Origin of the sequence: Aureibaculum marinum (genome assembly GCF_003813905.1) — a bacterium.
GTDB lineage: Bacteria > Bacteroidota > Bacteroidia > Flavobacteriales > Flavobacteriaceae > Aureibaculum > Aureibaculum marinum.
In genome coordinates, this window is record NZ_RPFJ01000011.1 from 115,344 (window position 1) to 173,014 (window position 57,671).

The window sequence follows — 57,671 nt, forward strand, 5'->3', positions numbered from 1 at the left end:
ACATTTTTTTTAACTGCTCCAACAAGTCATTCTTTTCTTGCAATTCTTGGGCCTCTTCAATACGCTTTTTTAATTCATCCTTTCTATTTTGAATATATTCATCTTCATTATTTTCTTCTTGCTCTTCTAAATTTTCTTTCAACTTTTCAGTATGCTTTTGCTGCATCTGCTTATATTTTTCTTGACGCTCTAAAAATTGATTAAATTCTTTTTTATCATTCCAATCTAAATCAGATTTCTTGCGTAGTTTATCAGAAAATTCATCTAACTTTTTATTTAAATCTTCACTTTTTTGATTAACAATTTTTAGTTCTTCTAAATTAGTTTGTTGTTCTTTTAATAACTCATCTGTAACTTCTTGTTTGGTTTTATTATAGTAACTAAATATTTTACTTTTGGAAATTTTACCACCATTTATAGCATCATTATCAACTACTTGAAAATACATATTATAAACCTCCCCTCTATCAATATTTAAATTTTCAGGAGAAAAAATATAATAAAACTCTTCAAAACTAGATGTATTAATATCTATATCTAATATATGTAAACTTTGATCATCATCTTTTTTGAAATAAACCAATTGAAGTTTATTAATACCATAATCATCACTAAGTTGTCCAACAAATTGTACTGGACCTCTACTGACCGAATCAATATCAGACTTAATTTTAATTTTAGGGTATTCATCTTTAATAACCTGAATATTATATTCTATATTTTCGTAATCTATCAATTGTTTATTCGAGGTTGTAATTCTATAATTTAAATTGTTACGTACCTGTTTTGATAAAGAAAATTTATTCTCTGCTTCAACTAAAAAGGATTTATTAGTATTGGTAATAAATTTAACAGAATCAGTATCTTTGGTAGTAATATTCCAAGTTATAACAGCACCCTCAGGGACAATTGCATTACCGGTATTTTTAATAAGTTCATCTTGCTTACCAGTATATTTAGGATAACTGATAAACATTTCAAATCCAGTAACATTAGGTGTTTTTAAAATTTCTAATTTATAAGGGTTAGAATAAACATTATTAGCCTCTAGGTAAAATTGAAATGTTTCCTTTAGATTATTGAACTGATATATAAATTTACCATTTTCTTCTTTTAATATATAACTTTGGCCATTAAAATGAATAGTAACATTATCAGGTACAATATTTCCTACAGTAGTAGCAACCAGTTCATAAGATTGTCCCTCTATACATTGTAACTTATCATTTAAAATAATATAGCTAAAAGGGGCTGGTGGCTCATAGGCGGTTTTGTAATTTACAACTCTAGTAAAACTTTCGTTAAAGATTGAATTATTACCAGTAAGACCCGTAAATAATAAAATTACTAATGGAATAGATAAATATTTTAAATACTTTACATTTCCTTTAAAATTAATTGCCTTTTTAAATGGTATGGGTTGCAAATTGGATGATTTTTGCTCAATACTTGCAATTAACAATTCCGATTGATTATTATTATTATTATTTAACTGTAAAAGGTTTAATAGTTTATCATCAACTTCAGGAAAATGTCTGCCAATTATAGCAGAAGCTTCTGCTAAAGAAATACCTTTTTTTAATCCAAACAATTTAGCTAAAGGAATTATAATAAACTTTATAAGTAAAGCTAATTCTACAGCAATAAATAAAAAAAATAAAATACTCCTAGCAGCAATGGGTAACCATAAAAAATATTCGATAAAAGCAGTAATGAAAAAGTATAACAAACCAAAAGAGGTAAATAAAATTAGCCCTTTTATAAGTTCATTAGTATAATATTTTTTAATGAACTGTTGAAGTTTATTCTGTATGTTATGAAAGTTTTTCATTAAACTTTATGTATCTTAGAAGCACTAATATTAACAGATGTTATAGATAATTAAATTTTAAACAATTTTTACTCGTTAAAGATATTCTATTATATATATTTAGAGAATAATTACAGTAATATAAAAATGATATCTTTCTCACAATTAGTACATTTAAAATATAACCTCACTTTTACAAACTCAAAAATAGCATTTTCATTGTCAAATACTATCTTTGCACTCTAATTTTAACGAAATGATTAACAAAGTACGTGTAAGATTTGCTCCTAGTCCAACAGGACCATTGCATATTGGAGGTGTTAGAACTGCCTTATTCAATTATTTATTTGCTAAAAGACATCAAGGAACTTTTATTTTACGAATAGAAGATACTGATCAAAATAGGTATGTTGAAGGTGCAGAAAAATATATAGTTGAAGCTCTAAATTGGTTAAATTTTCCTTTTGATGAAGGACCTGAAATTGGAGGAAATTATGGTCCATATAGACAATCTGAAAGAAAAGATATATATAAAAAATATATCGATCAACTAATTACATCAGGTAATGCATATTATGCTTTTGATACCGCTGAAAAATTAGATTTTCATAGAAAAGAACATGAATCAAAAGGAAAGACATTTATTTATAATTGGCACAACCGACTAAAATTGGACAATTCTTTGTCTCTTGATGCTGATGAGGTAGAAAAACGAATCAAATCAGGTGAAAAATATGTAATTAGGTTTAAATCACCCAAAAATGAGACATTGGTATTAAAAGATATGATTAGGGGTGAAATAAAAATAGATACCAATATTTTAGATGATAAAGTTTTGTTTAAATCTGATGGAATGCCAACATATCATTTAGCTAATATTGTAGATGATCATTTAATGGAAATTAGCCATGTTATTCGTGGTGAAGAGTGGTTACCTTCTATGGCATTACATGTTTTATTGTACAAAGCTTTTGGTTGGGAAGCTCCAGAATTTGCTCATTTACCCTTAATTTTAAAACCAGAAGGTAAAGGAAAATTAAGCAAACGTGATGGTGATAAATTAGGATTTCCAGTTTTTCCTTTAGAATGGAAAAATAACGGAGAAGTTTCACGTGGATATAGAGAAGACGGATATTTTCCTGAAGCTGTAGTAAATATGTTAGCTTTACTAGGCTGGAACGAAGGAGAAGGTTCAGAAAAAGAAATTTATTCTTTAGAAGAATTAATTAAAGTTTTTAGTCTTAAACATGTTAGTAAATCAGGTGCTAAATTTGATCCTAAAAAAACAGTATGGTTCAATCATCAATACTTACAACAAAAAAGTGATGATGAATTGGCACAATTGTTCTCTAATTATATATTGGCCATGAAAACCAATCCTGTTTTATCAGAATCATTAGATAAAACTTCTGAACATTTAGAAGACAAAACCTTTATAAAAAAAGTTATATCATTAATAAAAGAACGAGCTAATTTTGTTTCAGATTTATTACACTTAGGAAATTACTTTTTTATTGCTCCAACATCATACGATAAAAAATCTACAAAACAATGGAAAGAAGGTACTCCACAATTAATGTATACTGTAATTAGTTTATTAAAACCAATTGAAGATTTTTCTTCAAGTACTGTTGAGGCTATTGTTAAAGAGTGGATAACAAGTAATAATATAGGATTTGGTAAAGTAATGCAACCTTTACGTTTGAGCTTGGTAGGAGCTATGCAAGGCCCACATTTATTTGATATAATGGAGCTAATAGGTAAAGAAGAAACAATTAAGAGAATTGAGAGAGCTATAACAAACCTCTCTTAACTAAGATTAAAAAGTATGTAATGTAGTTAATTAAACTCAATTTTAACATTATATGAGTCTAAATTAACATCATGTTGACTTTGTTTAAAATTTTCAGATTTAAACTCTTCATCTCTTTCATTACTTGATTTTAACCTTTTAATAGATCTTAAAAATCTTCTTAATTCATTATTATTTCTAATAACTAAACCAGGTACTTTAACGGATTTACCGTTTTCGTCCTTAGCAACCATAGAAAAATAGGAGGAGTTACAATGTTTTACTTCTCCTGTTTGTATATTTTGAGATTCAACCCGAATACCCACAACCATAGAAGAATTTCCAACATAATTAATTCTTGCTTTCATAGTTACTAATTCTCCAACTTCAATAGGATTTAAAAAATCTACTCTATTTACTGAAGCAGTAACACAATATTGACCTGAAAATTTAGAAGCACAAGCAAAAGCAGCTTTATCCATTAATGAAAGTATAAAACCTCCATGAATTTTTCCACTAAAATTAGAATAATTAGGTTGCATTAATTCCGTTAAAATAATTTCAGAATCATCTGATGTTTTAAATTTTGATTGCATAAAAAAATATCTAAATAAGTGTATTATTCTTTGGTTGTTGCTTTTACTTCCGTTACAAAATATTTGGTATCTCCTAACCAAGGAAAAGTAGCAAAACGTTCTTTATAGGTTAATTTAACCTGCATTCCTTGGAAGTCTTTTAATTGTTGAATTACTTCTTTTTCAGAACTTTCAACAGAAAAACTAAAATGTTGAGATTCCGAAACACCTTGACTTATTTCTCCCTCCCATGTTTTAAATATAAGACCCTTATGGGTAATTTTTATTAATTCACCAGATCTATAACCATTACTAAATGTAGCATAATATACAATCAGAAAATACCCTATTAGCAAAACACTTGCAACCGCTACAATAATTCCTACTATTTTCTTCATTATTTGATTTTATATCTTCAAAAATACGGAATTATCACTAACTTTAGCCACATTAACCTTAAATCAAATTATCATGGAAGCTTATATTGGATATATACCTTACATCTTTCTTATACTATTAATTTTCTTTGCCTCAATCTTTATTGTAAAACAACAAACTGCAGCCATAATTGAAAGGTTTGGTAAATTTCATAGCATTAGACATTCTGGTTTTAAATTAAAAATACCTTTTGTAGATAGAATAGCAGGTAAGGTAAGTTTAAAGATTCAACAATTGGATGTAATTGTTGAAACTAAAACCCTGGATGATGTATTTGTAAAACTTAAAGTTTCTGTACAATATGTTATAATTAAAGATAAAGTATATGATGCTTTTTATAAATTAGAATATCCACATGAACAAATTACAAGTTATGTGTTTGATGTTGTTCGTGCTGAAGTTCCTAAAATGAAATTAGACGATGTATTTGTAAAAAAAGATGATATTGCCATTGCAGTAAAAACAGAATTACAAGATGCGATGTTAGACTATGGTTTTGACATTATAAAAACTTTAGTTACCGACATTGATCCTGATGCACAAGTAAAAGCAGCCATGAATAGAATTAACGCCGCTGATCGTGAAAAAACTGCTGCTCAATATGAAGGTGATGCTGCAAGAATTTTAATTGTTGAAAAAGCTAAAGCTGAAGCTGAGAGTAAACGATTACAAGGACAAGGTATTGCAGATCAACGTAGAGAAATTGCACGTGGTTTAGAAGAATCTGTTGAAGTATTAAATAAAGTAGGAATAAACTCTCAAGAGGCTTCTGCTTTAATTGTAGTTACTCAACACTATGATACATTACAATCTATAGGTGAAGAAACCAATTCTAATTTGATATTATTACCAAACTCACCACAAGCAGGAAGTGATATGTTAAATAATATGGTAGCCTCTTTTACTGCCAGTAATCAAATAGGTGAAGCTATGAAAAAAGCAGAAAAAGAAAAGAAAAATAAAGAAAACAAAAATTCATCAGATGAATAATTAATATTTAAAATTATGGTATAAAAAAAAGTCGCTAATTGCGACTTTTTTTTATACTATTATAATTATAATTAATCCGTAATTTTTTCTTTCTTTTTATCATCTTCATCTTCTTTTGTAGCTTTTTTAAATTCTTTAATTCCACCACCAAGACCTTTCATTAATTCAGGTATTTTTCTACCTCCAAAAAGTAACAAAACTATTATGGCAATAATAATAACTTCTTGGCCACCTAACCATCCTAAAAATATTGTTGCTGATATCATTTTTTAATAATTTATAAAACAAAGGTAATAATTAAACGTGAATTGTAAATAATTATTTGTTAAAAGACTACTTTTTTAATCATTATTGTATCATTTTTTTAATATATAGAATAAATAAATAAACAGATATGTAAAATTAAGTATTATTCTAAATAGTTAAATACAATAAGTTTGTTGTTTAATACCTGACCAAACCATGATTATTTGTGTTTGTTTATTTTTAAACAAAATAAACTAATTCTGTTGTAATTTCAACATTATTTCGTTAACTTTGATACAACTTAAACAACTAACTATGAGAAATTTAATTCCAATTGCAGTTCTAATGATATTTGCTTTGGTAAGTTGCCAAAACAAAAAATCAAAATCAGAAAATAACGAACTTAATACGACTCAAAGTAAGAACATTCAAGCACAAATTGAGTTGGGTGAAAAATTGTATTCCGAAAACATTTGTAATGCCTGTCACTTAGATAAACATTCAGATCTTGGTCCATCAACAAAAAGTATTGTAGACAAGTATAATGCAGATGGAAAAAGTATTACCGAATTTTTACAAGGAAAATCTGAGCCAATTGTTGACACCAATAAGGTTCAAATAGCAATAATGAAAATGAATATAGACACATTTGTTAAAGAACTATCTGGTGAAGAAATCAAAGCCATTGAAACATATATGCAACATTCTGCAAAAAATTAAGCGATATTTAAGTTTATTATTTTTTACTAAATATTTTTATAAAATAGGTTATTAATTATTTGATAAATGGTACTATTAGTCAATAGTACCATTTATCAAATAAAAGTCTAAATGTTTACGTTCTAAATCAGTATTTTTTACTTTTACTTTAACTTCATCTCCCAATTGATATAAATTGTTAGTTGATTGACCAACTAAAGCATATTGCTTTTCATCATAAATATAATAATCATCTTTGATATCTCTAGTACGAACCATTCCTTCACATTTATTCTCAATAATCTCAATATAAATTCCCCATTCCGTAACTCCAGAAATAACACCTAAAAATTCTTCATCTTTGCGATCTTGCATATACTTAACTTGCATGTATTTTATTGAATCGCGTTCAGCTTTAGCTGCTAACATTTCACGTTCTGAAGAATGTTCACATTTTTTTTCGTATGGTTCAGATTTAGGCGATTTACCGCCCTCTAAATAATGTTGAAGTAATCTATGTGTCATTACATCCGGATAACGCCTAATAGGTGAGGTAAAATGGCTATAATAATCAAAAGCAAGACCATAATGACCAATATTATCAGTTGTATAAACAGCTTTGCTCATAGAACGAATAGTTAACGTCTCAATCATATTTTCTTCAGGCTTACCATGAACAGCATTTAATAAATTATTTAAAGAGTCTGAAGTAGATTCTTTAGTTTGGGTGTTTATTTTATACCCAAACTTACTTATAATCTGTTGCAAACCAGCTAATTTTTCAGTGTCAGGTTCATCATGAACTCTATAAATAAAAGTATTTTTTGTTGGCGTTCCATTTTTCTTTTTTCCAATAAACTCAGCTACTTTTTTATTTGCTAATAACATAAATTCTTCAATAAGTTTATTAGCGTCTTTAGATTCTTTAAAATAAACTCCAACAGGCTCGGCAGCTTCATTTAAATTAAACTTCACTTCCACTCTATCAAAAGTAATTGCTCCTTGTTGTAAACGTCTTTTTCTAAGCTTTTTAGCTAATTCATTTAACTTTAAAGTAGCTTTTACAATTTCATCATCAACTTTATAAGTTTTATCAATAATAGAAATATCTTCCGGAATTATATTTTCACCAGTTTCTATAATATGTTGTGCTTCTTCATAAGCAAACCGTTGATCAGAATAGGTAACTGTTCTACCAAACCATTGTTTAATAATATGGGCCTTGTCATCCATTTCAAAAACTGCAGAAAAAGTTAATTTTTCTTCATTCGGTCTTAAAGAACAAACACCATTAGATAAAACTTCTGGTAACATTGGCACTACTCTATCAACAAGATAAACCGAAGTAGCTCTGCTGTAAGCTTCTTCATCTAAAATTGTATCTGGTTGTACATAATGAGACACATCAGCAATATGAATACCAATTTCAAAATTTCCATTTTCTAGAACTTTAAAAGATAACGCATCATCAAAATCTTTTGCATCTTTCGGATCAATAGTAAAAGTAAGCGTATCACGCATATCTCTACGTTGAGCTATATCTTCTTTAGTAATTTTAGTAACTAACTTACTAGCATCTTCTTCTACATTTTCAGGAAATTTATATGGTAATCCATATTCTAATAAAATAGAATGTATTTCAGTATCATGTTCTCCTGGTTTACCTAAAACGCTAATTATTTTACCAAATGGATTTTTAGAATTATCAGGCCAATCTGTTAATTGAGCTAAAACTTTATCTCCATCTTTTGCACCATTAATATTATTTTTTGATACAAAAATATCTGCATACATTTTATTATTATCAGGTACTACAAACCCAAAATTTTTACTCATTTGTAAAACTCCAACAAACTTTGTTTTAGCACGTTCAATTATTTCTATAACTTCACCTTCATAACGATCATTATTTCTACGTCTATATACATATACCTTTACTGTGTCACCATCTAAACCACGATTTAAATTTATTGTGGGAATAAAGGCATCATGTTCTAAAGTATCAGAAATAAAATATGCGTTTTTATTAGAAGTAACATCTAAAATACCAACATGGTAATGTTCATTTTGAATAATTTGATATTTACCTTTATCAGTCTCTTTAATTCTTTCTTTAAGTTTTAAAGCTTCTAGTTTTTGAATAATTTGCTGTCTACCATTAGCATCAGTAATATCTAACTTGGCAGCAATTTGTTTATAATTAAAGGATTGTTTAGAATTTTTATTTAAAGTTTTTAAAATTTTTGCAGATAAATCTTTAACAACATTTCCTTTTTTCTTGTATTGAAATCTTTTTTTTGACATATAATAATTTATTCTAGGCTAAATTTAACAAAAAAGCCTCGATTAAAATCGAGGCTTGGTATTATTTATTTGTTAACTATTATTCTAACACAACTTTTTGTTCAGTTGAACCTTCAGAAGTAGTAATTCTAAGTACATAAATGCCTCTTGGTAATTTAGAAACATTTAAAGTTTTATTATTCATTTTAACATTTACCTGACCACCATTCGAATTAAACATGGTAACATTCTTTAATTCAACATTATTATTTACATCAATTGTAATTTTATCGGTACTAGGATTAGGATAAATTTTAATACTCGCTTCTGTTGAAATTTCATCATCATCAGTAGAAGTTAAACCAGTAATTTTTCTAATTCGATTATTACCTCTATCAACAACATATAAATCACCTGCATTGTTAAAAGCTAAACCAGTAGGGTTCGCTAATTTGGCATTTCTAGCTAAATCTCCATCTCCATCATAGCCAGCTTCTCCATTACCTGCAATAGTTGATATTTTTCCTGTAGACATTGATATTTTTCTAATCATATTATTACCTCTATCTACTACATATAAATCACCACTTTTATCAATTGCTAATCCTAATGGATTGGCTAATTGAGCTTTTGTAGCATCAATATCTTCACCAAAAAATCCAGTTTCACCAGTTCCAGCGATAGTAGTAATAATTCCAGTTGACAAATTCACTTTTCTAATACGCTCATTTCCACTGTCTGAAATAAACAAATTACCCTTACCATCTAAAGCTAAACCTGTTGGGTTTGCTAATTGAGCTTGAGTAGCCTGACCACCATCTCCAGAAAATCCAACTTCTCCGGTACCAGCTACAACTGTTACTTTTCCAGTATAAAAGTCAACTTTTTTAACATTACTATCTCCATTTACTGAGACATATAAATTACCTTCCTTATCAAATACCACATTGAATGGTCCACCTAACGAATCATCAATATTTGGAAATTCTGTTTCAGATTTTTTTCCAACCAAAGTAATAGAACTACCAGTATTTAAATCTACCTTTCTAATACGTAAATTTGCTAAATCAGCAACATATAAATTATTGTTATTGTCAAATGTTAATCCAGTAGGAGTTTTTAATTCGCTAACTTTCTTTTTATCTGCAGTACCAACAACGGTAGTAATAATACCAGATTCATTATCTATCCTTCTAATACTATTATTATAAGTATCAGCAATATAAATGTTATCAGACTCATCAAAAGTTAAATTAAAAGGTAAATTTAGCTTTGCAGTAGTTGCTAAACCACCATCTCCAGAGAATCCTGAAGATCCTGTACCAGCTACAGTTGTAATAGTCTGACTTTGTGCATTATACACAAAAATTAATAATAATACTAAAATGTAATTTTTTCTCATAACATAGGGGATTTAAGTTTTCTTAATACATAGTTTAGTCTGCTAATTTACAATATTTTATATTACATATATAATAAATTCTAAAAAATAAGAAGATAATTTAAGCATACTAATATTTATAAACAGCTATTTTATAGCTATTTATATTCTATAAAAATATTATATATAGTTCGTATAAGTATAAAAAAAATAATAGTGAACTAAAAACGTTTTCTTACTTATCAACATATTATATTATATATATTATTTTTTATAAAAAATTTTAAAAGAAAAAGGTTGTTATTATATGTTGTTAATAGCTACAATAAAAAACTTAAATTTTATTTTGATTTTACGTTTTTAAATATTCATTAACAAGATATAAGATATTAATTTTAATTTAAAGTATATAAAAATGAGACTGATAGATAGTTTTAGACACAGCTTGTTAACAACTGTTATTAACTACTTTTATTAATATATTTATATTTTTTTTAGTTAAGAAGTCCTATTTTTAATGTTAATAAATTATCATTAAATTCTAATAATTTTTTTAGGATAATAGATTTTATATTCTTCTTATAATTTTTTATTGATTTACAAATTTTTGTTATAAGATTTAATTGAAAAATCATTAACAATTACTTCTATCTTTAAAGAGCTAGTTTTTAAATTATTGTATAAAACTATTAACAATTCAATTTTTTAATGTTAATAAAGGTAAATAGTACTAAATTTGAAGTTTTAATTTTAAAATTACATTGATGAAAATTGCAATAGGTAACGATCACGCCGGACCTGAATACAAAAAAGCTATTGTTAAGCATTTAGAAGCAAAAGGACATACTGTTATTAATTTTGGAACGGATACTGAAGATAGTGTTGATTATCCTGATTTTATACATCCTGTGGCTAATGCTATTGAAAATGGTGAAGCAGATTTTGGTATTACTATTTGTGGAAGTGGTAATGGTGCACAAATGGCTGCCAATAAGCATCAACACATTAGAGCTGCGTTATGCTGGAATAATGAATTGGTAGCATTAGCAAGACAACATAATGATGCTAATGTGTTAAGTATTCCTGCACGGTTTATTTCTTTATATCAAGCTATTAATTTTGTAGATATTTTTTTATCTGTAGAATTTGAGGGTGGTAGGCATCAGAACAGAGTTGATAAAATAGCTTGTTCATAAAAGTATATTTTTTAGAACCTTATTTTATGAAATGGTTTTTAAAAACATTTGATCAATTATCTTTAAATGAATTCTATTCTATTTTAAAATTACGTATTGATATTTTTGTAGTAGAACAAAATTGTCCTTATCCCGAATTAGATAACAAAGATCAATTAGCATATCATTTTTATTGTATTTATAATAATGAAGTTATTGCCTATACACGAATTTTTAAACCTGGTGATTATTATAAAGAAGTAGCGTTTGGTAGGGTTGTTGTTCATAAAAACTTTAGAAAGCAAGAATTAGGTAAAAAGCTAATAAACAAAACTATAGAAGAAATTTATAACCTTTTTGGTAAAACTACAATAAAAATTGGCGGTCAAACTTATCTAAAAAAATTTTATAAATCCTTTGGTTTTCAACAAATTGGTGAAGGCTATATAGAAGATGGTATTCCGCATATTCATATGATATTACACAAATGAGTAATCCTAAAGTTAAAATTAAAAAAATTATTAATTTATCTAATGATTGGTATACATTAGATAAAGTTAATTTCGATTATCAATTAAAGAATGGTTCTTGGCAAAACCAAAATAGAGAAAGTTATGATAGAGGCGATGGTGCATGTATTTTATTATTTAATAGAAAAAAAAATACTGTAATTTTAACCAAACAGTTTAGAATGCCTAGCTATTTAAATGGTAATAAAGATGGAATGTCTATTGAGGTTTGTGCTGGTTTATTAGATGAAGATGACCCTATTACTTGTATTAAAAAAGAGGCCGAAGAAGAAACAGGTTATCAAATAGATAAAGTAAAACAAGTTTTTAAAATCTACTCTACACCAGGAGCTGTTACTGAAAAAATTTATTATTTTATTGGTGAATATGATGATTCTATGAAAGTTAATGAAGGTGGTGGATTAGCCTCGGAATCTGAAGAAATAGAAGTTTTAGAGTATGACTTTAAAACTGCTTTTGAAATGATTAAAACTGGTGAAATTAATGATGCTAAAACTGTTATTTTATTGCAATATGCAATGATAGAAGGCTTATTTTATAGTAAAAATAATTAATTATAATAAAATAACTTTATATAAGGGCATTAACCCTTATATAAAGTACATGTAGCAATGCAATTTCGATTAATTATTGCCATCCTCCGCCTAAAGCTTCATATAAATTTACTTCTTCTAATAATTGAGTTAATTTAATATTAATTAGTTCTAAGTTAGAATTTAAAGCACGTTCTCTAGCTGTTAAGACTTCTAAATAATTAATAAATCCATTATTTAGTAATTGGTCTGAATAATCTGTTGCTATGGTATAAGCTTCTAATTCTTTATTTTTAATTTCAATTTTTTCCTTAGCTGCATTATAAGAGTAAACGGCATCAGAAACTTCTTTACTGGCAATTAACAAGGTTTGTTTAAAATTCAATTTTGCTTGTTCTTGTTGAGCTTTAGAAACTTCGTATTGCGTTCTAATTTTTCTACCATTAAGAAGTGGTTGTGTTAAACCACCAATTAAAGAAGAAAATATTGAGTTTGCATCAAATAATTTATCTACATCAAAACTTTTGAGTCCTCCTGAAGCTGTAATAGTAATTGAAGGATAAAAATTACTTCTAGCTACATTAGTTAATTCAAAAGCATTTATTAAATTTTGTTCTGCCATTATTACATCTGGACGATTTCTTAACAATTGAGAAGGTACCCCTATTTGTATTAAATCAGTAGCTTGTTGGGCAGTAAAATCATTTCTTTCTATATCATGTGGATCTTCACCTAACAAAATTGACAGTGTATTTTCTAATAATCTTGATTTATTTTTTAAATCAACTAATAATGCCTGGGCAGTATATAATTGAGCTTCAGTTTGTTTTACACCTACTTCTGTAACATTACCTGCATTTTTTAAAAAAACGATTGTTTCTAAACTTTCTTTACGATTTTTAATAGTTTGTTCAGTAATTTTTATCTGAGCATCTAGTGCAGATAATTGATAGTATATACTTGCAATGTTAGCTATTAATTGGGTTTTTACCAATTTGTGGGCTGCCACTGTTTGTAAATATTGTGCTTCAAAAGCACGCTTATTACTTCTTATTTTTCCCCACATATCAAGTTCTAAAGTAGGACTGCTACTTAATTCAAATTGATTAAATGTTTCTCCATTTCCACCTGCATTTTCTGAATATTTCTGGCGACTAGCAGAAGCATTGATATTTAGTGTTGGCCAATATCCACTTTTACCTTGTTTAAAATATGCCTCAGCAGCAAAAATTTGTTGTAAAGCAATTCTTATATCTATATTATTTTCCAAACCTTTATCAATATACTCCTGTAACTTAGCATCTTTAAATATTTCTCTCCAAGAAATTAAAGCTATAGTTGTACTATCTTTAGAAATATTATCTGTTCTAAAGTAAGCGGTGTTTTGAATTTCAGGACGCACATAATCTTTCGCAGCAAAACATGAGCTTAGTAATATGGTAATAACACCAAGTAATATGTATTTATATTGTTTCATCAACATTTTCTTTATCATTAATAATTGTTTCTGGGGTACCTGATATCTTTTCTTGTAAAAATTGAAAGACAATAAATAAAATGGGTATTATTAATACACCAAAGATTGTACCTATTAATAATCCACCTACCGCACCAGTACCAATAGAGCGGTTACCTACTGCACCAACACCATTTGCCAATACTAAAGGCATTAAACCTAAAATAAAGGCAAAAGATGTCATTAATATTGGTCGTAATCTAACTCTTGCTCCGTCAATTGCGGCTATAGAAATAGACATTCCTTCTTTACGTCGTTGTATAGCAAATTCAACTATAAGAATAGCATTTTTAGCTAATAATCCAATTAACATAATTAATGCTATTTGAAAGTAAATATTATTTTCTAATCCCATTAACCATGTAGAAAAATAGGCTCCTGCTACACCAATAGGTAAAGATAATATTACCGAAAATGGTAATAAATAACTTTCGTATTGTGCTGATAGTAAAAAGTAAACAAAAATTATACTTAATATAAAAATTATACCAGCTTGGCCTGATGAAGCAATTTCTTCACGAGTTAATCCAGAAAATTCAACTGAATACTCATTAGGTAAAGTTTCAGCAACTCTTTCTATAGCTGATATAGCATCACCAGAACTAAATCCAGGTTTTGCTGCTCCATTTATAGAAACAGTATTAAATAAATTGAATCTGTTTACGTTTTGTGGTCCGTAAGTACGAGATAATGTTACAAATTGAGAAATTGGTGTCATGGCTCCACTTGGAGTTCTAACGGATATACTATTTAAGCTTTCTTCATTAATTCTATCTTCAGGTAATGATTGTACAAATACTTTAAATTGTTTACCAAAACGGCTAAAATTTGCAGTATAAGAACCTCCAATATAACCTTGTAATGTTGATAAGATATCACTAACTGTAACACCAACCTCTTTTGCTCTTGGTACATTAATATCCATTTGTAGTTGAGGATATTTTGTACTAAAAGGATTAGATGCAAAGGCAATTTCTGGTTGTTGAAAAAGTTGACCAACAAAATTATTTGCTGTTTCATCTAAATCTTTTAAACTACCAGAAGATTTATCAATAAGTTGCATTTCAAAACCGTCTGCACTACCAAAACCTGGAACGCTTGATGGTGTAAAGTAAATTATTTTTGCATCACTTAAAGTAACAGCCTTTTGATTTAACTGAGCTATAATATTACTAACTGAAGTAGCTTCTGTTTCTCTTTTATCCCAATTTTCTAGAATAATGAACCCCATTACATTAGAACTACCAGCCCCCGAAAAGAAATTTCTACCTGCAATAACTGTAGCAGTTCTAACACCTTCAATTGAATTCATTTGATTGTAAAGATCCATAGATAATTTATAAGATCTATCCATAGAACTTCCTGGAGGTAATTCAGCATTTAAAAAGATAATACCTCTATCTTCAGATGGAACAAAACCTTTTGGTATAGCCTTGTCAGCCCAAAAAATAGATAGTACTGATAGTAGTAGAATTACAAAAGTAATCCATTTGTGTCTCACTAAAAATTGTAAAGCATTGGCATATTTTTGAACACCAGCGTTAAATCCAGTATTAAATGCTTGATAAAATCTAGCTAAGAATTTTTTCTTTGTTAATGATTCGTCATGTGGTTTTAAAAATACTGCACAAAGTGCGGGACTTAACGTTAGGGCATTAACAGCTGATATTAATATTGCTATAATTAAAGTAACACCAAATTGTTCGTAAAATACCCCAGACGGTCCTTTAATAAAGGTAATAGGAATAAATACAGCAGCCATTACTAATGTTATTGAAACAATTGCACCTGATATTTCATTCATGGCAGTTATAGAGGCTTTTCTTGCTGTTTTAGCTCCTCCTTCGAGTTTGGCATGAACGGCTTCAACAACAACAATGGCATCATCAACTACAATACCAATAGCTAATACTAAGGCAAATAAGGTTAATAGATTAATTGAATACCCTAATAAACCTAAGAAGAAAAATGTACCAATAATGGATACAGGAACTGATATAGCAGGTATTAAAGTAGATCTAACATCTTGTAGAAAAATAAAAACTACCAGAAAAACCAGTAAGAAAGCTTCAATTAAGGTAGATTTTACCTTATTCATAGAAGCAGTTAAGAATTTATTAGTATCATAATTGATAATATATTCCATTCCTGGTGGAAAATCTTCTTGTAACTCATCAAGTTTGTCATATAATTTTTCAATAATTTCTTGTGCATTAGATCCTGGAGTTTGAAATACACCAAAACTAATAGAAGGATATCCTTTAGAACGAGATTTTGATGAATAAGAAAAAGCATCAAGTTCAACTTTACCAACATCTTTTACTTTTAAAAAAGTACCATTTCCTTGTGCTTTTATTATAATATTTTCATACTCTTCAGCGGTTTTATAACGACCTTTATATTTAATAACATATTCAAAAGATTCACCTACATTTTGTCCTAAAGATCCTGCAGCAGCTTCTAAACTTTGTTCACCAATGGCATTGATAACATCTCTTGGTACTAAACCATAATTAGACATCTTAACCGGATCTAACCAAATTCGCATGGCATAGTCTTTACCACCAAATAAACTTACATCTCCTACCCCATTAATACGTTGTAATTCAGGTCTAACATGGATGTTTAGATAGTTTTGAATAAAAGTATCGTCATAGTCTGGATTTGTAGAATATAATCCGGCATAAATTAAAGCAGAGTTTTGTTTTTTATTTACTGTAACCCCAGAACGGATTACTTCGTCAGGTAATACTGCATTTGCTCTTGAAACTCTATTTTGCACATTAACTGCAGCAATATCTGGATCATAGCCTTGTTCAAAAAATACAGTTATTGTTCCAGTACCAGTATTACTTGCACTTGATGTAATATAAGTCATACCTTCTACACCATTTATTTGCTCTTCTATTGGTACAATTACACTCTCTAATATTGTCTCTGCATTGGCACCAGGAAATGAAGCATTTACACTTACTGTTGGTGGTGCAATATCAGGATACTGTGTTACCGGTAACTGAGTATAACCTAATACACCAAGTATAACAATTATAATTGAAATTACTGATGAAAGTACAGGGCGTTCTATAAATGTTTTTAACATATCTAATTATTTAAAAACAGGTTCATAAGAATTTAAAATACTATCTAAAGGCGTTAAATTTGGTAAAATTTTCATTCCTGCTTTTACCTTATTTGCACCTTTTGCTAAAATTGTAGTTCCCTTTGAAACTCCATTTTTAACTACATATATTTTCTCTTTGGAAGCTATAATATCAATTGATATAGGCACTAAAGAGTCTTTAACAACTTTATATACAAATGTTTTACCTTGTTGTTCAAAAGTTGATAAAATAGGCACTATAGTTGCGTCTTTAAAAGTTTTAGGTAGCTTAATAGTTCCGCTACTTCCATTTCTTAATAATCCTTCACTATTGTCAAATACTGCACGAAAAGAGATTGAACCAGTTTGTTGATTTATTTCGCCAGATATAGTTTCAATTGTACCTTTTTTATTATATTCTTCTCCATTAGCCATTATTAAACTTACTTGAGGTAAATTCTTTATTTTTTCTTTCATGTTTTTACCTTCAGCATTGGATAGAAAAGTTAAAAAATCTTTCTCGTTCAATGAGAAATAGGCATATACTTTGTTAATGGAAGAAATGCGTGTTATGGGCAGTTGATTTAAAGAACTTACCAAGGCTCCTTTTCTATAATTTATAGTTCCTACAACTCCATTTACTGGACTTTTAATATTAGCATATCCAATGTTTGCGGTTACAGTATTATAATTACTTTTAGCTTGTGCTAATTTTGCTTTAGCTGTTTCTAGTTGAACACTACTTATAATGTTTTTTTCAACTAAAGGTTTTAATTTATCGACTTCAACTTGAGCAGCATTTATGTTTGCTTGAGCAGCATTAGCTTCTTGACTTAACGATTGTGTTTCTAACTTAAATAAAGTTTGACCTTGTTTTACTTCTTCTCCTTCATCGACTAAAACTTGTGTTATATAGCCACTAACTTTAGGGCGTACTTCACTGTTTATAATTCCTTCTATATTAGCAGGATAACTATTATATACTGTAACAGTTTTCGTTGGTATTTCAATAACAGGAAAAGGTTTTATTTTAGTTTGCTGAGGATTAGTCTGTTTTTTATCCGTACAAGAAATAATTGTAAAAACAGATAAAATTATTAATAAGATTTTAGACTTCATATTGAACAGTTTATATAAAAATTGTAATAATAACTTAAAAAATATACCATTAAATCTAATGGTATATTTATAAATTATTTTATTTTGATAAATAATATAATTGGATTAGCCGGCAAATTTAATGTTACTTACATATTTTAAGTTTAAAATTGTTCTTAAAGATATGTTAAAAGATAAAGGATGTATTTTAAGTATTAAAATACTGAATATAATATTACAAATAATAAACATTAATAGCTATACTATATAAGTTAAAGTTCTTTTTTGTACTTTAGCCACAGGTTATATTATAAAATATTTTTAAGTAGAATTATGGCAGAAGACAAAGAAAAAACGGCTAAACTAAAGGCTTTACAATTAACTTTAGATAAATTAGATAAAACTTACGGAAAAGGTTCAGTAATGCGATTAGGTGACGATGTTACTGAAGATGTAGAAGCTATTCCTTCAGGTTCTTTAGGATTAGACATTGCATTAGGAGTTGGAGGTTATCCAAGAGGTAGAGTAATTGAAATTTATGGTCCAGAATCATCAGGTAAAACTACATTAACATTACATGCTATTGCTGAAACTCAAAAATCTGGAGGTATAGCAGCATTTATTGATGCAGAACATGCTTTTGATAGATTTTATGCTCAAAATTTAGGTGTTGATATTGATAATTTAATTATTTCTCAACCAGATCATGGTGAACAAGCTCTAGAAATTGCTGATAATTTAATACGTTCTGGAGCTATTGATATAGTAGTTATTGACTCCGTTGCAGCTTTAACTCCTAAAAGTGAAATTGAAGGAGAAATGGGTGATTCTAAAATGGGTTTGCATGCCCGTTTAATGTCTCAAGCACTGCGTAAACTTACGGGTACTATTAGTAAAACAAAATGTACCGTAATATTTATTAACCAATTGAGAGAAAAAATTGGTGTAATGTTTGGTAATCCAGAAACTACAACTGGTGGTAATGCATTAAAATTTTATGCTTCGGTTCGTTTAGATATCAGACGTAGAACACAAATTAAAGATGGTGATAAGGTAATTGGTAACAGTACTAAAGTTAAAGTAGTTAAAAATAAAGTAGCCCCTCCTTTTCAAACAGCTGAATTTGATATAATGTACGGGGAAGGTATTTCTAAAGTTGGAGAAATATTAGACTTAGGTGTTGAATTGGGCATAGTAAAGAAAAGCGGATCTTGGTTTAGTTATGGAGAAACCAAACTTGGTCAAGGTAGAGATGCTGTAAAAGCTTTAATTAAAGATAATCCAGATCTATCGGAAGAGTTGGAAGGAAAAATTTTAGCAGAGATTAATAAAGAATAATGCTCTAAGTATAAATAAGATTGTAATAAAAAAGCGGACTAAAATGTCCGCTTTTTTTGTTTTAAAACTCTATTTAAAAATAAATAGAGTTTTTATTTATTTACATTTTTAATATAATGTTCTAAAGCCATAGTCATAGAAGGAGTTTCTTTACTTGGAGCCGTAATATCTACTCTTAAACCTGCTTCTTCAGCAGCTTTAATTGTTGAGTTTCCAAATACAGCAATTCTAGTATTATTTTGTTTAAAATCAGGAAAATTATGAAATAAAGATTCAATACCTGATGGACTAAAAAATACTAAAACATCATAATAAACATCCTTCAAATCAGACAAATCACTAGTTACAGTTTTGTAAAGAATAGCTCTTTCCCATTTAATATCCAATTCGTTTAATAATTCTGGAATGATGGGTTTAAGTTTGTCAGAAGAAGGTAATAAAAAGGTTTCAGTCTTGTGTTTTTTAATTTGTTTAATTAAATCCTGAAATGTGCGAACACCTACGTAAATTTTACGTTTTCTATACACAACATATTTCTGTAAATAATAAGCAACAGCTTCAGATTGACAGAAATATTTCATAGAATCAGGCACGGTAAAACGCATTTCTTCTGCTAATCTAAAATAATTGTCTACTGCATTTCTACTTGTAAAAATAACAGCAGTAAATTTAGAAAAATCAATTTTCTGATTTCGTACTTCTCTTGCCGAAACACCCTCTACATGAATAAAAGATCTGAAATCAATTTTTACTTTTTGCTTGTCAGATAAATCAAAGTAGGGAGATTGTTTTGTGGTAGGGGCAGGTTGAGAAACTAAAATAGTTTTTACTTTCATCTGAATTCTATAGTTTTTATTATTCAACCCGAATAGTCGGGCGACATGTCTTAATAAGAGTTTACAGATATAACTAAAATAAGACGTTACATAAATACTTTCTACTCTAATCCATCAATTATGTAATAATCTTAGTCATTACTATTAATGGAGCTATTTCGAGCGTGCAAAGATACAAAATAAAATAAAAAGATTTTCCAAAAACTAAAGTTTGATTGTTTTTAATCAATAAAATATAATAATATAGAAAAAGCAATGCGGCAACAATCATTAAAAAATTTGAGTATAGGTCAGAATCAAAGTAAAAATGGATAGCAATTAGTGGTAGCATAATTAAGCTATAATTACTTAAATAACTCGTTTTTAAAAAAGTAAAATATTGTTGAACTTGCTCTTTTTCAAATAATACAGCTAATAAAATTCCTATAATAATTCTAAAACCAATTAATAAACATAAAAAAAGTGCAATTTTTAGATAAAAAAGAAAATTAAAAGAAGCAATATCAGGTTTATATAAATGAATAGCTATAAACAACAAAAATGAAATTACAATAACATAAACCACCAAAAAAATGATATTAAATGAATTTAATAGAAGCGGATTTGCTTTTGAATAACTATTAATATACGTGTTATTAACAAGTAAGTTTTTTAATTTATAATACCTATCACTAGATTTTAATCTGTTTAAAATCAATAAAGTAACAGCAATTAAAAGTACTATGGTTACCCAATCTTTTGAAACAACAATACGATCAATAGCTTCTAACATGGTTTATAATTATTAACACAAAATTAGCAATATTTTATTTTACCTTTGTGAATTAAATAAATTTGAATGTCAGACGCTTTAGTTATTATACCTACTTATAATGAAAAAGAGAATATAAAGAATATTATAAATGCTGTATTTTCTTTAAAAAAATCATTTGATATATTAGTAGTTGACGACAATTCTCCTGATGGTACTGCAGCTATTGTTGAAGAGTTACAAGCTGAATATCCTAATCGTTTATTTTTAGAAAAAAGAAAAGGAAAAACAGGTCTTGGTACTGCTTATATTCATGGTTTTAAATGGGCATTAAAAAATAAATATGATTATATCATTGAGATGGATGCCGATTTTTCTCATAACCCTCAAGATTTAATTAGACTTTACAGAGCATGTCATGATTATGGAGCAGATGTTTCTATTGGTTCTAGATATTCTAAAGGAGTTAACGTAGTTAATTGGCCTATGAATAGGGTTTTAATGTCATATTTTGCTACTAAATATGTCCGTTTTATTACTAGAATTCCTATTCATGATACTACTGCAGGTTTTGTTTGTTATAAACGTAAAGTTTTAGAAACTATAAATTTAGATAAAATTAAATTTGTTGGGTATGCATTTCAAATAGAAATGAAGTTTAAGGCTTGGAAACATGGATTTAACATAAAAGAAGTCTCAGTTATTTTTACTGATAGGGCATTGGGTAAATCAAAAATGGATAGCTCAATTATTGGCGAAGCCATTTTTGGAGTAATAAAAATGAAAATTAAAGGATTGCCTAAATAAAAGAAGATTATAACTATAAATTAAATCAAGATAAACATGAAAAGGACGCTAATAAAAAATGTAAAAATTATAAATGAAGGTGAAATTACAAATGGTGATATCTTGATTGAAGATCAACTGATTGCAGAAGTTGGTAAAATTGACAGTGTTTCTGAAGGAACTCAAATTATTGATGGAATGGGTAAATACGTTATGCCCGGTGTTATTGATGATCAAGTTCATTTTAGAGAACCTGGATTAACGCATAAAGCCGATATAGGTTCAGAAAGTAAGGCTGCAGTTGCTGGTGGAATTACTTCATTTATAGAAATGCCAAATACAGTGCCACAAGCAACAACTCAAGCATTATTAAATGCTAAGTTCGATATTGCTGCCAAAACTTCTTATGCCAACTATTCTTTTATGTTTGGTGGTACTAATGATAATTTGGAAGAGCTATTAAAAACAGACCCAAATAAAGTTGCTGCTATTAAATTATTTTTAGGATCATCAACAGGCAATATGTTAGTTGATGATGAAAAAGTACTAGAAAAAATATTTTCATCAACTAAAATGTTAATTGCTGTACATTGTGAAGATGAAACTACTATAAAAGACAACTTAGCAAGTGCTAAATCTATTTATGGAGACAATATCCCTATGGATTTTCATCCTAAAATTAGAAGTGAAGAGGCTTGCTATATTTCTTCCTCTAAAGCTGTGGCATTAGCTCAAAAAACAGGGGCAAGGCTACATGTTTTTCATCTTTCAACTGCTCGGGAAACGGTTTTGTTTAGAAATGATATTCCTTTAGAAGAAAAACAAATTACTGCAGAGGTTTGTGTTCATCATCTTTGGTTTGACGATTCTTATTATAAATCAAAAGGTTCTTTAATTAAATGGAATCCTGCAGTAAAAACAAAAGAGGATAAAAATGGACTATGGAAGGCGTTATTGACAGATAAAATTGATGTAATTGCTACAGATCATGCACCACATACTTTAGAAGAAAAATCTCAAGTTTATACTAAAGCTCCTAGTGGAGGCCCTCTAGTTCAACACGGGCTATTGGCTATGTTAGAAGCCTCACATCATGGTATTTTATCACTAGAAAAATTGGTAGAAAAAATGTGCCATAATCCTGCTATTTTATTCCAAATTGAAAAAAGAGGTTTTATTAGAAAAGGATATTATGCTGATTTAGTTCTTGTAGATTTAGAATCGCCTCAAACAATTACAAAGGAAGGTATTTTATATAAATGTGGATGGTCTCCTTTTGAAGGCACTACTTTTAATTCAGAAATTACTCATACTTTCGTTAATGGAAACCTTGTGTATAATCACGGTAATTTTGATACTAGCAGTAGAGGTATGCAATTGACATTTAATAGAGCTAACTAATACATAAAAGTGAAAAAATTAACTTACATATTATTAATAACTTTCTTTGGGGTTTCTTGTACTAGTAAGACCATCTATAAAAAACCAGATAATTTAATTAGTGAAGAAAAAATGATTGACATTTGGACAGATATTTATCTTGCAAGAGGTGCAAGAACTGTTCAAACTAAAGATTTAAAAAATAATATTAATTACTTGCCTCTAGTTTTTGAAAAATATAATATTGATAGTGCTCAACTTAGTGAAAGTAATCGTTACTATACTTCAAAAATAGACGATTATCAAAAAATGTTTGAAGCTGTAAAAAAAAGGCTAGAGGATGAGAAGAAAAAATACCTACCTAAAACGGATTCTTTAATTGATATAAATAGAGATAAAATTAAGTAATGGTTTACTAAATTCTGAATGGTTAGTTTTTTAAATCTTTCAGATAATTTTTACTTACTGTATCTATCGTTTGTTTTAATGGTATAAATTTATAATTAAGAGCTTCTTTAATTTTATCATTAGAATAATAATATTTGTTTTGTGACGAGTTGGCAGACTGTTTAGTAATTAGTGCAGGTTTACCTGATAATTTACTTAATAACCAATTAATTCGCCAACCAATATTACTCAATGTTTTTGTAACTTTTATTGATGGTCTCTTTTTATTAAAAGCATCAGCTATGGAGAAGAAAATGTTTTTAAAAGATTCATTTTCACTAACTAAAATGTAACGTTCATTTTTTATAGTACTATCCATCAACTGAATCATAATATTTACAACATCATTAACATCAACAAATCCAGTAATGCCTTCTGTGTAAAAAGGAAATCCGTTATAGGTTTTATCAAATAGTTTTCCTGATCCACTTTTCCAAAATCCAGATCCTAAGATTACACCTGGATTTACAATTACAATAGCTATACCTTCTTGACCTGCACGCCAAACTTCCAATTCTGCACCATGTTTAGTAATGGAATACCCATAGTTATTATCGGCAACATTCCATTCATTTTCTTCATCAATAAAATTTCCAGTTAAAGGTTTGCCTATTGCAGCAACAGAACTTACAAAACATAGTTTTTTAATTTGATTGGAAATACTGAGATTTACAATATTAGCAGTACCTTCTATATTAATTTTACGCATTTTATAATAATCAGTTTTACTAAAAGAAATCATTGCAGCACAATGATAAACTTTGGTAATTCCTTTGAAGGCCTCACTTAAAGCTGGAATATCATTAATGTCAGCTTTAAACCAAATTATAGAGTTAAATAGTTGTTCATAATCATCAGTATAATAAGAAAACACATTTTTAACAGCATTTAAATCGCTATTTTTTCTGTGAATTGCCACAATTTTATTGTGTTGTTTTGCTAATGAAAACAATAAATGTGAACCAACTAATCCTGTACCACCAGTAACTAAAATCATGCCCCTAAATTAGCTATTAATTAGCATTAATTTGAATATAATTTACCTTTTTAACATTACATAAGTACTACACTTTTTATTTTTATAGGTAGATACTTAAATGTCACTTTTTTACTAATTTTTTTTATGAATTATATAACTTTTGAATTCTTTGATTTGTAATTAGTACCATAGTATTTTTAGGCAAAAAAACTTAAAATCTCTTATTTACTTTACCTTTTTTATGATTAAGTATATCTTTGCATAAATTTTATGACTATGACTAATAATTTTGTTGAAGAATTACGTTGGCGAGGCTTGTTAAATGATGTAATGCCTGGTACAGAAGAACAATTGAATAAAGAAGTAACTACAGCTTATATTGGATTTGACCCTACGGCTGATTCATTACATATTGGTGGGTTGGTGCCTATAATTATTTTAAAACATTTTCAACTATTTGGGCATAAGCCTATTGCATTAGTTGGTGGTGCAACAGGAATGATAGGAGATCCTTCAGGCAAATCTAACGAACGTAATTTACTTAACGAAGAAGTACTTGATAAAAATATTAAAGGAATTAAAAAACAACTTTCAAAGTTTTTAGATTTTTCTTCAGGTGCTGATAATGCTGCAGAATTAGTAAATAATTACGATTGGATGAAAGAAATTTCTTTTTTAGAATTTGCTCGTGATATTGGTAAACATATTACTGTAAATTACATGATGGCTAAAGATTCTGTTAAAAACAGATTGAATCCAGAAGCTAAAGAGGGGATGAGCTTTACTGAGTTTACTTACCAATTGATTCAAGGTTACGATTTTTTACATTTATACAAAGAGAAAAATTGCTTATTGCAAATGGGAGGTTCTGACCAATGGGGTAATATTACTACTGGTACAGAATTAATTCGTCGTAAAGTACAAGGTAAAGCGTATGCCATTACGTGTACATTAATTACCAAAGCAGATGGTACAAAATTTGGAAAATCAGAAGGAGGAAACGTATGGTTAGATCCAGAGAGAACATCTCCTTATAAATTTTACCAATATTGGTTAAATTCTTCTGATGAAGATGCTGAGAAATATATTAAAATATTTACTTTTTTAGATAAATCTACTATTGAAGGTATTATTAAAGAGCATAAAGAACAGCCTCATTTACGTTTGTTGCAAAAAACAATAGCAAATGAAGTTACAACTATGGTTCACTCTAAAGAGGCCTTAGAAAAGGCTATTAAAGCTTCAAATATTTTGTTTGGTAAATCTACCTCAACAGATTTAAAAAGTTTAGATGAAAAAACCTTTTTAGATGTATTTGATGGTGTGCCACAGGCTGAAATTTCAAAAGTAGATCTTGAAAATGGAATTGATATTATAGCTGCGTTAAATGAAAAATCAGGATTTTTAAAATCAAATGGCGAAGCCAGAAGAGCTTTAAAGGAAAATTCTATAGCTATAAATAAAGAAAAAGTTAAAGATGATTATTCACTTTCTACGTCTGATTTAATTGCAGATAAGTTTGTGTTATTACAACGTGGTAAGAAAAATTACTTTTTGTTGCGAGTGGTTTAGGATTAGGAGTTAATTTTTGAGAGGAGATAAGAATTTGTAATAACCTACAGTCATTATTGGAACAGTGTTTATTTGACGTATGCGAATGATTGAGGTGGATGTAAATTAAAGTCTTTTCTCAAACATTTAGGCTCTTTATATATTTTTTTATTTTTAACTTGTATTGCATACCCTCTTTCTTTTTTAGAGAAATATTCATAAAAAAAATCTTCTGTAATTCCAGAATGCTCTTTGGTCAAACTCCAAAGAGTTTCGAGATCATTATTGATTATTTTTCCAATTTCAAATTCGCCTATTACTTTTTGTACTGGCGAAGAGGCATAAACAATTACAGACGTTACATTTCTATTTTTAAAAATAGCTTTTCTAAATTCAAACTTTTTAGAACCATCAAATATTTTAAAAGCAAATTCTGGTTTTATAGATAAAACTACTTTCATAAATTATTTTTGTTGATATGCAAATTTAACTAATCTATTAAATTGATTGCTGTTTATTTCAATAAACCCACGAGGCATATTCATTATATCAGGAATAACGCCTATTCTGTTTAAATCATTAAGTGTAGGCTTTGGTGTTGGGAATGAATGAGCATAGAGTAATTTAATCACAAATGGTTTTATACGTGGCTTTTTATTCCACCAGTCATTTTTTAAGTTTTCTTTTGTAATCATCGTTCGTCTATAACAAGTTTTATAGAAGTCTTCAAATGATTTAAATCTATCAACAATTTGTTCTACTATACATATTGAAGTCACTGTGCTCGAATATTTTTTTGGTCTAGTTTCACCCATTCTGTAAATAATAACAATATCTCCTGATTGTAGATGTCTATCAAATGAATGTGATATATAAACCTTTCCAATTCTATTCCTATGAGGTTCGTTCTCTGTAAATTCAGATTTGTCGGTTCTTGTATTTATACTGTCTGGAAATAATTCGTCGTGATAGTGGGGTTCTATTTTAATAATATACTTCTTAGTATCTCTAGAAAAAAATGGAAAAGAACTTTTTGGATTTTTTATATCAACAGGCAGAGACTTTCCAAAAGGTCTAGTCAAAACAATTTCATTTCCGTCTTTGGTAGTTTTAGTACCGTGTTCAACGAACCCCCAGACTTTTAACATGTCAATTAATTCACCTTGTTCAGGTCTCTTGTTAAAAATTGTAACATAAATCTCATCAACTTTATACTGTATTGCATTATCGAAGATAATTTTTAAAAACCTTTCACCAATTTTGTAACCATTACTTATTACTTTTAATGTTCCTATTTTTAATCTTTTTTTTCTCGTAAATACCGGTTTTATTTCAGAGTAATTTTCTTTCTCGTCTTCAACTTTAATGTATAGAAAAGCAGTTAGACTGTTGTCACTATAGCATACATAGCAAGATTCGTCAAATTTTGACTTAAACCAATTATTAAATTCATTGTAATCTTTTCTGAAGCTATCGAAGAAACTATCATTTAAATCTACTTCTGCAAAGTCAATTTTCTTAACAGCAAGTACATCGTATTGAACCAAATTAGGATTTTCAGATATGACTTTTTCAAGGAATGATTGAATTTTGAAAACCTTATAGGAAATTCCGAGTTTCGAAGCTTTTAAGTGTATCTTTTTATCTTGAGTTATGAGTAGATCAATTCTACCTTCAAAAATTTCATTTAGTAAATGAGTGTCATTAATATCATTTTGGTTAACGTCATTTTCATTGCTTAGTCTTTTTATTACTTTTGAAAAAGGGAGTTGATTTTTTATGCGATTATAACTATCTAATTTTATAGAAAACGTTTCAACGACTTGCTTGTTCTGATAAGTTTCTATTTCAGAAATTGTAATAGGGTGGATGTATTTTTCATAATGAAGTTTATCTATCCAATTAAAAAGTTGACCAATATCGTGCTCAATTATTTTATTAGCTTCTCTATGAATAATTATGTTAGTATCTAAAAGTACTTTCATTGAAAGTTGTTCATTGTTTTATTCACATTATTTTCAATTTATAAATAAATATTGAACAGATATTTATTTATCTGTTTGCTAATCTAACTAAAATAGCCTTAAGAATCAAGGCTAGTTATTTACTAAAAATTTAATTATCAACCCTTTTTAAGTCCAAATCTTGAAAATCAAAGCTAAAGTCAATATTGGGTGAAATACCTTTCATTTTTATACCAATTGCTTTTCCGTTTTCATTTAAGGTAAACATTGCTAATGCATCAGCAGGCATGTCTTGGTAATCCCATTTAATGGCAAAGGTATTGGCTTTGTAAAAAGACATTTTACCAGTTAATTTAGGAGATCTTACTGATGTAAAATATAGTTGTTTGTCTTTTTCATAAATTTTAACTGTGCCAAACCAATTGTCTTTATAGGTTCCAATAAAGTCAGTATTTTTTTTGTTATTCCATTTAGCTTTTGCAACAGTTTTCCAAACAGCCGTAGTTATAGAATCGCTTTTGGTTTCATTTTGTTTGAGTTTTTCTGTAAAAATGGAAATCCAATCTTTTTTCGGAACACCTAAATAAGCATCTTGTATACAATTTGGTATGGTCCAAAAAGCATTACCTCCAGAATCAGTATTTGTTAGCACCACAATACCTACATTGATTTCAGGTATAAGTATGGTTCTTGATAACATACCTGGTAAACCACCCGTATGTTCTAATACTACATACCCTTTTTTATCGCTGATTTGCCAACCGAGTCCATAGGCCTTAAAATGTGTTTTGTAAGGTAGTTCTGGTATAACATTAAACTCTATATTGGTATGTGGTTTCCAGAGTTCGTCATGGTTTTTCTTTGAAATTAATTGTTTGCTAAAATTTTTACCATAAGCTCCATTATTAAGGTGCATAATTAACCATTTACTTAAATCGTTAACACTTGCATAAATACCACCTGCAGCTCCTAAAGATTCATCATTTTTTATATAATGTTCCAATTGCTTTAGTTTTCCATTTTCTGTAGTATGCGGAAAAGCTACGTTGTTATTATTTTTTAATCGTTGATATACACCAACAGAATTATTCATACCAAGAGGTTTCATTATTTTTGTTTCTACAAACTCGGCCCAAGAAAGGCCACTTACTCGGTGTACTACTTCGCCTGCAACAATGTATAGTAAATTGTCATAGTCATATTTTGTTCTAAATGCAGATACAGGTTTTTGATATTGAAAACTATTTAATACATCACTAACCGAAAAATCTGAACCATCAGGAAAAAACATTAAATCTCCAGCTCCTAAACCAAGCCCACTACGATGAGTTAGTAAATCTTGAATGTTAAAATTTTCCGTAACATATGGGTCATACATTTTAAATTCAGGAATATAATCTACTACTTTATCAAGCCAATTGAGTTTACCTTCGTCAACCAACATGGCTAACGCTGCGGTTGTAAAAGCTTTAGAGTTTGATGCAATAGCAAACAAGGTATTTTCATCTACTTTTTGTTTGTTGTTTATAGCAGTAACTCCATAACCTTTTAAATGAACTACCTGATTGTCTTTTACAACAGCAACAGCAACGCCAGCATTAGGCATTATAGACATTGCTTTATTTACAATAGAATCTATCTGATTTGAAGTATATGCTTGACTAAATAGTGATTGAGAAATAGTGAAATAACTAATAATAAAAAGTAGGTAAGCTATTCTTTTCATGGGTTTTAATTGCTAAAGAGTGTTAACGAAGCTAGTTTAAAATTTTTCAAAATACAAATAAATAAAATACTTATCAGTTTTTTTTATCATCTAATTAGTTTATTAACAGCTGTTTATTGAGATTTTAGATATTCGTAAGCAAACCAGTCAACTTTATTAGTTGTTTTAGCATACTTGTTTTAAAAGAAAAGTAAATTTTACGTAACGTTAAAAAAATGTAAAACATAATAAATGAATGAACATTTATTCATAAATTTGTACCGTAAATAATTAATCTAACAATTATGGCTCGTAAAGTTGATGAAGATAAAATAAAACGTATTAAAGAAGCTACCATGGAAACTATTGTTAACCATGGTATTGAAGCAACTACAATAGCTATGATTGCTAAAAATGCTGAGGTTAGTGGAGGGTATTTATATCGGATATATAGCGGAAAACAAGAGCTAATTACTAGTCTATATTCAGAGAAAGTAGAGTCTCTGGTCAATGAATTAGAATCTTTATTGGAACAAAACCCTACTACTATAGAACCAATAATAAACACTTTTATTAAAAATAGAATATTTTATTTTCAAAATGAGACCATAGCTTCTAAGTTTTACTATCAATTGTTACATAATGAAAATTTTAATTTGAATGAAAATCTCAAAAAGAAACATTTTAGTTTAATGGAAAGTATTAAAAAAATTGGAGTAACATCTGGTGAAGTTTCTGAAACCATAAGCTTGTTTCAATTGCATTATCACATTTTAATTTACCCGGTAGATTATATCAATTTTAAAAGAAATAAAGCCTTTGGTTTAGAGCAATCAAAAAATAGTGATGATTTAAACTATCTAACAACTAATATTTTAAAATTATTAAAAATGTAAATGAAAGGAAATGGAGTCTAATAAATTAAAAATAGTACCAATACTAAAAATAGCCATTTGTATTCTATTTTTTAATAGTACTGTTGCAAACGCACAACAACTCACTTTGAGAAAAGCTTATGAGTTAATGTTAGAAAATAATGGAGAAATAAAAGCTTCCAGTTTTGATGTAAAATCTATGGAAGAAGAACAAAAAGCGACGAAGGGATTGCGACTTCCTACAGTTAGTGTTTCAGGAACTTATTTAAATTTAGATAAAGATATTTCGGCCAATTTAAATACTGAAAGAGATATGGTTGGCGGTTTATTAGGTATTCCTGATCCGGCAAGTATTTTAGGTGATTGGAACTTTTCTTTATTGGATAAAAATGTTGGTTTCGCTTCGGCAGATATTACCATGCCACTTTATGCGGGCGGAAAAATAAACGCAGCTAATAAAGCTTCTAAAATTAAATTAGATCTTTCAGAAAATAAACATCAATTAAAAGAAGATGACCTAACCATTAATTTAATTACTTCTTTTTATAGATTAAAACTTGCCCAAGAAGCTGAAAACTTACGAAAAGAAGTTTACGAAACGGTGTTACTTCATAGCAAACAAGCAGATAAATTTTTTGAAAATGGAATAATTCCTGAAGTAGAAACTTTAAATGCTAAGGTTGCTTTATCTAATGCTAATAGAGAATTATTAGCTGCAAAAAAAGATGTTGAATTGGCAACAACAGCACTAAAAAATTTAATTGGTATTGATAGTCTCGAAACAATTTCAATAGCACTTAATTCTCCTTCTATTTTAAAACCAGTTGATCAATTTCAAGACCAGATGTTAAAAGAAAATATTCAGCTTAAAACTATTGAAAATAATAAACAATTAGCTAAAGTTGGTGTTCAGGTAGAGAACAGTGATTATTTTCCAAAAGTTGGTGTTTTTGGTAAATATCTATTTTGGAAAGATAATTTGCCTTTGGCAAGTACAAAATGGCTTGCTGGTATTAGTTTAGAATGGGAACTGTTTAACGGTTTTCAACGTGAACATAAAATAAAAGCTGCTAAACACAAAGTTTCTCAATTAGAAGCTTTAGACAAACAGGCTCGTTTAAATTTAACTACCTACACAAAAAAATTATATAATGAAATTGAAAAGCAATTGGAGCAAATTAAGAGTCTTAAAACAGATGAAACTTTTGCTAAAAAATTAAAATTTATGCGAACTCGAGCCTTTGAAGAAGGTACAGGAACTTCATTAGAAGTTGTGGACGCAACATTAAAATTAAACGAAATAAAATTACATAAAATAAAAGCTTTATACCTGTACAATATAGCTTATGGTGAGCTTATGGTACGCATTGGTGAAACAGAATCATTCTTAAATGAAAATTAATAGAAAATGAAAAATGAAAAATTTTTAAAATCACTTTTTAGTATTGTACTAATTGCCATTTTAGTATTAATAGGTATTTGGTTTTTAACTAAACCAAAACCAGAAGTGTTGCAAGGTAGAATTGAAGCTAAAGAAATTTATCTTTCCGCTAAAATACCAACAAGAGTGCGTTCTTTTGAAGTAAAAGAAGGTGCTAGTGTTAAAAAAGGACAATTATTAGCAACCCTTGAAAGTCCAGAAATTTTGGCAAAAGAGCAACAAGCATTGGCTTTAAAAGACGCAGCAACTGCTCAAAAAAGTAAAGCTACAAATGGTGCTCGAAAAGAAGAGATACAAGCAGCAAAAAGCATTTACGAAAAAGCAACAGCAGCAGCAAATGTAATGAAGAAAACATATCAACGAATGGAAAATCTGTTTAAAGATGGTGTTATTTCAGAACAACAACGTGATGAAATTTTTGCAAAAAAAGAAGCTGCAATAAAAGATCAAGAAACTGCTTTAAGTGGTTATCAAATGGCTTTAAAAGGAGCTAGAAATGAAGATATAGAAGCCGCTTCTGCTTTGGTAAAACAAGCAGATGGTGCTTTGGAAGAATTGGAAAGTTATAAAAACGAACGCAATATTATAGCTCCTATTGATGCTGAGGTACTCAACTTTTTACCAGAAGAAGGTGAATTGGTTGGTGCGGGTTACCCTGTAGCTCATCTGGTTGATTTATCAAATAGTTATGCCATAGTAAATGTTAAGGAAACTAGCTTAATGAACTTTAAAAAAGAATCAGAGTTTGAAGCAACTGTACCTGCATTAAACAATAAAAAAATAACATTTAGAATATACTATGTGGCTCCTTTAGGTGATTATGCAACATGGAATGCAACTAAAGCTACTGGCGATTTTGATGTTAGAACATTTGAAATAAAAGCTTCTCCTGTTTCTGAAGAAGTAGAACTTCGTCCAGGAATGAGCATTTTAATTGATTATTCTCAATTTAAAGAATAATATGAGACCTTCTGTACAAATAGCAAGACGAGAAATAGCACAATTATTTAGTTCAAAGACTATGTTCATTTTTGCTGTAGTACTTCCTTTTGTATCCATATTATTTTTTAACACACTTTTAAGCGAAGGTGTTGCTAGAGATTTACCTATTGCAGTAATTGATTTAGACAATTCTTCTATTTCAAGAAATGTAATAGCTCAATTAGAATCTTCACCAGAATTAACAGTAAGTCACTTTCCTATAAATGAGAAAAAAGGAGAAGAATTAATCCGGTTAGGAAAAGTATATGGATTAATTATTATTCCTAAGAATTTTGAAGTAAACCTCAAAAAGGGCAAACAAGTAAATATAATAAACCAATATAATAGTAATTTAATTTTAGCAGGAGGATTAGAATATAAAGCCTTTAGAAAAGTGATAGGAACTATTTCTGCTGGTATTAATATTGAAAAACAACGGAAACAAGGAATTTCTACTCAGCAAGCTATTGTTAATTTTCAACCATTAACAATGAATAACCATGTATTATCTAATCCTTTTACCAATTATTCTTATTATTTAAATACAGGTTTTTTGGCTATGTTTTTTCAGTTATTTGTCATTCTTACTACTACTTATTGTTTTGGTATTGATTTAAAATATAATAAGGGTAATCAATTGTTACGCATAGCTGATGGAAAACTGTCGTCAATTATTAGAGGTAAAGTTTTACCTTATACTTTATGGTTTATGTTGGTTGGTATAATTATGCTTTATAGCATGTATGTATGGCAAGATTTTCCCTTTAATGGAAACAAAATAGGAGTTTTATTAGGGCTTTTTTTATTAATTGTTGCCAACCAATCTTTTTCTTTATTAATAATTGCAATAACTAATAGTTTTAGAGAAGCATTAACTATAGCATCTGGTTTTGCCGCTGTTAGCTTGTCTTTTTCAGGAATTACTTTTCCAATTTTTGGAATGCCAAAAGTTATGCAATGGTTAAGTCAAATTTTTCCATTTACTCATTTTTTCGAATTGTTATTAGATCAATCTCAAAGAGGTTTTCCGATATATTATTCACTAAAATCTATAGCTATATTGGTGTTGTTATGTATTGTTCCTATTACCTTAGGATGGTTTAGATTAAAAGTAGTATTCAATAAAGGAAAATTTAAGCATCATATTTAAAATGAGAATATCTTTTAAGACATATTATAAAGCGAAGACTTCTTTTTGGAATACCGTTTCTACAGAATGGAATGCTATTAAATCAGATAAAGCTGTTATGAGTACTTTCATTTTAATGACAGTTGTAATTTTAATAGCTTATACTTATATCTATTCTACACAAGTAGTTAAGGAAGTTCCTGTCGCTGTTATCAATCAAGATGGGTCTAAAATGAGTAGAGACTACATTAGTATGTTAGATGCTACTGAAGGTTTAAAACCTATTTTAAAATATACTGATTTGCAAGCAGCCAAAGTGGCATATTATAAAAAGGAGGTTATGGGAATTGCTATTATTCCTAAAAACTTTCAAAATAATATACGTAAAGGCAAACAAACCACAATTACTACTTTTTCTGATGCGGCTAATATGATCTTTTACAAAAAAGTGTTAGGAGATATTTCTACAGTTAATGGTTACTTTTCTGCAGGAATAGTAATAAACAAACAAATGGCCTTAGGTAATTCTATGGATCAAGCACAACAGAATTATGCCCCAATTAATTCTGTTTCTACAAGTTTGTTTAATTCTTCTGCAGGTTATGCTAATTATTTAATTCCTATGTTAACCGCTTTAATCGTTCAGCTTGTATTACTTATGGGAATTGGTATTTTAAGTGGTTCTAGACAAGAATACATTGCAACACATACAAATTTTCCAAGATTGTTGCATCCAGGAGGAACCATTCCTATTTTATTAGCAAAGGCATGTTTGTATACAGCAATTTTTATGGTGGTTATTCCTATTCAAGTTGGTATTGTTTATACACTATTTTCAATTCCAATCAAGTCTTCCTTGCTTACTATTTACCTATTTTTAGTGCCTTATATTTTTGCTACAGTATTTTTAGGTATTTCAATAAGTTCATTTTTTAAAAGACGAGAAGAAGCAATTGTATTTTTGGTATTATTATCAGTTCCTTCATTAATGTTAAGCGGTTTGTCATTTCCTGTTGAAGGGTTTTCTGAGTTTTATATAGGCTTGTCAAAATTACTTCCATCTACTCCAGGTATCAATGGTTTTGTTCGTTTAACACAAATGAAAGCGAACTTTTTTCAAGTTATAAATGAATGGATTCATTTATGGATATTATGCATTATCTATTTTATATTAGCTTCCATATCTTTAAAAAGAAGAGCTTTTAAAGAGTCTAAAATTTTAAATTCTCGTCAATAAAATATATTTAATACTGTGTTTTTCTTATAATACAAAAGAAAAAAATTAACTTTATATCAAACAGAGAATTTGGTGTAAAGAAAACATCTTACCCGCATTGTTTTAAACATTAACTAGAATTATCAAATTAATATTCTGTCAAAATAAACAAACTATATAGTATTCAAATGGTCGTAAATACTTGTATTTATTAGTTTTTTTTACAATATAGTTATAATAGCAAACTACTTAGTATTTTATATTTGAAAATATTAATAAGTTAAAAAGTAGGAGTTTCTAACTTAGAATTGTTTCATCAGTGTAATAATGTGGTACTGAATTTTAATCAGTATTTTTAAATAAGTGGAAAATGACACAAGAAATTAAACGTAAGTTAACGCGTCAAAAGTTAATTGATAAAGGATATGAGTTAATTAATACATACGGCTATCATGCTATAAGTATAGATACTATAATTAAAGAAGTAAATTTAACAAAAGGTGCTTTTTATTACCATTTTGAAAATAAACACCACTTTGTGGAGGCCATAATAGAAGAAAGAATGGGAAAAGAAATTCATAGTAATTTTATTGAGCCTTTATCAGAACGTGGAAATCCAGTGTTTATACTTACCGATTTGTTACAAGAAAAGTTGATAAATGATAAATCTTTGAAAAAAAACTTGGGTAGTCCGCTAATTAATTTTATTGTCGATTTAAGTTATGAAGCTAATGATTATGATTTGCAATTAAAATTAAAAGATATAATGAACGAGTGGAAAGTTGCACTCATTAATTTTTTATATCGAGGTATTGATGATGGTTATTTAAGTAGACATATTAATACAGAACCTGTTGCAGAATTTATTATTAGTTCTTTAGAAGGAGCTAGAACCATGAAAAGAGTTACTAACGATAATAGCATTTTTTATAATTATATAGAGCAGTTTAAAAATTATTTAGACACTTTAAAAGCTACAAACGAAGCTACTGGTGTTCATCGATATCAGTTGGTGAGTTAATATAAAAAAGAATACAGTTGGTAGTGAAATAATGTAAATAAACATTTATAGTATACAACTAACTGTAGCTATTTTTATGGGTTTTAAATTAATAAATTACATCCTCTAATATCGGAATGATCGAACCGGCCTAGTATTTCAAAACTAGAATCTGAGTATATTTTTCCTAGATCTTGGGTTGCAATAAATGAACAGGAATTTACATTAGCTAAATCTATTACATTAATACCTCCTGTTTTTCCATTTGATAAGATTTCTAACGGATTTTCAGTATCTCTTATTAAAATTTTCATCCAAGGTGGAGTATTAAAAATACCATTTCCTTTTGAATATGCTTGACTTAATAATTCTGTCATACCATATTCAGAATGAATGTAATTAACTCCAAAACCATATCTTAAAATTTCATGCAATTCGTTTCTAACTAATTCTTTACGCCTACCTTTCATACCTCCCGTTTCCATTATTATGGTATTTTTTAAATTAAAAGTATACGTTTCAACTAAATCTAACAATGCAAAAGAAACACCAATAAGTAAAACTTTTTCACCATTGTTATCAAGTTCAATTAAAGTATCTTTTAATGTTGATAGATTATTTAAATAAAATCCACTTTTTGGCTTTTTTGACTTTTTAATTAAGTCATCAACCATATAAATAAGCGAAGACCCTTTTCTTTCCAAATAGGAGGGAAGTAATGCTAAAATTGTGTATTCTTCTATGTTTCCATAAAAATGTTTAAAAGCTTTAAAATAGCTTTTTTCATACAAAGAAATATCCGTTACTTGATGTTTACTTGTGGTACTTCCTGTTGTTCCAGAACTAGTGAAAATTTGTTGAACAGTATCTGTGGTAGATAAAATGTTGTGTGATTTAAAAAATTGTATTGGTAAAAAAGGAATTTCTTCAATATGTTTAATATCACTATAATATATATTTAATAAACTGCAAAAAGATCGATAGACCTTATTATTTTTAAATTGATGTTTAAAAATAGACAAAGCTATTGAAGTAAATTCTTCTTGGTTTTGTATGTTAAAAATTTCGTTCTTATTCATAAAGTATCAGACAAAATTAAGCAACCTTTCTATATAATACTCATCTTAATAAAAAATTCAAACTATTAACTATGAACAAAGCTAAAATACTAGCCATATTTTTTCTAGCAATTATTCTTATATCTTGTGAATCAGAAACTAGTGAGAGTTTACCAGAATTTAAATCGGTGGCCAAAAGTGGAGAAATTGTAAAATCTAATAACAAATTTGCCTTTTCATTATTTAAAGAAATTGCAACTAATGAAACGAAAGCAAATTTTATGATTTCGCCTGTAAGTGCTTCATTAGCTTTGGGTATGGTTTATAACGGAGCTGAAAATGAAACTAAAGATGCGTTTAACACAGTTTTTAATTATGGAAATGCATCTTTGGAAGAAGTTAATTTGGTTAATCAAAATCTGATTTCACAGTTGTCTGATAATAGCTCTGGAGTTACCTTCAATATTGCGAATTCCTTATGGTTAGAAAACACCTTTCCTATAAAAAAAGAATTTATTGATTTAAATAAAAAGTATTATGATGCTAAGGTGCAAAACTTAGATTTTAATGACTCTAAATCTGTAGATATTATCAACAATTGGGTTGCTGACAAGACACAACATAAAATACCTACTATTATTGATGAAGTTTCTCCTAACATGGTTTTATTTGCTATCAATGCTCTGTATTTTAAAAGTGATTGGAAATACCAATTTAAAGAAGAAAATACAGATAGTCAGCCTTTTTATCCCGAAGAAGGAAGTGCAAAAAACGTTGATATGATGAATATGGAGCAGAATTTGTCTTATCTATCAAATAATTTATTTTCATCAGTAATATTGCCCTATAAAGATAATAAGTATAGTATGATGGTGTTTTTACCAAAAGAAGATAAAAATGTTGCAGATATTATTACTGAAATAAATGAAGATTCTTGGAGTAATTGGCTTAATCAATATACAGAAGCAGCAATTTCTTTAAGTATGCCAAAATTTACTTTCGATTATGAAAAGATGTTTAATAATGCCCTTATCAATTTAGGGTTGGGAATTGCATTTTCAAATAGAGCAAACTTTAACGGAATTAGTGATATAGCTACTCAAATAGATTTTGTAAAGCAAAAAACGTTTATAGAAGTAAACGAAAAAGGGACAGAAGCAGCAGCAGTGACTGTAGTTGGAATTGAAACTACTTCTGCAGACCCAACCTTAAGCAATAGATTAATTTTAAATAAACCATTTTTATTTATAATCACAGAAAAAAATACCAATGCTATTTGTTTTATTGGTAAACTAGGTTTGCCTAAAGTTGATTAGTATAAAATTTACGCAACCTTATTACAATTGATACATCCTTAATATACAATAAAAATTAAAAATAAAATTATATTATGATTAAAAAAGTTTTTCTAACCTTTTTGGTTGCTGTTACGTTAGTTTCATGTAGTTTAGACGACGATAACGATAGTAACTTGGTACTTAAAACATTACCAATAAAATCGTATGTAGTACCTGATGAGTTTGAACTGGGCATGTCATATACCCTAAAAGTTGAATATGATTTACCTAATTCTTGTCACTCTTTTTATAATTTGTATTATGATTATGATGGTTCATCAAGAATTGTTGCTATTACCTCTTTATTTGATACAGAAGGAACATGTACAGATACAGTTGTAACAAAAGAGTATGAATTTGTGATAACTGTAGAGCAAATGGAAGATTATACTTTTAGATTTTGGAAAGGAAAAGATGACGAGGATAATGATATTTTTGAAGATGTAACTGTACCAGTAGTTGAATAATTAGAGTGTTAACGGATTTCTTTATTGACAACTTTTTATTTTTTAAGATTAAATATAATATATTAGCTAAAGTCAATAATTTTAACGTGTTATAAAAGAGAAATAGGTAGTGAAATAAATTAGAGAATGTAATAATTAACACATTAAATACCCAATGAGTTTAAAAGAGCTCATAAATAACTGTAAGAAAAATGATACAAAAGCCCAATCTCAAATTTACCAGCTTTATGCTGGTAAATTGTTTGGGCTTTGTCTGAAATATTCTAAAAATTATGAAGAAGCTCAAGATAACTTACATAATGGTTTCATTACTATTTTTAAAAAAATTGAACAATATAAGTTCAAAGGCTCTTTTGAAGGTTGGTTAAAAAGAATAGTTATTAATACAGCATTACAATCTTATAGAAAAAAAAATGTCTTAAGTCTTGTAAATGAAGAAATACCTGATAAAGAAATTGATGTAGATATAGATGATGAAGATGTTTCTCTTGATTTTTTGTTAAAGTTAATACAAGAATTACCAGAAAGATATCGGTTGGTGTTTAACTTATACGTGTTAGATGGTTATCCTCATAAGGAAATAGCCAAAATGTTAAATATTTCTGAAGGTACATCAAAATCAAATTTATCAAGAGCTAGGTTAATTTTAAGAAATAAAATTGAGGCAAATCAATTAAATAAAAATGAAGCACTTTAACAATGAGTGACAAAAAAAATATTGATAGACTTTTTCAAGAAAAATTTAAAGATTATGAAGTTTTTCCTGATTCTAGTGTTTGGAAAGGCATTGAAAAAGAACTGACTAAAAAGAAGAAGAAAAGAATTATACCGCTGTGGTTGAGGTATGGTGGTGCAGCGGCAATTTTAGTGTTGTTATTTTCTGTTGTATTTGTGCTTAATAACAATAATCAATCAACACCAATAATACCAGATACTAATAGCATTACTGATTCAGATAAAAATGATGCTCTTATAAAAGATAGTAAATCTTCAAGTAATAATGATGCTATTGATGATGAAAATGGAGGAAATACTCAAAATTATATAAAGTCATATGATGTTTCTGAGAAAACTGAAGATAAATTAATTACTACGTACCAACCTAAAAACCATTCAAAAAATCAAAAAATAGTAACAAGTTCAAAAGATAATACAATTGATGCTGTTGCTTCTTTAAAAGAAAACAGTGGAAAACAAATAGAAGATAAAATTACCATTGAAGAAAGTAAAATAACAACGCAAATAGATAATGAAAAATCTAATGTTATTACTGCCTTAGAAAATAAAGAAGAAGAAAAATCTGATTTAATAGAAAAATTAGAGAATCAAAAACAAGAGACTAAAATTGTAACTGTAAATGATAAAAAATGGTCAATTGGTTCAGCTATTGGTCCAGTTTATCTAAATTCGTCAAGTAAAGGTTCTCCTATTGATCCGTCATTGGCATCTAATAATAAAACCAGTAACAATTCTATTTCTTACGGATTAAAGGTTAATTATAAAATTTCAAATAAATTAAGCTTACAGTCTGGTATTAGAAACGTAGATTTGAGTTATGCTACTGAAAATGTTTCCGTAATTGCTTCATCAACTTTATTAGATAAGTCTAGAACTAATATTAGTTCTGATGTTGGGGCTGTATTACAAGTTTCTTCAACTACTGTTCAAAATTCAGAAATGTATAGTCAAAAATCTCCATTTGATAAAAATGGAAGTTTGCAACAATCTTTTAGTTATGTTGAAGTTCCTTTAGAAGCCAAATATGCTATTATACAAAATAAAGTAGGTGTAAATATTGTAGGAGGTTTTAGTACTTATTTTTTATATGATAATGATATTTCAATAACTTCTTTCGGAAAAAAAAGCTCGTTAGGTGAGGCTTCAAACCTTAACGATTTAAATTTTAGTGGTAATATAGGAATTGATTTAAATTACAATCTTAATTCATATTTATATATAAACGCATCTCCCATGCTTAAATACCAATTGAATACTTTTTCGGAAAATTCAGGTGGATTTAAACCTTATTTCTTTGGTATTTATGGTGGATTAAATTTTAGGTTTTAGTTGGTTAATTATATTTGGTTGGTTGCCAAATATAGCTGGAAAGCCACGCAAAAAGCGTGGCTTTTTTTGTTATAGAATTGTAACTTAAAGAAATAATAGTATAAATCCCTAAAGAATAATTCTAGAAATTGAGTATTTGATAATAAGAACAACTTACTTAGTATTTCTTTACTTTATTATTAAATTTTGTAGATTAGCTATTTCAATTAAAAACTTATAATAATGACTTTAGTAGCAGCAGATTTTGGCATAAAACAAGCCCTAGATCAATTAGGTGTAAAAGATATAAACAATGGTTCTTCAACAGGTAGTAATAATTTTGCAAATGGTAATTATATTGAATCTTATTCTCCTGTAGATGGACAATTGATTGGAAAAGTAAAATCTACCACAGCAGAGGATTATGAAAAAGTAATGGAAGTAGCAACAGAAGCTTTTAAATCTTGGCGATTAAAACCTGCTCCGCAACGTGGTGAAATTGTTAGACAGTTTGGGGAAAAACTAAGAGAGAAAAAGGAAGCTTTAGGAAAATTAGTTTCTTATGAAATGGGTAAAAGTTATCAAGAAGGTCTTGGTGAAGTTCAAGAAATGATTGATATCTGTGATTTTGCCGTAGGATTATCACGTCAATTACATGGGTTTACCATGCATAGTGAACGTCCAGGACATAGAATGTATGAACAATACCATCCTTTAGGTGTAGTAGGTATTATCTCGGCTTTTAATTTTCCGGTAGCGGTGTGGGCATGGAATACGGCTTTAGCTTGGATTTGTGGTGATGTTTGTGTTTGGAAACCTTCAGAAAAAGCTCCTTTATGTGGTATTGCATGCCAAAATATTGCAGCTGAGGTTTTTAAAGAGAATAATTTACCTGAAGGAATTTGTAATCTTATTAATGGTGACTATAAGGTAGGAGAGTTTATGACTAAAGATAGACAAGTTTCATTGATTTCAGCTACAGGGTCTATAAGAATGGGAAAAATAGTGGCTCAGGAAGTTGCAAAACGATTGGGAAAATCATTACTAGAATTAGGAGGCAATAATGCCATTATTGTAACACCTGATGCTGATATTAAAATGACAGTTATTGGAGCGGTATTTGGAGCTGTAGGTACTTGCGGACAAAGATGTACTTCTACAAGACGTTTAATAATTCACGAAAGTATTTATGATAAAGTAACAAAAGCAATTTCAGATGCTTACAAACAATTACGAATAGGCAATCCTTTAGATGAAAGCAATCATGTTGGACCATTAATTGACAAAGATGCTGTTAAAATGTATAAAAATGCTCTTAAAAAAGTAGTTGAAGAAGGAGGTAAAATTATTGTTGAAGGAGGAGTGCTTTCTGGAGAGGGATATGAAAGTGGTTGTTATGTAAAACCTGCTATTGCTGAGGCTGAACCTCATTTTGAAATAGTACAAAATGAAACATTTGCTCCAATATTGTATTTGTTAAAATATTCAGGAGGTGTAGAAAATGCTATTGAAATTCAAAATGGTGTTGTTCAAGGATTGTCTTCTGCAATTATGACCAATAATTTACGAGAAGCTGAACGCTTTTTATCTCATGCAGGTTCTGATTGTGGAATTGCTAATGTAAATATTGGTACTTCTGGAGCAGAAATAGGTGGAGCTTTTGGTGGTGAAAAAGAAACAGGTGGTGGACGTGAATCTGGTTCTGATGCTTGGAAAGTCTATATGAGACGCCAAACAAATACAATTAATTATACTGAAGATTTACCGTTAGCACAAGGTATTAAATTTGATTTATAAATTAAATTAGTAATAAATATTTTAAACATATAGTAGACCTCACAGGTTTCAAAAACCTGTGAGGTCTTTTTTATTCATTGTCTTTGAGTATATTTACGTACATAATACCATTAACTATATCAAAATCGATATTGCCTGATGATTTTTTTTCTGGTTGTTTTTTAATTTCTAACATTAAACTTTTTAGACCATCTTTTTTAGGACCAAATTTAAGTTCTTTATCTCCCATGTGAAATACCGTATTATTACCGAATACCTTTAGCGTATAACTTAATAAGGATTCATGGAAATGAACTTTAGAATATTGTCCTATAAATGAAACTTTATTAAAATTGGGAGCGTAATTGTAAAAGAAATACTCACTATTAAAATCGTTAAATTCTACATTTTGCTGAACCTCACCAATTTCTATTCTTGAAACTTCTGTTTTTAAAAGGGTATTGGACATTTCCCCAATTAGACATTTAGAGACATTATTAAGCGTATATTTTGTACCTGTTATTTTTTCAGCTTCAAAAACAGCATTTTTTACATTTATTTGGTTTAAACTATTTGTTAAAGATTTTGCTCGCAAAAATCCACGATCTAAATTTATATTAACTTCACTATCAACATCATTAAGGAAAGTTATTTGTGATGAGTTTCCATTAATTTTAATATTGACATTAGGAGGAACTTTAATACTAAACCTACTTATTTTTATCTTAACATCACTTGTATTAATTTTCTTTTCTTTATTACCATTGTATTTAGTTGAAAATCTTTTAAAAAATTTCTTTAAATCAGACATTCCTAAACTTCTTATTTCTCTTAAAAGAGAATCTTTAGATTTCCGATATTCTTTTTTATCTATTTTTTTATTTATTTCAGTAGAGTCTGGCTTATAAACCAACGTAATATTTTCTTTAAACGAATAATCTACTCTATTAATCTTAGTATCACTGTTTACTTCAAGGTTTATATAATCTCCTATTTGTGTAGTTTTTATGTTTATCCCATCAATAATTTTTTTTATTTCTTTTTTAGAATAGTTCTCAAATTCTAGACCATAGTCAAAGTGAATTTTGCCATCAGTTGAATGTTCTATCCCAACTGTAGTATTAGTTATATCTAAATTTAAGGTTGAGTTTTTGTTTACATCATAACTTTTCTGATAAACAACTTGTTTTTGTGCTATTATTGTTGTGGATACTAAAATGAACAGTATTAATATTTTATAGCGTAAGTGTTTCATAAGTATTTGTTTTTTCATTTAAAATTTTAATGTGATTTTGAATATCTTTAAGTAATTGTAACCTGTTTTGTAGGTTACCAATTAAGTCTTCTAGAACCATAACATTATTTGTATTTTCTTTAAAGCTTTTAGATAATTCTTTATAATCTTCATTTAAATCATCTAGCTTTTGTTGGTATACTTTAATTAATTCTTTGTCGTCTGTTGCTCTAACAAAGTTTTTCCATTCATCGTCAATTTGCTGTAAATAATCTTTCTCAATTTGTTGTACTTGTACTTGTATAGATGTTGGTTTGTTTATTTCTGAGTTTTTTTGATTCATCATATAATATCCAAAAGTTATTATCAAGGCTATTGACGCAGCAACTTTTAAAAATAGACCTAAGTGGCGTTTTTTTGGTTTTTCTATTGTTGAAAAATTTAGTTTTTCAATAAATTCCATTCTATGATTTTTAGGTAATTTTTTACCCTCAGTTTCAATATCATTAAATAATTCTCTAATATCTCGCTTCATACATTTTTGTTTTAAGTTTTTCTTTTAACATTAGTTTTCCTCGTCGTAATTGTGTTCTTGAAGTTTTTATTGCAATTTTTAGTATTTCGGAAATCTCAATATGATCATATCCTTCTATTAAATAAAGTTTTAAAACCAAACTATACTTTGTAGGTATGTTTTCTATAGCGTTAATAATTTGTTGTTTGGTAATTGTTGTTTCAAATTTCCAGTCATTATCATCATTACTTATTTCTGATGGAATATTTTCTATTGAAACCGTTTCTAATTTTTTTTGTTTTAGAACGTCAATACAATAATTGATTACAATTTTTTTTAACCAAGCACCAAAACTTATTGTTTCTTTAAAAGTATCTAATTTTAAAAAAGCTTTTAAAAAGCTTTCTTGCATAGCATCTTTAGCTTCTTCTTCATTTTTTAAATAACGACAAGCTACATTAAACATAGCATCACAATAACTATCATAGAGCTTTAGCTGAGATCGTTTATTTCCCTTTTTAGACTGTTCAATTAGTTTTTTAAGATTATTAGGCATTTAAGTCTTTTGGTTTGTATTTATAAACGATAAAAGAATGGAAGGGTTTCAAAAAATAATAAATAAACCTTGTTTCTCCCGTAAAAATAAGAATTGAATCAAGGTTTATATCAAATTGATTTTTAAGAATCAACACAAACTACGTTGATTTATCAAAGAATGTCAATAGGAAAAAACCTTGAATTTATAAGGGATTTTTCCTAATTATAAATCCTTTTTTACTATTGTACTATTGGCTTGAGCAGTACAAAAAACTAAAATATCTGCAATGTTTACATGTGGAGGTCTGGAAACTGCAAAATAAATAATTTCCGCAATATCTACAGCTTGTAAGGCTTTATAACCTTTATAAACAGTATCAGCAATAGCATCTCCTTTAAATCTAACTTTTGAAAATTCCGTTTCTACTAATCCAGGATTTACTGCCCCTACTTTTATTCCGTAAGGGTTCAAGTCAATCCGCATACCTTCTGTTATAGCTAAAACGGCATGTTTACTACCACAATACACATTCCCTTTTGGGTAAACTTCTTTGCCTGCAGATGAACCAATATTTATAATTTGTCCACTTTTTCTGGCTACCATTTGCGGAATAATAGCTTTACTAACATATAATAACCCTTTTACATTAATATCCATCATGGCATCCCAGTCCTCTATATTACCACTCTCAATAGGATCTAATCCATGAGCATTTCCAGCATTATTAATTAAAATATCAATGTGTTTAAAGTCGTTTGGTAAAGAAGAAATAGCTTCAGAAACTGCATTTTTGTCAGCTACATCAAAAGTTAAGGTAAAAACCTCTGTTTTTTTCTCTAATTGATTTTTTAATGCTTCTAAACGTTCTTTTCGTCTTCCACAAAGTATTAATTTTATATTATGTTTGGCAAATTCATTTGCGGTTGCTAAACCAATTCCACTAGTTGCTCCAGTGATAAATGCTGTTTTTTTCACGAGGTTAATGTTTTGTTAATTGTCTGTTAATAAATGCATTAATGAATAAGTACGTAGTCAATAATTACAGATTTATTTAAAATAATATTCTAAATTGAAATTTTTTAGAATATAATAATGTTTATTTCATGGCTTAAAATTAACTAATTAAGTACGGTTTAAGAATAATTATTGCCAAAATTCGTTCTTATTTGAACAGGGTTTTATACATTTATCATTGATTTGGTATAGAATTTGACATACATTGTCTAATAATACGATATACATATACAGAATATGAAAGGAGCATAATTAAAATTTTAAACAACTATTTTTTTATGTAAAATTCATTTTTCAACGAATATAAATAGCATAAGATGAAAACAAAATTACTTTATATATTAGGTTTAATCATTATAGTGGGCTTTATGAGCTTTACATTTCAAGAAGATCGTTGGACAGCCCCAGAAGGAGCAAAAAAACTGAAAAACCCTGTTAGTTCAGCTGATAAAGCTGAATCTATTAAACGAGGAGCAAAAATTTTTAAAACACGTTGTATGATTTGTCATGGTACCACAGGAAAAGGAGACGGTATTGGAGGTAAAGCATTGAGTCCAAAACCTCAAAACTTAGTTTCTAAAATGGTACAATCTCAAACTGATGGTGAGATTTTTTGGAAGGTTACAAATGGTAGAAATGATATGATTAAATGGGGGCCAATACTTACAGAAGAACAACGTTGGGATGTTGTAAATTATGTGAGAACGTTGAAATAACAATTACTTATTGTAACGCAATTTCCTCAAAACACGTAGAGCATCTTTTAGTTTTATATAGGCTGTTTTATCTTTCAGTTTTCGTAAGAATGGTTTAGCTACTTCTAATTGTTCTTTTATGCTGTTAAACCCGTTTAAATGGCATATTAAATAGGTTGTGGGTAATTGCTCTAAATCGGCCGCTTCGGTGGCAGTAAGTTGTATTCCTTTTTTTAGCTTCTTTAATATAGTATTATTACTATTAAATAAATGTTTTAATACAACTATATCAAAAGTAGGAGGATTAAAAAGTAGTTCTGTGGCTATTTTGTAAGTTCCATTTTCTTTAAAATTTATGATTGTTTTTTCTAACGGGTATAGTGAAGGAGCTTCTTTAGTTGCTTTTGGTAAATTTATACCTAGGTGTATGTATTCTGTAATAATAAAAGAGTGTTGGTTGAAATCGATTTCTACCTCATCAAATGCTGAATAAAAAAGCCTTATTTGTTCGTTAATTAGCTCAATGTCAACCCTAGAGTATAGTGTTTTGCCTTCTATTTTTTTTTGTATTCCAGCCCAACACAAGACAAAATGATCTTTAAAAACAATATATGATGGATTAAGTTCTGGTTGGTGTTCATTAATAAAATCAAAAACACCGTCTAAGGTTAATTTTATATTGTTGGTGGCATTTTTTTCAATGGCTTCAACTATTATTTTATTGGTGTTTTTTAAAGTTACTTTATGTACTGGAATTGAAATACTTCCTTGTCTAATAAAAATACTATTTTTAGAATATTTCCAAATTCCTTTTTTTAAAGAAGTAATTTTTTTTATTGGATTTATAGTTACCAATCCTACAACTTTATAGCGAGGTAATCTTGGAAAAGCAATATTTTCATATTGTATGTTGGGAGGATTGTTAAAATAGGCATTAATTAAATTTTGAATTTTGCTATCGTCATAAAAGTCTACACCTATAATTTTATTGCTTTCATCTTCTACACCAATTACAATAAATGAATTGTTTTCTGGATTGGAGTTCGATAATGCACAAACGTGCTTTAAAAACTTAGCTTTCCCTTCTTTTGAGTCCAGATTTAACTGTACTTTTTTATCATAAAAACTATTCTCGTCATTATAAGCGAGTAGATTTTTGATTAAGAGGCGTTTGTTTAGCATTTTTAATAGATAATTTATATTTAGAAATGATATAAAGGAAAGAATACGCTTTATTAGACCTGTAAAGTAAAAAATTAATACCAAGTATAAAAATAGAACATAGCTGATTAACATGCTATATTTATATAAAAAAACCGCCCCGAGTTATCGGGGCGGGTATGGTTGAATTTAATCAACCAAAATCAACTAACCAAACCTTATCTTTATAGTGTACTCTCTACAATGTAATGAAAGAGAGTTTATCTATTTCTTTTTTTTGTTTTACGATTTGTTTTAAATCGCTTTCTTGTTTCAGGAATTTTTCCTTTTTCAACAGCCATTTTATATATGATATTGCCTTGACCGTTGAATGTATATGTAGTTCCTGATGCTATATGATACAAATCAATTTCACTATCACTATAAACGGTTAATTCAAACTCTTCATTGCCCGAGAAATCATAATCTAATGTTAAAATTTTTAGATTGTCATAACCCTCTACATCAAAGACTTCATAACCTCCTACATAATCCCAGTATAAATCATCAATATTCGTGCCAAAAGGATCTTTAGATGACCTAAAAGTAGTAGTTTGTTCAGGAGTAAATTTCAAGAAATTTTCATTATCAAACTCATTAATAGCTCCTTGTGCACTTGTATTCGTTTTTGCCCAAGCTACATATTCTTGCAAAAAGTATTCGATGTTATCATAAAAGACAAAATCATAATCAAAATTGTTTTTTTGGTATCCGATTAAATAATACGATGTGTTGGTATATGTATCTCTTAATTTTATTTCATTACCTGATAATTGTATTACTTCTAAGTCTATAAAACCATCTTCATTATGATCAATTTCTAAAACACCATTAATAGTTTCGTAATAGCCAATATGATCTCCATAACCATTACCTACACTACCTAAGCCAACCATATTATTATTAGCTAACAATCTACCGTTTTGAAAAGAAAGGGTAAATGCTTTTGATAAGAATGGAATGTCAATACTTCCTGTAGTACTATTATAATCGATGTACCATAAATCATAAGATGTTACCAATTGTTCTAAAGTTATGGAATCATCATAAATATCATCATGCACTACACAAGATGTAATTAACGTTGTAGTTAAGAAAAGTATGGTAATAATTTTTAAAGCTTTCATAAGCATATTTTTAAATGTAGTAGATATAACCCAAAAGTTATGCCAAAAATTTTAGTTACGGTTTATAGATTCCCCTTTTTGCAGTGAATCAATTTTAAAATAATGCTGTTTATTATTAATGGTATAGCTTATAACGCAGGCATTAGTTTCCAATTCAAAAGGTAATTTTTTTGTTGAAGAAGGTGGTCTATTTCCAAATTCATTTTTTGGATTTTTATCTAAAACAAGAAGTCTATCTTTAAAATCTGATTCGATAAATTGGCCAGATAAAACAGTTTTATAATCACTTAAGGTAACAGTTGCTGCTGTAGCTTTATTGTTATAATATATAGAATCGAACTTTATGTTTTGATCAACTTTATCAGTAAACGTTATAGCAACTAAAGTTTTATTAGAATTTGGTGTGTTATCAATTACTTTATTAAACTCAGCATTTTTAACAGTGAATGGTGGCTTTTTATCAAATTGACTACTAGCACAGTTGTTAAATAGCGTTACTAGTAAAATACTAGATAATATGGTTAAAGGATTTTTCATAATATACTTTTTGTAACATAGAATTGCAATTTAAATGCCAAAGTATTTTAAAGTGCTAAATAATTGGTTTTCTATGATTTAGAACTGAATAAAGAAAAAGGTTATGGTTAATCAGTAAAACCAATTAACCATTTTTGTTAAAGCATAGAAACTTTATTAATAAGCTCTTTTGTTATTTCCTTCGTAAAAATTAATAAACGCTCTATTTACTACTTTTGTACCTCCAACTGTAGGATAATCGCCACTAAAATACCAATCGCCAGCATTTTTTGGACAAGCTTTATGTAAATTTTCTAAAGGTTGAAAAATTACTCTTATTTCGGCATTTACGTTTTTGGTTTTTAGCATTTTAGCTACTTTATCAGAAATTTGTTCAACGGTAAATAAATTGTAAATTTCTTTTACGTAGTTTTCAATCTGATCATCTTCTAGCTGATCTTGTTGTTTACACTTTTTGTAAACTTTTTCTACTATATCGTACTGATTGGTTTCTTTTAGTAATTCTAAAGTTGCTTTAAAAGCAATAAACTCTTCTAATTTTGCCATATCAATACCATAACAATCAGGATATCTAATTTGAGGAGCTGATGAAACAATTACAATTTTTTTAGGGTTAAGCCTATCTAGTATTTTTATAATACTTTTTTTAAGGGTTGTTCCTCTTACAATACTATCGTCAATAATTACTAGATTATCAGTTGGTTTTACAACGCCGTAGGTTACATCATAAACGTGAGCTACCAAGTCGTCACGACTATTATCATCAGCAATAAAAGTTCGCAATTTTGCATCTTTTATGGCAATTTTTTCAATTCTAGGTCGCTCTGATAAAATTTGAGTTACTTTTTTTAATGACAAATTACGCTGTCCTTCTAAAATTCTTTTTAACTTAAATTTATTTAAATAATCTTCTGCTGCTTCAGAAATTCCAAAAAATGAAGTTTCTGCAGTATTTGGAATGTAGGAGAAAACGGTGTTATCAATATCGTTATCAATATTTTTCAATATTGCTGGAAAAATGAGTTTTCCTAATTCCTTACGTTCTTTATAAATTTCAGCATCGCTTCCTCTTGAAAAATAGATACGTTCAAAAGAACAAGATTTTTTTTCGCGTTGTTCTAATATTTGCTCTATTGAAACGGAGCCATTTTTCTTAATGATTAAGGCATGTGCTCGTTCTAATTCTTTCACCTCATTAAACGGAACATTAAAGGCTGTTTGTATTACTGGTCTTTCAGAAGCAACTACTACAACCTCATCATCTTTATAGTAGTAAGCTGGTCTAATCCCTGACGGGTCTCTTAGAACAAAAGCATCACCATGACCTAATAAACCAGCCATTGCATAACCGCCATCCCAATTTTTAGAGGCTCTTTGTAGTATTTTTTTAACATCAAGCTCTTCTTCAATTACAGAAGAGGCATTTCTTTTAGAAATATTTCTTTCTTTACATTTTTGATATAACTTTCCAACTTCATCATCTAAAAAATGTCCGATTTTTTCCATTACAGTAACGGTATCAGTATTTTCTTTAGGATGTTGGCCAAGCTCAATTAACTCTTCTAGTAATTCATTAGAGTTGGTCATATTAAAGTTACCAGCAACAATGAGGTTTTTATGTTTCCAGTTATTTTGACGTAAAAAAGGATGAACACTCTCAATACTATTTCTACCAAAAGTTCCATAACGTACATGACCCAAAAATACATTACCTACATAAGGTATATTTTCTATTTGCCATTGAACATCATCTTTTTTTGATGGATTTTTCTCTAATTCTTTATTTAATCGGTTATTAATCTGAGCGAAAATATCTTGAATAGGAGAGGGTTCGTTAGATCGTACTCGACTCATAAAACGAGTACCAGGTTCTACATCAAATTTTACACTTGCAAAACCAGCCCCGTCTTGACCACGATTATGCTGTTTTTCCATTAATAAGTACATTTTATTAATGGCGTAAAAGGAAGTGGAGTATTTTTTTTGATAATAAGATAATGGTTTTAATAATCTTACTAATGCAATTCCACATTCGTGTTTAATGGCGTCACTCATTATTTAAATTTTTAATAAAAAAAACCGCATAAAAATACGGTATATCATTAACTTAATTCTATTTCAAATTGGGTTAGCTCTTTAAATTGACCTAAACGTCTATGAATTTCTTCTTTTTTTAACCCTTCCATTCTTCTGGTTCCAAATTTTTCTACACAAAAAGAAGCCATATTAGAACCGTAGATAACAGCATTTTTCATGTTTGCAAAAGAAATATCTTTACTTTGTGCTAAATATCCTATAAAACCACCTGCAAAAGTATCTCCAGCACCAGTTGGGTCAAAAACTTCTTCTAAAGGAAGAGCAGGGGCAAAAAAGATATTTTCCTTATTAAATAATAAAGCTCCATGTTCTCCTTTTTTAATTACTACATATTGAGGACCCATGGCTGAAATTTTTTGGGCCGCTTTTACTAAAGAATATTCTCCACTTAATTGTCTTGCTTCTTCATCATTAATTGTAATAACATCAACTTTTTTAATTACTTCAATTAATTCATCCCATTCATTATCCATCCAAAAGTTCATTGTATCTAGTACTACTAGCTTTGGTCGGTTTGGTATCTGATTAATTACAGACATTTGTACTGAAGGATGTAAATTACCTAACATTAAAAAATCTGTATTTTTAAAATTATCGGGTACAACTGGATTAAAATCAGCTAAGGTATTTAATTCGGTAATTAAAGTATCTCTTGTATTCATATCATTATGATATTTACCGCTCCAAAAGAAAGTTTTGCCTCCTTTTACAATTTCAATTCCAGAAGTATTAATGTTTTTACTTTTTAGCATTTCTAAATATCCTTCAGGAAAATCATCACCAACTACTGAAACAATTCCAGAATCGACATTAAATTGAGAAGCAGAAAGGCTGATAAATGTAGCTGCACCACCTAAAATTTTATCAGTTTTACCAAATGGTGTTTCAATTTTGTCAAAAGCTACTGTACCTACAATTAATAGTTTACTCATAATATATTCTATGTTCGAAAATTTAATACTCAAGGTTTTTGACGATACTGTACTACGTCTTTTCCCTATCTTTGCAAAAATAACTTTTAAATATGACTATAAAAGAAATACAAGAAGAAATTATTGACGAATTTTCTATGTTTGAAGATTGGATGCAACGGTATGAATACATAATTGATTTAGGTAAATCTGTTCCTCTTATTGATCAAAAATATAAAACCGAAGATAATATTATTAAAGGATGTCAGTCAAAAGTTTGGCTAAAGGCAGATGTTAAAGATGATAAAATTGTGTATACCGCAGATAGTGATGCTATTTTAACAAAAGGAATTATTGCTCTTTTATTACGTGTTTTTTCAAATCATACGCCTCAAGAAATTTTAAATGCTGATACTAATTTTATAGATGAAATTGGTTTAAAAGAGCATTTGTCGCCTACAAGAGCAAATGGATTGGTTGCTATGATTAAACAATTGAAGTTGTATGCGGTGGCATATCAAACCAAAAATAATTAAACTGATATAAAAATTTAGTTGTAAAACGATTTTATAAGTGAAAGAGATTTTAAATTCATATTTAAAAAACTACTATCTTTGTGCTTATTTAGAATCATTTTAAAGAACGATAGAGATGACAGAGTTAGAAGTTCAACAATTAGGAGATAAGGTAGTTACGGTTTTAAAAACCATTTATGATCCGGAAATTCCGGTAGATATTTATGAATTAGGTTTAATTTATGATGTTTTTGTTAATGAAAACAGAGAGGTTAAAATATTAATGACATTAACTTCACCAAACTGTCCTGTTGCAGAAACATTACCTGTAGAAGTTGAAGAAAAAGTAAAAGTATTAGAAGAAGTAAAAGATGCAGAAGTAGAAATAACTTTTGACCCAACTTGGTCACAAGACATGATGAGTGAAGAGGCTCGTTTAGAACTAGGCTTTTTATAAATGGCTGATGAAATTGTAAATAGAGTTGCTAATAGCAAGTTGATCACTATTGATTTAGAAGATTTTTATCCCGAAGGGGAGAGGGTTCTATTTGATATTAGTAAATGGTTAAATCAAGGACTAATATTGAGGGAAAAGGACTTTAGAGAACGTGTTAAAAATCATAATTGGGAGCAATATAAAAATAAGTTTGTAGCATTAACCTGTACAACTGATGCTATTGTGCCTTCATGGGCATATTTATTAATTGCTACCAATATTAGTTCATTTAGTAAAAAATTAGTAGTTGGTAATTTAGAACAGTTAGAGACTTCAATATTTCAAGATATTATTAATAATTTAGATTTTAGTCAGTATCAAGATAAACCAATTATTATTAAAGGATGTTCTGAAAAATCTATTCCAGAAACAGCTTCAGTACAATTGATTGAAAAATTAGTGCCAGTTGCTAAAACCATTATGTTTGGTGAAGCATGCTCTACTGTTCCGCTTTTTAAAAGACGCAAGTAATTTTCTTTTTTAATTTTCTAGTAAATAGAAATAATTAAAATTGTTTACTTTTGCACGCTCAAAATAAAAACTTAAATTAAAAATCATGAAAAAAATTGTATTAGCATTAGTGGTAATGTTTGTAGTAACAAGCACTTATGCACAAACTCGGGAAGAGTTAATGGCAGAGCAAGCAGCTAAAAAAGATTCTGTTGCAGCTATTCAAGCAAGAGTTAACGCCTTGCAAAGTCAAATTGATGCTTTTCCTGGATGGAAGAAAGGTGCGTTTGGTACTATTGGAGGAAGTATTTCTGAATATGATAATTGGTATGCTAAAGGGGTAGCCAATTCTTCAACAGGTAATATTGGGTTTACTGTAAACGCTTATGCCAATTTAGATAAACCAAAATTTTTCTGGAGAAATTCTGGAAATATTAATCTTTCTTGGGTTAAATTAGACGATAAAGATGATCCATCAGATAGTGACAAATTTGAAGAAGCCAATGATGTGTTCACTATTACATCATTATATGGTTATAAACTTAGTCCAAAATTTGCTATTTCTGGCTTAGGTGAGTATAGAACTACTATTTTAAACAACTTTAATGATCCTGGTTATTTAGACTTAGGTGTTGGTGCAACTTGGACACCAATTACAGATATGGTAGTGGTAGTACACCCTTTAAACTATAATTTCGTATTTAGTAAAGGTGATGCAGTTTTTGAATCTTCTTTAGGTGCAAAGATTGTGGTTGACTATACAAAACAATTAGGCCCAATTAGCTTTAAAACTAATCTTTCAGCTTTTGCTAGTTATGAAAGTTCTGATTATTCTAACTGGACATGGACCAACTCATTTGGTTATACACTTTGGAAAAAAATTGGTGTAGGTTTTGACTTAGGATTAAGAAAAAACAAACAAGAAGCTTTGAATTATGCTCTTGGAAATGTTGAAGCTGGAGATCCAACTCCAACATTTGATAACATAGATAATGATTTACAAACTTATTGGATGTTAGGTTTAAACTATTCTTTCTAGTTTCTTAACTTTAAAATATTAAAGAGCACTCTCTAAACTTTTAGAGAGTGCTCTTTTTATAATAGTACTACAATTCTATTCTTAGACAAGTAACAGTAATTCAAATTTCTTATTTTAGCCATAAATTAGAAAAATAATGACTTTACTAATACTATACGCTTTCGTTTCTATCTTTTTTTCATTTTTGTGTTCAATCTTGGAGGCTGTTTTGTTGAGTATTTCTCCAACTTTTATAAACTTAAAACTAAAAGATGGTAAGGCATATGCCTCTATCTTGGAAGAATTAAAAAAAGATGTTGACAAACCCTTAATTGCAATTCTTACATTAAATACAGTAGCCCATACAGTTGGAGCTATACTTGTTGGAGTTCAAGCTGAAAAGGCGTTTGGTTCAGGTAATAATATGGTAGGTATTGTATCTGCTGTGATGACCTTTTTAATTTTGGTGCTCTCTGAGATTATACCTAAAACTATTGGTGCTACGTATTGGAAACAGCTAGCAAATTTTACAGCAAATAGCTTAAAAATAATGGTTGCAATATTAAAGTATACAGGTGTTTTATGGATACTACAGTTGTTTACTAGAATGGTTGGTGGTAAAGGACATCAGGGAAGTATATTAAGTCGTGAAGATTTTCATGCAATGGCTGACATTGCTCAAGAAGAAGGCGTTTTTGAGGAGTCTGAAAGTAAAGTTATAAAAAATATGATTACATTTAATGAAGTTGTAGCAAAAAATATTATGACTCCTAGAACGGTAATGATTACTTATGATGAAGATAAAACCGTTGAACAATTTTTTACAGAACATCCTAATTTGCGTTTTTCAAGAATTCCTGTTTATACTAAAAGAACAGATAATATAACCGGCTTGGTTCTAAAAGATGAGGTTTTTAGAGAAATGGCATTAGAAAATGGAGATAAAAAATTATCCGAGATAAAAAGAGATATTATTGTGGTACATAGAAATATGCCTATTCCTGTTTTATTTGAACAATTAATAGAAAGTAGAAACCATATGGCCTTAGTTGTAGATGAGTATGGTTCTGTCAATGGATTAGTAACGATGGAAGATGTAATTGAAACTTTACTTGGTTTGGAAATTATGGATGAAAGTGATACAGATTCAGACATGCAACAACTTGCCAGAAAAAATTGGCAAAAACGTGCTAAAAAGCTTGGAATTATTGGAGATGATAGTGAAATATAAGTCTTCAGTACTCAACACTATTTTTCGTTTTGATGAATATATAATCTGAGAACCACTAAACCCTATAAAATTATTCATAATCCTGATACAAAAAGTCGTTATATGGAAAACGAGCAATATGTATTTTCTTTACAGCCTTAAAAACCTTGTCTTTAAAGTCGTCAATATTTTCTTTGTTAAGGGCTGAAATAAAGATACAATCCTTATCTAATTTTGACATCCATGTTTTTTTCCAATCTTCTAAGGTATAGTGTTCTTTTGTTTTTTCGGTTACTAAATCGTCATTATCAATGGTAGTATGCGTATAACTATCTATTTTATTAAATACCATTAACGTAGGCTTATCAGCACTGTCTATTTCATCGAGAATTTTGTTTACAGATTCAATATGTTCTTCAAAGTTAGGGTGAGAAATATCTACTACGTGTAATAGTAAATCTGCTTCACGAACTTCATCTAAGGTAGATTTAAACGACTCTACCAATTGTGTAGGTAATTTTCTGATAAAACCAACGGTATCTGTCATTAAAAAAGGAATATTTTTAATAACCACCTTTCTAACTGTAGTATCTAAAGTTGCAAACAATTTATTTTCTGCAAAAACTTCACTTTTACTGATAACGTTCATCAATGTTGATTTTCCAACATTGGTATATCCAACCAAGGCTACTCGAACTAATTTACCACGATTACCACGTTGTACAGCCATTTGTTTATCAATGGTGATTAGTTTTTTCTTTAATAAAGAAATTCTATCACGTACAATACGCCTATCTGTTTCAATTTCTGTTTCTCCAGGACCACGCATTCCAATACCACCACGTTGTCTTTCAAGGTGAGTCCATAATCCGGTTAAGCGAGGTAA

The 57,671-nt window shown here is 28.7% G+C and carries 54 protein-coding genes (2 of these 54 cut by a window edge); 28 read left to right on the forward strand and 26 right to left on the reverse strand.

The window, feature by feature from the left end:
- A protein-coding gene (locus tag EGM88_RS09005; protein ID WP_123897695.1) for a DUF4175 family protein crosses the window boundary here: on the reverse strand, positions 1–1,831 show its 5' portion. It extends 1,439 nt beyond the left edge of the window; only the first 1,831 of its 3,270 coding nucleotides appear in the window; it begins with the start codon at positions 1,829–1,831; its stop codon lies off the left edge, out of view.
- 235 nt (positions 1,832–2,066) lie between these two features.
- On the opposite strand from EGM88_RS09005, the gene gltX reads away from it, so the two are divergent.
- Positions 2,067–3,623 carry a glutamate--tRNA ligase gene (gene gltX, locus EGM88_RS09010; protein ID WP_123897697.1) on the forward strand — a complete coding sequence of 519 codons (1,557 nt, stop codon included), beginning with the start codon at positions 2,067–2,069 and terminating at the stop codon, positions 3,621–3,623.
- A 26-nt stretch (positions 3,624–3,649) separates the two neighbouring features.
- On the opposite strand, the gene EGM88_RS09015 is transcribed toward gltX, so the two are convergent.
- Both EGM88_RS09015 and EGM88_RS09020 read right to left on the reverse strand, forming a co-directional pair.
- The gene (locus tag EGM88_RS09015; protein WP_123897699.1) at positions 3,650–4,198 is read right to left on the reverse strand and encodes an acyl-CoA thioesterase; all 549 of its coding nucleotides are present in this window, start codon (positions 4,196–4,198) and stop codon (positions 3,650–3,652) included.
- Between the two features lie 23 nt (positions 4,199–4,221).
- Entirely contained in the window at positions 4,222–4,575 is a 354-nt protein-coding gene (locus tag EGM88_RS09020; RefSeq protein ID WP_123897701.1) for a 6-phosphogluconate dehydrogenase, read from the reverse strand.
- 73 nt (positions 4,576–4,648) lie between these two features.
- Between EGM88_RS09020 and EGM88_RS09025 the strand changes: the two genes are divergently transcribed.
- A complete protein-coding gene (locus tag EGM88_RS09025) occupies positions 4,649–5,605 on the forward strand; it encodes an SPFH domain-containing protein (protein WP_123897703.1) in 957 nt (318 codons plus the stop codon).
- A 71-nt stretch (positions 5,606–5,676) separates the two neighbouring features.
- Here the strand turns inward: EGM88_RS09025 and tatA are convergent, their stop codons facing one another.
- Complete coding sequence (gene tatA, locus EGM88_RS09030) at positions 5,677–5,871, reverse strand: twin-arginine translocase TatA/TatE family subunit (RefSeq protein WP_123897705.1); 195 nt, start codon at positions 5,869–5,871, stop codon at positions 5,677–5,679.
- A 295-nt stretch (positions 5,872–6,166) separates the two neighbouring features.
- Between tatA and EGM88_RS09035 the strand changes: the two genes are divergently transcribed.
- Positions 6,167–6,571 (forward strand): c-type cytochrome, encoded by a 405-nt coding sequence (locus tag EGM88_RS09035; protein ID WP_123897707.1) that lies wholly within the window; start codon positions 6,167–6,169, stop codon positions 6,569–6,571.
- Between the two features lie 75 nt (positions 6,572–6,646).
- Here the strand turns inward: EGM88_RS09035 and rnr are convergent, their stop codons facing one another.
- Positions 6,647–8,854 carry a ribonuclease R gene (gene rnr / locus EGM88_RS09040; RefSeq protein WP_123897709.1) on the reverse strand — a complete coding sequence of 736 codons (2,208 nt, stop codon included), beginning with the start codon at positions 8,852–8,854 and terminating at the stop codon, positions 6,647–6,649.
- A 79-nt stretch (positions 8,855–8,933) separates the two neighbouring features.
- On the reverse strand, positions 8,934–10,235 hold the full coding sequence (locus EGM88_RS09045) for an NHL domain-containing protein (protein ID WP_123897711.1): 1,302 nt from the start codon (positions 10,233–10,235) through the stop codon (positions 8,934–8,936).
- A 743-nt stretch (positions 10,236–10,978) separates the two neighbouring features.
- Here EGM88_RS09045 and rpiB point away from each other — a divergent pair.
- The 3 genes from rpiB to EGM88_RS09060 are packed head-to-tail and all read left to right on the forward strand — an operon-like array spanning position 10,979 to position 12,473.
- Positions 10,979–11,410 (forward strand): ribose 5-phosphate isomerase B, encoded by a 432-nt coding sequence (gene rpiB, locus EGM88_RS09050; protein WP_123897713.1) that lies wholly within the window; start codon positions 10,979–10,981, stop codon positions 11,408–11,410.
- A gap of 26 nt (positions 11,411–11,436) precedes the next feature.
- Entirely contained in the window at positions 11,437–11,880 is a 444-nt protein-coding gene (locus EGM88_RS09055; protein ID WP_123897714.1) for a GNAT family N-acetyltransferase, read from the forward strand.
- On the forward strand, positions 11,877–12,473 hold the full coding sequence (locus EGM88_RS09060; protein ID WP_123897717.1) for an NUDIX domain-containing protein: 597 nt from the start codon (positions 11,877–11,879) through the stop codon (positions 12,471–12,473). Before EGM88_RS09055 ends, EGM88_RS09060 begins: the two co-directional genes overlap by 4 nt.
- Before the next feature lie 73 nt (positions 12,474–12,546).
- On the opposite strand, the gene EGM88_RS09065 is transcribed toward EGM88_RS09060, so the two are convergent.
- From EGM88_RS09065 to EGM88_RS09075, 3 genes are read right to left on the reverse strand one after another with little or no spacing between them, the layout of a single operon-like run.
- Complete coding sequence (locus EGM88_RS09065; RefSeq protein ID WP_317126541.1) at positions 12,547–13,929, reverse strand: efflux transporter outer membrane subunit; 1,383 nt, start codon at positions 13,927–13,929, stop codon at positions 12,547–12,549.
- Entirely contained in the window at positions 13,916–17,068 is a 3,153-nt protein-coding gene (locus tag EGM88_RS09070) for an efflux RND transporter permease subunit (protein ID WP_123897719.1), read from the reverse strand. The genes EGM88_RS09065 and EGM88_RS09070 overlap by 14 nt, the downstream gene beginning before the upstream one ends.
- 6 nt (positions 17,069–17,074) lie before the next feature.
- Complete coding sequence (locus EGM88_RS09075) at positions 17,075–18,187, reverse strand: efflux RND transporter periplasmic adaptor subunit (protein WP_123897722.1); 1,113 nt, start codon at positions 18,185–18,187, stop codon at positions 17,075–17,077.
- 312 nt (positions 18,188–18,499) lie between these two features.
- On the opposite strand from EGM88_RS09075, the gene recA reads away from it, so the two are divergent.
- A complete protein-coding gene (gene recA, locus EGM88_RS09080; protein ID WP_123897724.1) occupies positions 18,500–19,504 on the forward strand; it encodes a recombinase RecA in 1,005 nt (334 codons plus the stop codon).
- A 92-nt stretch (positions 19,505–19,596) separates the two neighbouring features.
- On the opposite strand, the gene EGM88_RS09085 is transcribed toward recA, so the two are convergent.
- Together EGM88_RS09085 and EGM88_RS09090 are read right to left on the reverse strand one after the other, a co-directional pair.
- Positions 19,597–20,340 carry a uroporphyrinogen-III synthase gene (locus tag EGM88_RS09085; RefSeq protein ID WP_123897726.1) on the reverse strand — a complete coding sequence of 248 codons (744 nt, stop codon included), beginning with the start codon at positions 20,338–20,340 and terminating at the stop codon, positions 19,597–19,599.
- 118 nt (positions 20,341–20,458) lie between these two features.
- Positions 20,459–21,112, reverse strand: coding sequence for a DUF4271 domain-containing protein (locus EGM88_RS09090; protein WP_123897728.1), 654 nt, complete (start codon positions 21,110–21,112; stop codon positions 20,459–20,461).
- Between the two features lie 66 nt (positions 21,113–21,178).
- Here EGM88_RS09090 and EGM88_RS09095 point away from each other — a divergent pair, with 66 nt between their 5' ends.
- The 3 genes from EGM88_RS09095 to EGM88_RS09105 are packed head-to-tail and all read left to right on the forward strand — an operon-like array spanning position 21,179 to position 23,665.
- A complete protein-coding gene (locus EGM88_RS09095; RefSeq protein WP_123897730.1) occupies positions 21,179–21,898 on the forward strand; it encodes a polyprenol monophosphomannose synthase in 720 nt (239 codons plus the stop codon).
- A 36-nt stretch (positions 21,899–21,934) separates the two neighbouring features.
- Positions 21,935–23,278 carry a dihydroorotase gene (locus EGM88_RS09100; protein ID WP_123897732.1) on the forward strand — a complete coding sequence of 448 codons (1,344 nt, stop codon included), beginning with the start codon at positions 21,935–21,937 and terminating at the stop codon, positions 23,276–23,278.
- 9 nt (positions 23,279–23,287) lie between these two features.
- Complete coding sequence (locus EGM88_RS09105) at positions 23,288–23,665, forward strand: DUF4296 domain-containing protein (RefSeq protein ID WP_123897734.1); 378 nt, start codon at positions 23,288–23,290, stop codon at positions 23,663–23,665.
- Between the two features lie 22 nt (positions 23,666–23,687).
- Here the strand turns inward: EGM88_RS09105 and EGM88_RS09110 are convergent, their stop codons facing one another.
- Positions 23,688–24,701 (reverse strand): NAD-dependent epimerase/dehydratase family protein, encoded by a 1,014-nt coding sequence (locus tag EGM88_RS09110; RefSeq protein ID WP_123897736.1) that lies wholly within the window; start codon positions 24,699–24,701, stop codon positions 23,688–23,690.
- A 258-nt stretch (positions 24,702–24,959) separates the two neighbouring features.
- On the opposite strand from EGM88_RS09110, the gene tyrS reads away from it, so the two are divergent.
- Complete coding sequence (gene tyrS, locus EGM88_RS09115; RefSeq protein WP_123897738.1) at positions 24,960–26,255, forward strand: tyrosine--tRNA ligase; 1,296 nt, start codon at positions 24,960–24,962, stop codon at positions 26,253–26,255.
- A 68-nt stretch (positions 26,256–26,323) separates the two neighbouring features.
- Here tyrS and EGM88_RS09120 read toward each other — a convergent pair whose 3' ends face one another.
- The 3 genes from EGM88_RS09120 to EGM88_RS09130 all read right to left on the reverse strand — a co-directional run bounded on the left by EGM88_RS09120 (position 26,324) and on the right by EGM88_RS09130 (position 29,924).
- Positions 26,324–26,695: a hypothetical protein gene (locus EGM88_RS09120; protein WP_123897740.1), complete on the reverse strand. Its 372-nt coding sequence runs from the start codon at positions 26,693–26,695 to the stop codon at positions 26,324–26,326.
- 3 nt (positions 26,696–26,698) lie between these two features.
- Entirely contained in the window at positions 26,699–28,219 is a 1,521-nt protein-coding gene (locus tag EGM88_RS09125; protein ID WP_123897742.1) for a PIN domain-containing protein, read from the reverse strand.
- A gap of 130 nt (positions 28,220–28,349) precedes the next feature.
- On the reverse strand, positions 28,350–29,924 hold the full coding sequence (locus tag EGM88_RS09130; RefSeq protein ID WP_123897744.1) for a serine hydrolase: 1,575 nt from the start codon (positions 29,922–29,924) through the stop codon (positions 28,350–28,352).
- Positions 29,925–30,208: 284 nt separating this feature from the next.
- Here EGM88_RS09130 and EGM88_RS09135 point away from each other — a divergent pair, with 284 nt between their 5' ends.
- The 6 genes from EGM88_RS09135 to EGM88_RS09160 all read left to right on the forward strand — a co-directional run bounded on the left by EGM88_RS09135 (position 30,209) and on the right by EGM88_RS09160 (position 36,566).
- Positions 30,209–30,799 carry a TetR/AcrR family transcriptional regulator gene (locus EGM88_RS09135; protein WP_123897747.1) on the forward strand — a complete coding sequence of 197 codons (591 nt, stop codon included), beginning with the start codon at positions 30,209–30,211 and terminating at the stop codon, positions 30,797–30,799.
- A 10-nt stretch (positions 30,800–30,809) separates the two neighbouring features.
- Complete coding sequence (locus tag EGM88_RS09140) at positions 30,810–32,180, forward strand: TolC family protein (protein ID WP_123897749.1); 1,371 nt, start codon at positions 30,810–30,812, stop codon at positions 32,178–32,180.
- Positions 32,181–32,186: 6 nt separating this feature from the next.
- A complete protein-coding gene (locus EGM88_RS09145; protein ID WP_123897750.1) occupies positions 32,187–33,179 on the forward strand; it encodes an HlyD family secretion protein in 993 nt (330 codons plus the stop codon).
- Between the two features lies 1 nt (position 33,180).
- Positions 33,181–34,350 (forward strand): ABC transporter permease, encoded by a 1,170-nt coding sequence (locus tag EGM88_RS09150; protein WP_123897752.1) that lies wholly within the window; start codon positions 33,181–33,183, stop codon positions 34,348–34,350.
- A 1-nt stretch (position 34,351) separates the two neighbouring features.
- Positions 34,352–35,566, forward strand: coding sequence for an ABC transporter permease (locus EGM88_RS09155; RefSeq protein WP_123897753.1), 1,215 nt, complete (start codon positions 34,352–34,354; stop codon positions 35,564–35,566).
- 349 nt (positions 35,567–35,915) lie between these two features.
- Entirely contained in the window at positions 35,916–36,566 is a 651-nt protein-coding gene (locus EGM88_RS09160) for a TetR/AcrR family transcriptional regulator (protein ID WP_123897755.1), read from the forward strand.
- Positions 36,567–36,649: 83 nt separating this feature from the next.
- Here EGM88_RS09160 and EGM88_RS09165 read toward each other — a convergent pair whose 3' ends face one another.
- A complete protein-coding gene (locus EGM88_RS09165) occupies positions 36,650–37,624 on the reverse strand; it encodes a LuxE/PaaK family acyltransferase (RefSeq protein WP_123897757.1) in 975 nt (324 codons plus the stop codon).
- 71 nt (positions 37,625–37,695) lie between these two features.
- Between EGM88_RS09165 and EGM88_RS09170 the strand changes: the two genes are divergently transcribed.
- The 5 genes from EGM88_RS09170 to amaB all read left to right on the forward strand — a co-directional run bounded on the left by EGM88_RS09170 (position 37,696) and on the right by amaB (position 43,250).
- Positions 37,696–38,919, forward strand: coding sequence for a serpin family protein (locus EGM88_RS09170; protein WP_123897759.1), 1,224 nt, complete (start codon positions 37,696–37,698; stop codon positions 38,917–38,919).
- Between the two features lie 74 nt (positions 38,920–38,993).
- On the forward strand, positions 38,994–39,407 hold the full coding sequence (locus EGM88_RS09175) for a hypothetical protein (protein WP_123897761.1): 414 nt from the start codon (positions 38,994–38,996) through the stop codon (positions 39,405–39,407).
- Positions 39,408–39,561: 154 nt separating this feature from the next.
- The gene (locus EGM88_RS09180) at positions 39,562–40,104 is read left to right on the forward strand and encodes an RNA polymerase sigma factor (protein ID WP_123897763.1); all 543 of its coding nucleotides are present in this window, start codon (positions 39,562–39,564) and stop codon (positions 40,102–40,104) included.
- Between the two features lie 2 nt (positions 40,105–40,106).
- Entirely contained in the window at positions 40,107–41,474 is a 1,368-nt protein-coding gene (locus EGM88_RS09185; protein ID WP_123897765.1) for an outer membrane beta-barrel protein, read from the forward strand.
- A 222-nt stretch (positions 41,475–41,696) separates the two neighbouring features.
- Positions 41,697–43,250: an L-piperidine-6-carboxylate dehydrogenase gene (gene amaB / locus EGM88_RS09190; RefSeq protein ID WP_123897767.1), complete on the forward strand. Its 1,554-nt coding sequence runs from the start codon at positions 41,697–41,699 to the stop codon at positions 43,248–43,250.
- 70 nt (positions 43,251–43,320) lie between these two features.
- Here the strand turns inward: amaB and EGM88_RS09195 are convergent, their stop codons facing one another.
- From EGM88_RS09195 to EGM88_RS09210, 4 genes are all read right to left on the reverse strand, one after another.
- Positions 43,321–44,484 carry a hypothetical protein gene (locus EGM88_RS09195; protein WP_123897769.1) on the reverse strand — a complete coding sequence of 388 codons (1,164 nt, stop codon included), beginning with the start codon at positions 44,482–44,484 and terminating at the stop codon, positions 43,321–43,323.
- Positions 44,465–44,998, reverse strand: a complete 534-nt coding sequence (locus EGM88_RS09200) for a hypothetical protein (RefSeq protein ID WP_123897771.1) — start codon at positions 44,996–44,998, stop codon at positions 44,465–44,467. Before EGM88_RS09200 ends, EGM88_RS09195 begins: the two co-directional genes overlap by 20 nt.
- A complete protein-coding gene (locus EGM88_RS09205) occupies positions 44,982–45,533 on the reverse strand; it encodes an RNA polymerase sigma factor (protein ID WP_123897774.1) in 552 nt (183 codons plus the stop codon). The genes EGM88_RS09200 and EGM88_RS09205 overlap by 17 nt, the downstream gene beginning before the upstream one ends.
- Positions 45,534–45,737: 204 nt before the next feature.
- Positions 45,738–46,490 (reverse strand): SDR family NAD(P)-dependent oxidoreductase, encoded by a 753-nt coding sequence (locus tag EGM88_RS09210; RefSeq protein ID WP_123897776.1) that lies wholly within the window; start codon positions 46,488–46,490, stop codon positions 45,738–45,740.
- Between the two features lie 356 nt (positions 46,491–46,846).
- Between EGM88_RS09210 and EGM88_RS09215 the strand changes: the two genes are divergently transcribed.
- Positions 46,847–47,245 carry a c-type cytochrome gene (locus EGM88_RS09215; protein ID WP_123897778.1) on the forward strand — a complete coding sequence of 133 codons (399 nt, stop codon included), beginning with the start codon at positions 46,847–46,849 and terminating at the stop codon, positions 47,243–47,245.
- 3 nt (positions 47,246–47,248) lie between these two features.
- On the opposite strand, the gene EGM88_RS09220 is transcribed toward EGM88_RS09215, so the two are convergent.
- From EGM88_RS09220 to EGM88_RS09240, 5 genes are all read right to left on the reverse strand, one after another.
- Positions 47,249–48,406, reverse strand: coding sequence for an ATP-binding protein (locus EGM88_RS09220; protein WP_123897780.1), 1,158 nt, complete (start codon positions 48,404–48,406; stop codon positions 47,249–47,251).
- Positions 48,407–48,645: 239 nt separating this feature from the next.
- Complete coding sequence (locus EGM88_RS09225) at positions 48,646–49,551, reverse strand: class 1 isoprenoid biosynthesis enzyme (protein ID WP_123897782.1); 906 nt, start codon at positions 49,549–49,551, stop codon at positions 48,646–48,648.
- Positions 49,552–49,602: 51 nt separating this feature from the next.
- Positions 49,603–50,088, reverse strand: a complete 486-nt coding sequence (locus EGM88_RS09230) for a hypothetical protein (RefSeq protein WP_123897784.1) — start codon at positions 50,086–50,088, stop codon at positions 49,603–49,605.
- 156 nt (positions 50,089–50,244) lie between these two features.
- Positions 50,245–52,143 carry an amidophosphoribosyltransferase gene (locus EGM88_RS09235; RefSeq protein ID WP_123897785.1) on the reverse strand — a complete coding sequence of 633 codons (1,899 nt, stop codon included), beginning with the start codon at positions 52,141–52,143 and terminating at the stop codon, positions 50,245–50,247.
- A gap of 47 nt (positions 52,144–52,190) precedes the next feature.
- A complete protein-coding gene (locus EGM88_RS09240) occupies positions 52,191–53,117 on the reverse strand; it encodes a PfkB family carbohydrate kinase (protein WP_123897787.1) in 927 nt (308 codons plus the stop codon).
- 92 nt (positions 53,118–53,209) lie between these two features.
- Between EGM88_RS09240 and EGM88_RS09245 the strand changes: the two genes are divergently transcribed.
- The 5 genes from EGM88_RS09245 to EGM88_RS09265 all read left to right on the forward strand — a co-directional run bounded on the left by EGM88_RS09245 (position 53,210) and on the right by EGM88_RS09265 (position 56,806).
- Positions 53,210–53,632, forward strand: a complete 423-nt coding sequence (locus tag EGM88_RS09245) for a SufE family protein (RefSeq protein WP_123897789.1) — start codon at positions 53,210–53,212, stop codon at positions 53,630–53,632.
- 115 nt (positions 53,633–53,747) lie between these two features.
- Complete coding sequence (locus EGM88_RS09250; RefSeq protein WP_123897791.1) at positions 53,748–54,068, forward strand: DUF59 domain-containing protein; 321 nt, start codon at positions 53,748–53,750, stop codon at positions 54,066–54,068.
- The gene (locus EGM88_RS09255; RefSeq protein ID WP_123897793.1) at positions 54,069–54,578 is read left to right on the forward strand and encodes a DUF2480 family protein; all 510 of its coding nucleotides are present in this window, start codon (positions 54,069–54,071) and stop codon (positions 54,576–54,578) included. It begins immediately after the preceding gene.
- Between the two features lie 85 nt (positions 54,579–54,663).
- A complete protein-coding gene (locus tag EGM88_RS09260; protein ID WP_123897795.1) occupies positions 54,664–55,596 on the forward strand; it encodes a DUF3078 domain-containing protein in 933 nt (310 codons plus the stop codon).
- Between the two features lie 136 nt (positions 55,597–55,732).
- Positions 55,733–56,806 carry a hemolysin family protein gene (locus tag EGM88_RS09265; RefSeq protein ID WP_123897797.1) on the forward strand — a complete coding sequence of 358 codons (1,074 nt, stop codon included), beginning with the start codon at positions 55,733–55,735 and terminating at the stop codon, positions 56,804–56,806.
- 70 nt (positions 56,807–56,876) lie between these two features.
- Here EGM88_RS09265 and hflX read toward each other — a convergent pair whose 3' ends face one another.
- On the reverse strand, positions 56,877–57,671 hold the 3' portion of the coding sequence (gene hflX / locus EGM88_RS09270; protein WP_123897799.1) for a GTPase HflX. Its footprint extends 408 nt past the window's final position; the window shows 795 of its 1,203 coding nt (coding positions 409–1,203); the start codon falls outside the window, past its right edge — the gene reads right to left on this strand; the stop codon is at positions 56,877–56,879.

Bases quoted from the DNA above. Each gene is read 5' to 3' on its own strand.
- EGM88_RS09060 (WP_123897717.1), top strand. From the start codon at position 11,877: ATGAGTAATCCTAAAGTTAAAATTAAAAAAATTATTAATTTATCTAAT.
- EGM88_RS09240 (WP_123897787.1), bottom strand. From the start codon at position 53,117: ATGAGTAAACTATTAATTGTAGGTACAGTAGCTTTTGACAAAATTGAA.
- EGM88_RS09215 (WP_123897778.1), top strand. From the start codon at position 46,847: ATGAAAACAAAATTACTTTATATATTAGGTTTAATCATTATAGTGGGC.
- EGM88_RS09130 (WP_123897744.1), bottom strand. From the start codon at position 29,924: ATGAAAAGAATAGCTTACCTACTTTTTATTATTAGTTATTTCACTATT.
- rnr (WP_123897709.1), bottom strand. From the start codon at position 8,854: ATGTCAAAAAAAAGATTTCAATACAAGAAAAAAGGAAATGTTGTTAAA.
- EGM88_RS09160 (WP_123897755.1), top strand. From the start codon at position 35,916: ATGACACAAGAAATTAAACGTAAGTTAACGCGTCAAAAGTTAATTGAT.
- EGM88_RS09175 (WP_123897761.1), top strand. From the start codon at position 38,994: ATGATTAAAAAAGTTTTTCTAACCTTTTTGGTTGCTGTTACGTTAGTT.
- EGM88_RS09265 (WP_123897797.1), top strand. From the start codon at position 55,733: ATGACTTTACTAATACTATACGCTTTCGTTTCTATCTTTTTTTCATTT.
- gltX (WP_123897697.1), top strand. From the start codon at position 2,067: ATGATTAACAAAGTACGTGTAAGATTTGCTCCTAGTCCAACAGGACCA.
- EGM88_RS09195 (WP_123897769.1), bottom strand. From the start codon at position 44,484: ATGAAACACTTACGCTATAAAATATTAATACTGTTCATTTTAGTATCC.
- EGM88_RS09185 (WP_123897765.1), top strand. From the start codon at position 40,107: ATGAGTGACAAAAAAAATATTGATAGACTTTTTCAAGAAAAATTTAAA.
- EGM88_RS09250 (WP_123897791.1), top strand. From the start codon at position 53,748: ATGACAGAGTTAGAAGTTCAACAATTAGGAGATAAGGTAGTTACGGTT.
- EGM88_RS09090 (WP_123897728.1), bottom strand. From the start codon at position 21,112: ATGTTAGAAGCTATTGATCGTATTGTTGTTTCAAAAGATTGGGTAACC.
- EGM88_RS09220 (WP_123897780.1), bottom strand. From the start codon at position 48,406: ATGCTAAACAAACGCCTCTTAATCAAAAATCTACTCGCTTATAATGAC.
- EGM88_RS09120 (WP_123897740.1), bottom strand. From the start codon at position 26,695: ATGAAAGTAGTTTTATCTATAAAACCAGAATTTGCTTTTAAAATATTT.
- EGM88_RS09230 (WP_123897784.1), bottom strand. From the start codon at position 50,088: ATGAAAAATCCTTTAACCATATTATCTAGTATTTTACTAGTAACGCTA.
- EGM88_RS09260 (WP_123897795.1), top strand. From the start codon at position 54,664: ATGAAAAAAATTGTATTAGCATTAGTGGTAATGTTTGTAGTAACAAGC.
- EGM88_RS09180 (WP_123897763.1), top strand. From the start codon at position 39,562: ATGAGTTTAAAAGAGCTCATAAATAACTGTAAGAAAAATGATACAAAA.
- EGM88_RS09035 (WP_123897707.1), top strand. From the start codon at position 6,167: ATGAGAAATTTAATTCCAATTGCAGTTCTAATGATATTTGCTTTGGTA.
- EGM88_RS09085 (WP_123897726.1), bottom strand. From the start codon at position 20,340: ATGAAAGTAAAAACTATTTTAGTTTCTCAACCTGCCCCTACCACAAAA.
- rpiB (WP_123897713.1), top strand. From the start codon at position 10,979: ATGAAAATTGCAATAGGTAACGATCACGCCGGACCTGAATACAAAAAA.
- tatA (WP_123897705.1), bottom strand. From the start codon at position 5,871: ATGATATCAGCAACAATATTTTTAGGATGGTTAGGTGGCCAAGAAGTT.
- tyrS (WP_123897738.1), top strand. From the start codon at position 24,960: ATGACTAATAATTTTGTTGAAGAATTACGTTGGCGAGGCTTGTTAAAT.
- EGM88_RS09145 (WP_123897750.1), top strand. From the start codon at position 32,187: ATGAAAAATGAAAAATTTTTAAAATCACTTTTTAGTATTGTACTAATT.
- EGM88_RS09125 (WP_123897742.1), bottom strand. From the start codon at position 28,219: ATGAAAGTACTTTTAGATACTAACATAATTATTCATAGAGAAGCTAAT.
- EGM88_RS09055 (WP_123897714.1), top strand. From the start codon at position 11,437: ATGAAATGGTTTTTAAAAACATTTGATCAATTATCTTTAAATGAATTC.
- EGM88_RS09075 (WP_123897722.1), bottom strand. From the start codon at position 18,187: ATGAAGTCTAAAATCTTATTAATAATTTTATCTGTTTTTACAATTATT.
- EGM88_RS09140 (WP_123897749.1), top strand. From the start codon at position 30,810: ATGGAGTCTAATAAATTAAAAATAGTACCAATACTAAAAATAGCCATT.
- EGM88_RS09025 (WP_123897703.1), top strand. From the start codon at position 4,649: ATGGAAGCTTATATTGGATATATACCTTACATCTTTCTTATACTATTA.
- EGM88_RS09065 (WP_317126541.1), bottom strand. From the start codon at position 13,929: ATGAAACAATATAAATACATATTACTTGGTGTTATTACCATATTACTA.
- EGM88_RS09200 (WP_123897771.1), bottom strand. From the start codon at position 44,998: ATGAAGCGAGATATTAGAGAATTATTTAATGATATTGAAACTGAGGGT.
- EGM88_RS09205 (WP_123897774.1), bottom strand. From the start codon at position 45,533: ATGCCTAATAATCTTAAAAAACTAATTGAACAGTCTAAAAAGGGAAAT.
- amaB (WP_123897767.1), top strand. From the start codon at position 41,697: ATGACTTTAGTAGCAGCAGATTTTGGCATAAAACAAGCCCTAGATCAA.
- EGM88_RS09015 (WP_123897699.1), bottom strand. From the start codon at position 4,198: ATGCAATCAAAATTTAAAACATCAGATGATTCTGAAATTATTTTAACG.
- EGM88_RS09110 (WP_123897736.1), bottom strand. From the start codon at position 24,701: ATGATTTTAGTTACTGGTGGTACAGGATTAGTTGGTTCACATTTATTG.
- EGM88_RS09225 (WP_123897782.1), bottom strand. From the start codon at position 49,551: ATGAAAGCTTTAAAAATTATTACCATACTTTTCTTAACTACAACGTTA.
- EGM88_RS09155 (WP_123897753.1), top strand. From the start codon at position 34,352: ATGAGAATATCTTTTAAGACATATTATAAAGCGAAGACTTCTTTTTGG.
- EGM88_RS09255 (WP_123897793.1), top strand. From the start codon at position 54,069: ATGGCTGATGAAATTGTAAATAGAGTTGCTAATAGCAAGTTGATCACT.
- EGM88_RS09235 (WP_123897785.1), bottom strand. From the start codon at position 52,143: ATGAGTGACGCCATTAAACACGAATGTGGAATTGCATTAGTAAGATTA.
- EGM88_RS09170 (WP_123897759.1), top strand. From the start codon at position 37,696: ATGAACAAAGCTAAAATACTAGCCATATTTTTTCTAGCAATTATTCTT.
- EGM88_RS09045 (WP_123897711.1), bottom strand. From the start codon at position 10,235: ATGAGAAAAAATTACATTTTAGTATTATTATTAATTTTTGTGTATAAT.
- EGM88_RS09165 (WP_123897757.1), bottom strand. From the start codon at position 37,624: ATGAATAAGAACGAAATTTTTAACATACAAAACCAAGAAGAATTTACT.
- EGM88_RS09135 (WP_123897747.1), top strand. From the start codon at position 30,209: ATGGCTCGTAAAGTTGATGAAGATAAAATAAAACGTATTAAAGAAGCT.
- EGM88_RS09100 (WP_123897732.1), top strand. From the start codon at position 21,935: ATGAAAAGGACGCTAATAAAAAATGTAAAAATTATAAATGAAGGTGAA.
- EGM88_RS09150 (WP_123897752.1), top strand. From the start codon at position 33,181: ATGAGACCTTCTGTACAAATAGCAAGACGAGAAATAGCACAATTATTT.
- EGM88_RS09095 (WP_123897730.1), top strand. From the start codon at position 21,179: ATGTCAGACGCTTTAGTTATTATACCTACTTATAATGAAAAAGAGAAT.
- recA (WP_123897724.1), top strand. From the start codon at position 18,500: ATGGCAGAAGACAAAGAAAAAACGGCTAAACTAAAGGCTTTACAATTA.
- EGM88_RS09020 (WP_123897701.1), bottom strand. From the start codon at position 4,575: ATGAAGAAAATAGTAGGAATTATTGTAGCGGTTGCAAGTGTTTTGCTA.
- EGM88_RS09245 (WP_123897789.1), top strand. From the start codon at position 53,210: ATGACTATAAAAGAAATACAAGAAGAAATTATTGACGAATTTTCTATG.
- EGM88_RS09070 (WP_123897719.1), bottom strand. From the start codon at position 17,068: ATGTTAAAAACATTTATAGAACGCCCTGTACTTTCATCAGTAATTTCA.